The 47,687-nt window shown below is 72.5% G+C and carries 46 protein-coding genes and 4 tRNA genes (1 of these 50 running past the window's edge); 23 read left to right on the top strand and 27 right to left on the bottom strand.

Annotated features, from left to right (window positions below):
- Nucleotides 1–22: 22 nt before the first annotated feature.
- A complete protein-coding gene (gene fbaA, locus NJC10_RS08145) occupies nucleotides 23–1,108 on the bottom strand; it encodes a class II fructose-bisphosphate aldolase (protein WP_319075801.1) in 1,086 nt (361 codons plus the stop codon).
- 157 nt (nucleotides 1,109–1,265) lie between these two features.
- Here fbaA and NJC10_RS08140 point away from each other — a divergent pair, with 157 nt between their 5' ends.
- Complete coding sequence (locus NJC10_RS08140; RefSeq protein WP_319075800.1) at nucleotides 1,266–2,162, top strand: SMP-30/gluconolactonase/LRE family protein; 897 nt, start codon at nucleotides 1,266–1,268, stop codon at nucleotides 2,160–2,162.
- A 78-nt stretch (nucleotides 2,163–2,240) separates the two neighbouring features.
- Here NJC10_RS08140 and NJC10_RS08135 read toward each other — a convergent pair whose 3' ends face one another.
- Together NJC10_RS08135 and NJC10_RS08130 are read right to left on the bottom strand one after the other, a co-directional pair.
- Nucleotides 2,241–2,978 carry a TrmH family RNA methyltransferase gene (locus NJC10_RS08135; RefSeq protein WP_404466057.1) on the bottom strand — a complete coding sequence of 246 codons (738 nt, stop codon included), beginning with the start codon at nucleotides 2,976–2,978 and terminating at the stop codon, nucleotides 2,241–2,243.
- Nucleotides 2,975–3,340 carry a hypothetical protein gene (locus NJC10_RS08130; RefSeq protein WP_319075797.1) on the bottom strand — a complete coding sequence of 122 codons (366 nt, stop codon included), beginning with the start codon at nucleotides 3,338–3,340 and terminating at the stop codon, nucleotides 2,975–2,977. The genes NJC10_RS08135 and NJC10_RS08130 overlap by 4 nt, the downstream gene beginning before the upstream one ends.
- Before the next feature lie 49 nt (nucleotides 3,341–3,389).
- On the opposite strand from NJC10_RS08130, the gene NJC10_RS08125 reads away from it, so the two are divergent.
- Nucleotides 3,390–4,430 carry a magnesium and cobalt transport protein CorA gene (locus NJC10_RS08125; protein WP_248116406.1) on the top strand — a complete coding sequence of 347 codons (1,041 nt, stop codon included), beginning with the start codon at nucleotides 3,390–3,392 and terminating at the stop codon, nucleotides 4,428–4,430.
- A gap of 84 nt (nucleotides 4,431–4,514) precedes the next feature.
- Here NJC10_RS08125 and pyrE read toward each other — a convergent pair whose 3' ends face one another.
- A complete protein-coding gene (gene pyrE, locus NJC10_RS08120; protein ID WP_319075796.1) occupies nucleotides 4,515–5,105 on the bottom strand; it encodes an orotate phosphoribosyltransferase in 591 nt (196 codons plus the stop codon).
- Between the two features lie 166 nt (nucleotides 5,106–5,271).
- On the opposite strand from pyrE, the gene NJC10_RS08115 reads away from it, so the two are divergent.
- The 4 genes from NJC10_RS08115 (at nucleotide 5,272) to NJC10_RS08100 (ending at nucleotide 8,373) form a co-directional block, all read left to right on the top strand.
- Entirely contained in the window at nucleotides 5,272–5,715 is a 444-nt protein-coding gene (locus NJC10_RS08115) for a MarR family winged helix-turn-helix transcriptional regulator (RefSeq protein ID WP_319075795.1), read from the top strand.
- A 66-nt stretch (nucleotides 5,716–5,781) separates the two neighbouring features.
- Nucleotides 5,782–6,663, top strand: coding sequence for an ammonia-dependent NAD(+) synthetase (nadE, locus tag NJC10_RS08110; protein WP_248117910.1), 882 nt, complete (start codon nucleotides 5,782–5,784; stop codon nucleotides 6,661–6,663).
- 21 nt (nucleotides 6,664–6,684) lie between these two features.
- Nucleotides 6,685–7,512 (top strand): exodeoxyribonuclease III, encoded by an 828-nt coding sequence (locus NJC10_RS08105; RefSeq protein WP_298986398.1) that lies wholly within the window; start codon nucleotides 6,685–6,687, stop codon nucleotides 7,510–7,512.
- 9 nt (nucleotides 7,513–7,521) lie between these two features.
- Nucleotides 7,522–8,373 (top strand): hypothetical protein, encoded by an 852-nt coding sequence (locus NJC10_RS08100; protein ID WP_319075794.1) that lies wholly within the window; start codon nucleotides 7,522–7,524, stop codon nucleotides 8,371–8,373.
- A 116-nt stretch (nucleotides 8,374–8,489) separates the two neighbouring features.
- On the opposite strand, the gene NJC10_RS08095 is transcribed toward NJC10_RS08100, so the two are convergent.
- Nucleotides 8,490–9,068 (bottom strand): nitroreductase family protein, encoded by a 579-nt coding sequence (locus tag NJC10_RS08095; RefSeq protein WP_319075792.1) that lies wholly within the window; start codon nucleotides 9,066–9,068, stop codon nucleotides 8,490–8,492.
- A gap of 30 nt (nucleotides 9,069–9,098) precedes the next feature.
- Between NJC10_RS08095 and NJC10_RS08090 the strand changes: the two genes are divergently transcribed.
- From NJC10_RS08090 to NJC10_RS08080, 3 genes are all read left to right on the top strand, one after another.
- Nucleotides 9,099–10,433 (top strand): MFS transporter, encoded by a 1,335-nt coding sequence (locus NJC10_RS08090; protein WP_319075790.1) that lies wholly within the window; start codon nucleotides 9,099–9,101, stop codon nucleotides 10,431–10,433.
- Nucleotides 10,434–10,473: 40 nt separating this feature from the next.
- Nucleotides 10,474–12,300, top strand: a complete 1,827-nt coding sequence (locus tag NJC10_RS08085) for a glycoside hydrolase family 13 protein (RefSeq protein ID WP_319075788.1) — start codon at nucleotides 10,474–10,476, stop codon at nucleotides 12,298–12,300.
- 110 nt (nucleotides 12,301–12,410) lie between these two features.
- Nucleotides 12,411–13,865: an amino acid permease gene (locus NJC10_RS08080; RefSeq protein ID WP_319075786.1), complete on the top strand. Its 1,455-nt coding sequence runs from the start codon at nucleotides 12,411–12,413 to the stop codon at nucleotides 13,863–13,865.
- Between the two features lie 115 nt (nucleotides 13,866–13,980).
- On the opposite strand, the gene NJC10_RS08075 is transcribed toward NJC10_RS08080, so the two are convergent.
- Nucleotides 13,981–15,894 (bottom strand): BCCT family transporter, encoded by a 1,914-nt coding sequence (locus tag NJC10_RS08075; RefSeq protein ID WP_319075784.1) that lies wholly within the window; start codon nucleotides 15,892–15,894, stop codon nucleotides 13,981–13,983.
- Between the two features lie 334 nt (nucleotides 15,895–16,228).
- Here NJC10_RS08075 and NJC10_RS08070 point away from each other — a divergent pair, with 334 nt between their 5' ends.
- Both NJC10_RS08070 and NJC10_RS08065 read left to right on the top strand, forming a co-directional pair.
- Nucleotides 16,229–16,993, top strand: coding sequence for a zinc-binding dehydrogenase (locus tag NJC10_RS08070; RefSeq protein ID WP_319075782.1), 765 nt, complete (start codon nucleotides 16,229–16,231; stop codon nucleotides 16,991–16,993).
- 46 nt (nucleotides 16,994–17,039) lie between these two features.
- A complete protein-coding gene (locus NJC10_RS08065; protein WP_319075780.1) occupies nucleotides 17,040–17,249 on the top strand; it encodes a hypothetical protein in 210 nt (69 codons plus the stop codon).
- A gap of 138 nt (nucleotides 17,250–17,387) precedes the next feature.
- Here NJC10_RS08065 and NJC10_RS08060 read toward each other — a convergent pair whose 3' ends face one another.
- The 4 genes from NJC10_RS08060 to NJC10_RS08045 all read right to left on the bottom strand — a co-directional run bounded on the left by NJC10_RS08060 (nucleotide 17,388) and on the right by NJC10_RS08045 (nucleotide 18,519).
- Nucleotides 17,388–18,044 (bottom strand): isochorismatase family cysteine hydrolase, encoded by a 657-nt coding sequence (locus NJC10_RS08060; protein WP_319075777.1) that lies wholly within the window; start codon nucleotides 18,042–18,044, stop codon nucleotides 17,388–17,390.
- Nucleotides 18,045–18,108: 64 nt separating this feature from the next.
- Nucleotides 18,109–18,184, bottom strand: a tRNA-Phe gene (locus NJC10_RS08055).
- Nucleotides 18,185–18,259: 75 nt separating this feature from the next.
- Nucleotides 18,260–18,333: transfer RNA gene (locus NJC10_RS08050), tRNA-Asp, on the bottom strand.
- A gap of 113 nt (nucleotides 18,334–18,446) precedes the next feature.
- Nucleotides 18,447–18,519: transfer RNA gene (locus NJC10_RS08045), tRNA-Glu, on the bottom strand.
- 182 nt (nucleotides 18,520–18,701) lie between these two features.
- On the opposite strand from NJC10_RS08045, the gene NJC10_RS08040 reads away from it, so the two are divergent.
- On the top strand, nucleotides 18,702–19,055 hold the full coding sequence (locus NJC10_RS08040) for a metallopeptidase family protein (protein WP_282442780.1): 354 nt from the start codon (nucleotides 18,702–18,704) through the stop codon (nucleotides 19,053–19,055).
- 15 nt (nucleotides 19,056–19,070) lie between these two features.
- On the opposite strand, the gene NJC10_RS08035 is transcribed toward NJC10_RS08040, so the two are convergent.
- From NJC10_RS08035 to NJC10_RS08015, 5 genes are all read right to left on the bottom strand, one after another.
- Nucleotides 19,071–20,045, bottom strand: coding sequence for a universal stress protein (locus tag NJC10_RS08035; RefSeq protein ID WP_298710584.1), 975 nt, complete (start codon nucleotides 20,043–20,045; stop codon nucleotides 19,071–19,073).
- Nucleotides 20,046–20,103: 58 nt separating this feature from the next.
- Nucleotides 20,104–21,033, bottom strand: a complete 930-nt coding sequence (locus NJC10_RS08030) for a spermidine synthase (protein ID WP_319075774.1) — start codon at nucleotides 21,031–21,033, stop codon at nucleotides 20,104–20,106.
- Complete coding sequence (locus NJC10_RS08025; protein ID WP_319075773.1) at nucleotides 21,026–21,595, bottom strand: GNAT family N-acetyltransferase; 570 nt, start codon at nucleotides 21,593–21,595, stop codon at nucleotides 21,026–21,028. The genes NJC10_RS08030 and NJC10_RS08025 overlap by 8 nt, the downstream gene beginning before the upstream one ends.
- 86 nt (nucleotides 21,596–21,681) lie before the next feature.
- Nucleotides 21,682–22,098: an MTH1187 family thiamine-binding protein gene (locus NJC10_RS08020; protein ID WP_248117883.1), complete on the bottom strand. Its 417-nt coding sequence runs from the start codon at nucleotides 22,096–22,098 to the stop codon at nucleotides 21,682–21,684.
- Nucleotides 22,099–22,146: 48 nt separating this feature from the next.
- Nucleotides 22,147–23,505, bottom strand: a complete 1,359-nt coding sequence (locus tag NJC10_RS08015; protein WP_319075772.1) for an Nramp family divalent metal transporter — start codon at nucleotides 23,503–23,505, stop codon at nucleotides 22,147–22,149.
- Nucleotides 23,506–23,705: 200 nt separating this feature from the next.
- Here NJC10_RS08015 and pta point away from each other — a divergent pair, with 200 nt between their 5' ends.
- Together pta and NJC10_RS08005 are read left to right on the top strand one after the other, a co-directional pair.
- Entirely contained in the window at nucleotides 23,706–25,772 is a 2,067-nt protein-coding gene (gene pta, locus NJC10_RS08010; RefSeq protein ID WP_319075770.1) for a phosphate acetyltransferase, read from the top strand.
- Nucleotides 25,773–25,783: 11 nt separating this feature from the next.
- Complete coding sequence (locus NJC10_RS08005; RefSeq protein ID WP_319075769.1) at nucleotides 25,784–27,037, top strand: acetate kinase; 1,254 nt, start codon at nucleotides 25,784–25,786, stop codon at nucleotides 27,035–27,037.
- Between the two features lie 16 nt (nucleotides 27,038–27,053).
- Here the strand turns inward: NJC10_RS08005 and NJC10_RS08000 are convergent, their stop codons facing one another.
- The 5 genes from NJC10_RS08000 to NJC10_RS07980 form a co-directional block, all read right to left on the bottom strand.
- Complete coding sequence (locus NJC10_RS08000) at nucleotides 27,054–28,856, bottom strand: ABC transporter ATP-binding protein (RefSeq protein ID WP_319075767.1); 1,803 nt, start codon at nucleotides 28,854–28,856, stop codon at nucleotides 27,054–27,056.
- Between the two features lie 2 nt (nucleotides 28,857–28,858).
- The gene (locus NJC10_RS07995; RefSeq protein ID WP_413466412.1) at nucleotides 28,859–29,908 is read right to left on the bottom strand and encodes an ABC transporter permease; all 1,050 of its coding nucleotides are present in this window, start codon (nucleotides 29,906–29,908) and stop codon (nucleotides 28,859–28,861) included.
- Nucleotides 29,905–30,909: an ABC transporter permease gene (locus tag NJC10_RS07990; RefSeq protein ID WP_319075765.1), complete on the bottom strand. Its 1,005-nt coding sequence runs from the start codon at nucleotides 30,907–30,909 to the stop codon at nucleotides 29,905–29,907. The genes NJC10_RS07995 and NJC10_RS07990 overlap by 4 nt, the downstream gene beginning before the upstream one ends.
- Before the next feature lie 117 nt (nucleotides 30,910–31,026).
- Nucleotides 31,027–32,712, bottom strand: a complete 1,686-nt coding sequence (locus NJC10_RS07985) for an ABC transporter substrate-binding protein (RefSeq protein WP_248117870.1) — start codon at nucleotides 32,710–32,712, stop codon at nucleotides 31,027–31,029.
- 145 nt (nucleotides 32,713–32,857) lie between these two features.
- On the bottom strand, nucleotides 32,858–33,802 hold the full coding sequence (locus tag NJC10_RS07980; RefSeq protein WP_319075761.1) for a glycerophosphodiester phosphodiesterase family protein: 945 nt from the start codon (nucleotides 33,800–33,802) through the stop codon (nucleotides 32,858–32,860).
- Nucleotides 33,803–33,937: 135 nt separating this feature from the next.
- Here NJC10_RS07980 and NJC10_RS07975 point away from each other — a divergent pair, with 135 nt between their 5' ends.
- Complete coding sequence (locus NJC10_RS07975; RefSeq protein ID WP_248117866.1) at nucleotides 33,938–35,215, top strand: DUF445 domain-containing protein; 1,278 nt, start codon at nucleotides 33,938–33,940, stop codon at nucleotides 35,213–35,215.
- A gap of 75 nt (nucleotides 35,216–35,290) precedes the next feature.
- Here NJC10_RS07975 and NJC10_RS07970 read toward each other — a convergent pair whose 3' ends face one another.
- The gene (locus NJC10_RS07970) at nucleotides 35,291–36,157 is read right to left on the bottom strand and encodes a hypothetical protein (protein WP_319075758.1); all 867 of its coding nucleotides are present in this window, start codon (nucleotides 36,155–36,157) and stop codon (nucleotides 35,291–35,293) included.
- Between the two features lie 33 nt (nucleotides 36,158–36,190).
- Nucleotides 36,191–36,916 (bottom strand): esterase, encoded by a 726-nt coding sequence (locus NJC10_RS07965; RefSeq protein WP_319075757.1) that lies wholly within the window; start codon nucleotides 36,914–36,916, stop codon nucleotides 36,191–36,193.
- A 15-nt stretch (nucleotides 36,917–36,931) separates the two neighbouring features.
- On the opposite strand from NJC10_RS07965, the gene NJC10_RS07960 reads away from it, so the two are divergent.
- The 3 genes from NJC10_RS07960 (at nucleotide 36,932) to NJC10_RS07950 (ending at nucleotide 38,719) form a co-directional block, all read left to right on the top strand.
- Nucleotides 36,932–37,705: a D-arabinono-1,4-lactone oxidase gene (locus NJC10_RS07960; protein ID WP_319075755.1), complete on the top strand. Its 774-nt coding sequence runs from the start codon at nucleotides 36,932–36,934 to the stop codon at nucleotides 37,703–37,705.
- A gap of 94 nt (nucleotides 37,706–37,799) precedes the next feature.
- On the top strand, nucleotides 37,800–38,228 hold the full coding sequence (locus NJC10_RS07955) for a hypothetical protein (protein WP_319075754.1): 429 nt from the start codon (nucleotides 37,800–37,802) through the stop codon (nucleotides 38,226–38,228).
- Between the two features lie 32 nt (nucleotides 38,229–38,260).
- Nucleotides 38,261–38,719, top strand: coding sequence for an acyltransferase (locus tag NJC10_RS07950; protein ID WP_248117854.1), 459 nt, complete (start codon nucleotides 38,261–38,263; stop codon nucleotides 38,717–38,719).
- Between the two features lie 103 nt (nucleotides 38,720–38,822).
- Here NJC10_RS07950 and NJC10_RS07945 read toward each other — a convergent pair.
- Nucleotides 38,823–38,895: transfer RNA gene (locus NJC10_RS07945), tRNA-Lys, on the bottom strand.
- 137 nt (nucleotides 38,896–39,032) lie between these two features.
- Between NJC10_RS07945 and NJC10_RS07940 the strand changes: the two genes are divergently transcribed.
- From NJC10_RS07940 to NJC10_RS07930, 3 genes are all read left to right on the top strand, one after another.
- The gene (locus NJC10_RS07940; protein WP_319075753.1) at nucleotides 39,033–39,707 is read left to right on the top strand and encodes a hypothetical protein; all 675 of its coding nucleotides are present in this window, start codon (nucleotides 39,033–39,035) and stop codon (nucleotides 39,705–39,707) included.
- A 187-nt stretch (nucleotides 39,708–39,894) separates the two neighbouring features.
- Entirely contained in the window at nucleotides 39,895–40,521 is a 627-nt protein-coding gene (locus NJC10_RS07935; protein WP_319075752.1) for a hypothetical protein, read from the top strand.
- Nucleotides 40,522–40,536: 15 nt separating this feature from the next.
- Nucleotides 40,537–41,562 carry an inorganic phosphate transporter gene (locus NJC10_RS07930; RefSeq protein WP_319075751.1) on the top strand — a complete coding sequence of 342 codons (1,026 nt, stop codon included), beginning with the start codon at nucleotides 40,537–40,539 and terminating at the stop codon, nucleotides 41,560–41,562.
- Between the two features lie 69 nt (nucleotides 41,563–41,631).
- On the opposite strand, the gene pstB is transcribed toward NJC10_RS07930, so the two are convergent.
- The 4 genes from pstB to pstS form a co-directional block, all read right to left on the bottom strand.
- Nucleotides 41,632–42,411: a phosphate ABC transporter ATP-binding protein PstB gene (pstB, locus tag NJC10_RS07925; protein ID WP_319075749.1), complete on the bottom strand. Its 780-nt coding sequence runs from the start codon at nucleotides 42,409–42,411 to the stop codon at nucleotides 41,632–41,634.
- A gap of 94 nt (nucleotides 42,412–42,505) precedes the next feature.
- A complete protein-coding gene (pstA, locus tag NJC10_RS07920) occupies nucleotides 42,506–43,696 on the bottom strand; it encodes a phosphate ABC transporter permease PstA (protein WP_319075747.1) in 1,191 nt (396 codons plus the stop codon).
- Nucleotides 43,696–44,661: a phosphate ABC transporter permease subunit PstC gene (pstC, locus tag NJC10_RS07915; protein ID WP_248117842.1), complete on the bottom strand. Its 966-nt coding sequence runs from the start codon at nucleotides 44,659–44,661 to the stop codon at nucleotides 43,696–43,698. The genes pstA and pstC overlap by 1 nt, the downstream gene beginning before the upstream one ends.
- A gap of 145 nt (nucleotides 44,662–44,806) precedes the next feature.
- A complete protein-coding gene (pstS, locus tag NJC10_RS07910; protein WP_319075746.1) occupies nucleotides 44,807–46,030 on the bottom strand; it encodes a phosphate ABC transporter substrate-binding protein PstS in 1,224 nt (407 codons plus the stop codon).
- Nucleotides 46,031–46,246: 216 nt separating this feature from the next.
- On the opposite strand from pstS, the gene NJC10_RS07905 reads away from it, so the two are divergent.
- Together NJC10_RS07905 and radA are read left to right on the top strand one after the other, a co-directional pair.
- Entirely contained in the window at nucleotides 46,247–47,416 is a 1,170-nt protein-coding gene (locus tag NJC10_RS07905; protein WP_248117838.1) for an FUSC family protein, read from the top strand.
- A gap of 48 nt (nucleotides 47,417–47,464) precedes the next feature.
- Nucleotides 47,465–47,687 carry the 5' end (the start) of a DNA repair protein RadA gene (radA, locus tag NJC10_RS07900; protein ID WP_248117836.1) on the top strand. Its footprint extends 1,217 nt past the window's final position, so the window shows 223 of its 1,440 coding nt (coding positions 1–223); it begins with the start codon at nucleotides 47,465–47,467; its stop codon lies beyond the right edge, outside the window.

The following is a 47,687-nucleotide window of genomic DNA, read 5'->3' as shown; positions in this document are numbered from 1 at the left end:
GCATGCCGGTGGTAACCGTGAGCTACCAGCACAACCTCGACGGCGTGCGCCTCGACTGGTGCGGGCCCGAGCCCGCCGCCGTGGCCGACGAGTTCTCCTTCGACGAGGCCTCAGGCAAGTGCCTGCTCGCGCTGCTGCGCTCGGCCATGGCGGTCTCGGCCTTGGCGCCCCACACGCGGGGGTCGTACATCTTCTTGTCGCCCACCTCGCCGTCCACCTTGAGCACGCCGGCGTAGTTCTCGAGCATGTGGCCCACCACGGGGCGGGTGAACGCGTACTGGGTGTCCGTGTCCACGTTCATCTTCACCACGCCGAAGGAGACGGCGTCCGCGATCTCCTGCTCGGAGGAGCCGGAGCCGCCGTGGAACACGAGGTCGAACGGGCGCTGCTTCCCGAACTTCTCGCCCACCGCGGTCTGGATCTCCTCGAGGATCTCCGGGCGCAGCTTCACGCCGCCCGGCTTGTACACGCCGTGCACGTTGCCGAAGGTCAGCGCGGTGAGGTAGCGGCCGCCCTCCCCGGTGCCGAGGGCCTCCACCGTCGCGATGCCGTCCTCGATGGTGGTGTAGAGCTTGTCGTTGATCTCATGGGCCACGCCGTCCTCCTCGCCGCCCACGACGCCGATCTCGACCTCGAGGATCTGACGGTTGGCGCGGGTGCGGGCCAGGAGCTCCTTCGCGATGCGCAGGTTCTCCTCGAGGGTCTCGGCGGAGCCGTCCCACATGTGGGAGTTGAAGAGCGGGTCCCGGCCGGCCTTGACCTCGGCCTCGGAGGCGTCCAGGAGCGGGCGGACGAAGCCGTCCAGCTTGTCCTTGGGGCAGTGGTCCGTGTGCAGCGCGATGTTCACGCTGTACTTCTTGGCGACCTCGCGGGCGAACGCGGCCATGGCGAGCGAGCCGGTGACCATGTCCTTCACGGAGGAGCCGGAGAAGTAGGCGGCGCCGCCGGTGGAGACCTGGATGATGCCGTCCGACTCGGCCTCGGCGAAGCCGCGGATGGCGGCGTTGAGGGTCTGGGAGCTGGTGACGTTGATGGCCGGGTAGGCGAAGGGGCCGTTCTTGGCGGCGTCGATCATCTCGGCGTACTTGTCCGGGGAGGCGATGGGCATGCTTCTCAAGCTCCTCATGTCGCGGGGCGGCGGATCGTTCTGCTCGTCATCGTAACGGGGCGGGTGCAGGCGCGGTCAGGGCTGGACGACGATGCCCTGCGCCCCGGTAGCGTCGGCGGCGGACCACCCGTCACCCCGCCGCCACGAAGGAGCCGCCATGCGCGCCGAACAGGTCACCGATCCCCTCTGCTACCACGGCGAGGGCCCCGTGTGGGCCGAGAGCTGGGGCACCGCCTCCGAGGGCCGGGCCGCCGGCGGTGGGCTGCGCTGGGTGGACATGCTCGCGGGGGACGTGCTGTCCCTGCGCGCGGACGGCGGCGTGGAGCGCACCCACGTGGGCGACGTCGCCGCGGCCCTGCGCCCGCGCGTCGGGGGCGGCGCCGTGATCGGCGTGGAGCGGGGCTTCGCCCTCATGTCTCCGGACGGGGAGCTGACCACGCTGCCCGAGCTGTGGCCCGAGGCCGACGGGATCCGCATGAACGAGGGCGGCTGCGATCCGGACGGCCGCTTCCACTGCGGCACCATGGCCTACGCCAAGACCCCCGGTGCCGCGACCCTCTACCGACTCTCCCCCGGCCCCGAGGGCGGCGCGGGCGACGTGGACGCGGTGCTCACCGGCGCGACGACGTCGAACGGCCTGGAGTGGAGCCCGGACGGCTCGCTCGCCTACTACGACGACACGCCCACCCGGCAGGTGACCGTCTTCGACTACTCCCGCGAGGAGGGCCTGACGAACCGCCGCGTGCTCACGGACGTGCTGGACGGCGAGGGCAAGCCGGACGGTCTCACCGTGGACGCCGAGGGCGGGATCTGGGTGGCCGTGATCAGCCACGGGCAGATCCACCGCTACACGCCCGAGGGGAGGCTCGACGAGGTGGTGGAGGTGCCCGTGCAGAAGACCACGGCGTGCACCTTCGGCGGCGAGGACCTGGGCACCCTCTACATCACCACGTCGTGGGAGAACATGGAGCCGGGCGAGGACCCGCTGGCCGGTGCAGTGTTCGCGGTGCGCCCGGGCGTGAGCGGGCTGCCGGTCCGCCCCTTCGCCGGCTGACTCCACGCACCCCGCCGTCGTGCACGAGACGGGAGCCATTCGCCCCGCCGTCGTGCACGTGACGGGACGCGACCCCCATCACGACGACGGCGCCGGGCCCCCGTGCTGGCGGATCCAGCCGTGCATCGCGATGCCGGCGGCCACGCCCGCGTTGATCGAGCGGGTGGAGCCGTACTGGGCGATCGAGAGGACCGCCTCGCTCGCCGCCCGCACCTCCTCCGAGAGCCCGGGGCCCTCCTGGCCGAACACGAGCACGCACGATCGCGGGAAGTCGAACGTCTCGAGCGGCACGGACTCCGGGAAGAGGTCCACCCCGATCACGGGCAGCCCCTGACCCGCGGCCCACCCCGTGAACTCCTCCACGGACGCGTGGTGGTGCACGTGGAGGTACCGGTCCGTCACCATGGCCCCGCGCCGGTTCCAGCGGCGCCGGCCGATGACGTGCACGCCCGCGGCGTTGAACGCGTTCGCGGTGCGCACCACCGTGCCGATGTTCAGGTCGTGCTGCCAGTTCTCGATGGCCACGTGGAACGGATGCCGCCGGGCATCCAGCTCGGCCACGATCGCCTCGAGCCGCCAGTACCGGTAGCGGTCCAGGACGTTGCGGCGGTCGCCGCCGGCCAGCAGCTCCGGGTCGAGGCGCGCGTCGTCGGGCCACGGCCCCTCCCACGGGGGCACGCCCACGGCGCGCTCGGCATCCGGTCCCTCTCCGTCCCGGCCCCCGTCCCCGGGAACGGCGGAGGAGACCGGCGCACCCGAGGAGACGGGCGCGCCGGGGCGAGCGCCGCCGTCGTCATGCTGCCGGGGCGCGCTCAGCGGCGGCCGGCCTTGCGGTCCACGAGGGCCCACGAGCCGAGCGCGGACGCTCCGGCCACGGAGAGCACCGCGGGCCACGCGCCGATCCTCTTCGCGAGCGGGTGGGAGGCGCCGAAGCCGCCGAGGTACAGCGCGGAGAGGGCGCCGGCGACGCCGGGGCCGCCCTTAGCCAGCCAGGTGCGGCCCGCGTAGCCGCCGGCCGCGGCGAGCACCACGCCGCCGAGCGGTCGGATGCCGGTCTCGCGGGCGGTCAGGTAGCCGCCGACCAGCCCGAGGGCGGCGATCGGGGCGGTGGTGACGGCGTCGGCGGGGAGGAGGGTCTTGCCGTCGCGGACGACGGGACGGCTCTGCTGCTTGCTCATGGCTCCACCGTACGCCGCCGCGCCCCGCGCGCCGGGGCAGAATGTCCCGGTGACCACCATCGACAACGCCGTCTACGTGGACGGCAAGCGCGTCCACACGCCGACCAGCCTCGACGACACCTGGGAGTCCTGCGAGCGGGAGGGGGGCATGGCGTGGCTCGGGCTCTACCGGCCGAGCGAGGCCGAGCTGCAGGAGGTGGCGACCGAGCTGCACCTCCATGAGCTGGCGGTCGAGGACGCCGTCAACGGCGGCGAGCGGGCGAAGCTCGACCACTACGGGGACGGCTGGTTCATGGTCCTGCACCCCGCGCGCTACGACGACCAGAAGGAGCTCGTGGTCATCGGCGAGCTCTCGGTCTTCACCGGGGAGAACTTCGTGGTGACCGTCCGCCACTCGGACGAGCCCGACCTGGCGGGCATCCGCGCGGCCCTGGAGGAGCACCCGGACCGGCTGGCCCTCGGGCCCTGGCAGGTCTCCTTCGAGATCCTGGACCGCGTGGTGGACGACTACTTCCCGGTGATGGACGGCCTCGAGACGGACGTGGACCAGATCGAGGACCAGCTCTTCCGCCGGAACAGGGGCGTGTCACGGCGCATCTACAAGCTCTCGCGCCAGGTGATCCACGTGCAACGCGCCATCAAGGAGCTGCCCGCCATGGTGCAGCAGATGCAGCGGTCCGTGGAGAGCGCCACGGGCGCGAAGCTGGACGGCTCCCACGCCGCCCACGTGGACGACGACGCGGCCGTGGAGACCCTGCGCCGCCTGCGCGACGTGCACGACCACGTGGTCCACCTCAACGACAAGGCCGCGTCCCTGCGCACCGTCCTGGAGAACGCGCTCGCCCTGGACTCGACCCTCGCGAGCAAACGGCTGGCGGAGCAGTCGATCGCGCAGAACGAGCAGACGAAGAAGATCTCCTCGTGGGCGGCCATCATCTTCGCCCCGCAGCTCATCGGGTCCATCTACGGCATGAACTTCGACCACATGCCGGAGCTGCACTGGTTCTGGGGCTACCCCTTCGCCCTCGCGCTCATGCTGGCGGTGGCGGTCACGCTCTACGTGCTGTTCAAGCGCAACGACTGGCTCTGACCCCCCGTTTCGCTAGGGAAATCGTCGCCTCCAGGCCAACCTGCTGGGATGGAGGCGACGATTTCCCTCACGAAAGTGACGGGGTCAGTGGAGGCCGAGCTCGTCCTTGCCGAAGGCGTACAGGTAGGGGACCCTGGCTTCCTCGGCCACGCGCTCGGCGGCACCGGTGGCGCGGTCCACGATCACGGCCACGGCCTGCACGTCACCGCCGGCGCGGCGCACGCCCTCCACCGCGGTGAGCGCGGAGCCGCCGGTGGTGGAGGTGTCCTCCAGCACGACGACGCGGCGCCCGTCCACGCCCGGGCCCTCGACCTGGCGGCCCATGCCGTAGGACTTCTGCGCCTTGCGGACCACGAACGCGTCGAGCGCGCGGCCCTGGGCCCCGGCGGCGTGCATCATCGCGGTGGCCACGGGGTCGGCGCCCATGGTGAGGCCGCCCATCGTCTCGTACTCGATCCCGGCGTCCTCGAGCAGGCGCAGCATCACGCGGCCGATCAGCGGGGCCGCCTCGTGGTGCAGCGTGACGCGGCGCAGGTCCACGTAGTAGTCCGCCTCCTTGCCGGAGGAGAGCGTCACCCGGCCGTGCACCACGGCGAGCTCGGTGATGAGCTCCTTGAGTCGCTCGCGATCCTGCTCGGGGGTGGGGTCGGCGGTCTGGGTCTGCGCATCGGTCATGCGCCCAGCCTAATCGGGGCCGATCGCGCCCATCTCGGCCGACCGGCCCCGGCCGGGCACAGTTCTGCCAGGCAGCCCCCGTGGTTGCCTGGCAGAACTGTGCCCGGCCGCGGCAGGGGGCGCCGCCCCCTGCCGCTCCCGCGCCCCGCTGGCTACGCTCGGGGCCATGACGGACCAGGCGAACGACACGACCCACCAGCACCCCTCCGGCCTCCCCCTCTCCCACTGGCTCACGGTGACGGAGGCCCTGATCGCGGCCCAGGTGGCCCAGTCCCTCGAGGAGCACGGGCTCACCCGCGCGCAGTGGCAGGTCCTCAACGTCCTCTCCACCGCACCGCGGACCAGCGCCGAGCTCACGGGTGGGTTCGAGGAGGAGCAGCGCGCCGCCGTCGCCGGCCAGCTCGAGGAGCTCGTGGAGTCCGGATGGGTGGTGTACGAGGGCGAGCTGTACTCCCTCACCCAGACCGGCCGGTCCGCGGGCGACCGGGTGGCGGCCGCCGTGACCGCCCTGCGCGAGCGCGCGACGGAGGGCCTGCCCGCCGAGCACTACGACGTCACCCTGCGCACGCTGCGGCAGGTGGCCCGCAACCTCGGCCACCCGGAGGCCTGAGCCGAGGCCTCCCCGGGGACGCCAGGGCCGGGACGCACCCGGGGACGCCGCCGTAGGGTGTCCCGCATGCGTGAACTCCAGCAGCAGATCATCGACGAGATGGGCGTGAAGCCCGAGATCGACCCGGCCGCCGAGGTCGAGGCCCGCGTGCAGTTCCTCGTGGACTACCTCGAGGCCACCGGCGCGTCCGGCTACGTGCTGGGCATCTCCGGCGGCGTGGACTCCACGGCCGCCGGCCGACTGGCCCAGCTCGCGGTGGAGCGCCGCCGCGCGCAGCTGGGCGTCGCGGACGCCGTCGTGGAGGGCCGCGCGCAGCCCGCCCTCGGGGCCCCGACCCGCGAGGCGCCCCAGTTCACCGGCGTGCGCCTGCCCCACAAGGTGCAGCACGACGAGGCCGACGCCCAGGCCGCCCTGGACTTCGTGGACGCCGACCGCGAGGTGACGATCAACATCGGCGACGCCACCGACGGCCTCGCGGCGGCCTTCGCCGCGGGCGTCGGCGAGGAGATCTCCGACTTCGACAAGGGCAACGTGAAGGCCCGCCTGCGCATGACCGCGCAGTACGCCGTGGCCGGCGCGCACGGGCAGCTGGTGATCGGCACGGACCAGGGCGCGGAGTCCACCACGGGCTTCTTCACCAAGTTCGGCGACGGCGGTGCGGACATCCTGCCGCTGTTCGGCCTCGACAAGCGCCAGGTGCGGGCCCTCGCGAAGGAGATGGGCGCCCCCGAGCACCTGTGGGACAAGGTCCCCACCGCGGACCTGCTGGACGGCAAACCGGGCCAGACGGACGAGACCGAGCTGGGCACGAGCTACGAGCACATCGACGACTACCTCGAGGGACGGGAGATCCCCGAGGAGGTCGCCGAGCGGCTCGAGGGCATCTGGCTGCGCTCCCGCCACAAGCGGACGACGCCGGTGACCATCCACGACGACTGGTGGCGCTGACCCCTTCGTTAGGCTGGCCGGGTGAAGATCGCGACCTGGAACGTCAACTCCCTCCGTGCCCGCGCCGACCGCGTCGAGGCCTTCCTCGAGCGCCAGGACATCGACGTCCTGGCGATCCAGGAGACCAAGTGCAAGGACGAGAACTTCCCGTGGGAGCTCTTCGAGCGTGCCGGCTACGAGGTGGCCCACAACGGGATCTCGCAGTGGAACGGCGTGGCCATCGCCTCCCGCGTGGGCCTCACGGACGTGCAGCGCGGCTTCCCCGGCCAGCCGCACTTCGGCAAGGGGGGCAAGGACCCGGCCGAGGAGTCCCGCGCGATCGGCGCGACGGTGGGCACCGAGGCGCGCGACGGCGTCGCACCCGTCCGCCTGTGGAGCCTCTACGTGCCCAACGGGCGCGGCCTGCAGGACGAGCACATGCCCTACAAGCTGGAGTGGCTGCGGGTGCTGCGCGAGCACGCCGCCGAGCGCCTCGCCGCGGACCCCCAGACGCGCCTGGCCCTCACCGGCGACTGGAACATCGCCCCGCAGGACGAGGACGTGTGGGACATCGACCTGTTCGTGGATGAGGGCTACACGCACGTCTCCCCGCCCGAGCGCGCCGCGTTCCACGCGTTCGAGGAGGCCGGCCTCCAGGACGTGGTGCGTCCGCGCCACCCCGGCCCCGGGGTGTACACCTACTGGGACTACACGGGCCTGGCCTTCCCCAAGAAGAAGGGCATGCGCATCGACTTCCAGCTGTGCTCCCCCGCGCTCGCCGAGACGGTCACGGACGCCTTCATCGACCGTGAGGAGCGCAAGGGCAAGGGTGCCTCGGACCACGCGCCCGTCGTCGTCGAGCTGGGCTGAGCCGCCGGCATGCCGCACCGTGGCACCGCGCACCTGCGCGTCTTCCAGCCGCTCACCGCGTACCCGGACGCGGTGCAGGCGCGGCTGATCGCCGGGACGCACCGCTCCCGCGTCGAGGTCGAGGCCGAGGCGGACGAGCGGGCGCGGCAGCGCCTGGTGCGCCGCGCCGCGGACCCGTTCCCCGAGCCCGGCGAGGACGAGCTCGTGCGCGTGGTGACGGACTCCCACGGCTCCGCGTTCTACTGCCCGGACGAGCTCGGACTGCGCGCCGAGATGGCGGCCGCCCTGCTCGAGGGCGCCATGACGCCGTCCGCGTTCGAGGCCGCGATCCCGACGGCGGCCCGCGCCATGAACCGCGGCCGCGCGCTCGTGCAGCTCGAGGACGAGTGGGGGCTCTCCCCGGACCCGGACGAGCCGCACGGCGAGGGCGGCCACCACCGCGTGCAGACGCGCACCGCCACGTGGGGCGTGCCGCACGGCTGGCTCGCGGCGTTCGACCCGGAGGAGCCCGTGCAGCGGCTCGTGAACGGGGAGACGGTGGCCTGCCGGCGGGCGCGCGTGACGGTCGCCCGGGAGCGCTGCGCGCACGCGGCCGCGGTGCTCGCCCGGCACGCCCCGGAGTCCGAGCTCCTCGGCGAGCTGACGGTGATGGGCGAGTGGCTGGGCTCCTTCCACCCGGACTCCGTGCTCGAGCTGGACTACGGAGCGCTCACGTCGCACGTCTGGCCGGACGACTCCGTGTACGACCTCTGGACGCTGCTCGACGCGCTCGAGGAGGGCGACGCCGCGACCGGCGGCGTGGCCCAGGAGCGGCTCAACCGGCGTTGGGCGGCCGTCGGGATGCTGGCCCGGGCGAACTGAGCACTCAGGGCCCTGGAACGAGGTGTCATGAATTGTTGGTATCCGGGCCGGATACCAACAATTCGTGACACCTCGACGGCGTGAGGGGGGCGGGCGTGGGTGTCGCGGCGGGCAGCTCAGCCCCGCGGCATGCGGGAGAGGAACGGCGCGGGGTCCAGCGGCGGGCGGTGCGAGGAGGCGAGCTTCGCCGCGAAGGCCGGGTCGACGTCCCCCACGTACAGCCAGCCCAGGAGCAGCTCGCCCTCGCCCAGGCCGTGCGCCGCGCGCACCTCTCCGGCGTTCGTGTGCGGACCGGAGCGCCACATCACGCCCCACCCGGCCTGCCACAGCGCGAGCTCGAGCAGGTGCGCGGCGCCCGCGGCCGTGGCGTCCTGCTCCCACGGCGGCACCGCCGGGTGCTCCGTCCGGCTCGCGACGACGGCGATCAGCAGCTCCGCCCGGAACGGCTTGGGGTTCACCTCGCCCGTCGCGCGGGTGACGCCCGCGGCGGCGTCGAGGGCGTCGGCGAGCACGCGCCGGTCCTCCCCGCGCAGCAGGATCAGGCGCCAGGGCCGCAGCGCCTTGTGGTCCGCCACCGGGGTGACGGCGGCCAGCAGGCGGGCGACCTCCTCGTCGGACGGGGTCTGCGGGCCCACCTTGGAGACGGACCGGCGCGAGGCCATGGCCTGCAGGACGGGGTCGTCGAAGTGCTTCATCCGCCCATTGTGGCCGCTAGCGTGGACGCAGTGAGCACCACGGAGAGGATCTACTCGTGCCTGGTCACCCGCAGCCCCGAGGCCGAGGCGAGGCTCCCGGAGCAGGTCCGCCGCGACGTCCCGGCCAACGGCCTGCGCCTCGTGGGCGCGAACACCCTGCAGTCCTCGGGCGACCAGATCGTCAACGCCTCCACCGTCCTGCCGTGGCTGTTCGCGGCGCTCGGCGTCCCGCCCGCGCTCACAGGCCTGCTCAAGCCGATCCGCGAGTCCCTCTCCATGCTCCCGCAGGCGTTCCTCACCCCGCTCGTGCTGCGCGCGCGGCGACGCAAGCGCGTCTTCGCCCTCGGCGCGCTCGTGCAGGCGGGATCCGTCGCCGCAATGGCCGCCACCGCCGCACTCGGGACGGGTCTGGCGGCCGGCGTGCTGATCCTGGCGGCCCTGGCCGTCTTCTCCCTGGGGCGCTGCCTGTGCTCGATCTCCTCCAAGGACGTGCAGGGCCGCGTGGTGCCCCCGGGCGAGCGCGGGCAGATCACCGGGCTGGCGACGACGGCGTCCGGGCTGGCGGCGATCACCCTCGGGCTGGGCCTCCGCGGGCTCGGCGGAGGCTCCCTCGACGCCGGGGCCCTCGCGGGGCTCCTGACGGTCGGGGCGGCGCTGTGGGTCGCGGTCGCCGGGGTCTCCCTGACCCTGCGCGAGCCCGCCGGGGACCCCGAGGAGGGTGGCAAGGAGGCCGACGACGACGGGGATGACGGACCCCTCGCCCGCCGCTCCTGGGCCCTGCTGCGCGAGGACCGGGACTTCCGCCACTTCGTCACCGTGCGCTCCCTGCTGCTGGTCTCCTCGCTGAGCCCGCCGTTCATCGTGATGCTGGCCCTCGACGCCGGCACGGACGCGCTCGCCGGCCTCGGCGGCTTCGTGATCGCCTCGGGGGTGGCCTCGCTGGTCGGCGGCCGCCTCTTCGGCCGGTTCGCGGACCGCTCCAGCCGGCTGCTCATGGCGGTGACGGCGGCGATCGCGTCGGCGGTGATCGTCGTCGTCGTGGTGCTGGCGGCCCTGCCGGCGTTCCGGGGCGGGAGCGGGGCGGGCGGCGTGCTGCTGGTGAGCGCCTACTTCCTGCTCACGCTCGCGCACACGGGCGTGCGCGTCGGCCGCAAGACGTACCTCATGGACATGGCCTCCGGGGACACGCGCACCGTCTACACGGCGGTGTCCAACACCGCGATGGGCGTGATCCTGCTGGTGGTGGGCGCCATCAGCGCCGCCCTGGCCGCCGCGAGCGCGACGTGGGCGCTCCTCCTCCTCGCCGCGCTCGGGGCCGCGGGCGTCGTCGCGGGCCTGCGCCTGCCGGAGGTCTCGAGGGGCTGAGACCGACCCGCCGACCGCCGCCGGCTCTAGGCTGGAGCCCATGACCACGCCATCCCCCGCCACCCGCCTGACCACCCCGCCGTCGGAAGCCCGCAACCGCCCGACCACGCCGTGGTGGGTGGACGCCGTGATCTACCAGGTGTACCCGCGCAGCTTCGCGGACGGCAACGGCGACGGCATGGGCGACCTGCCCGGCGTCACCGCGCGCATGGACTACCTGCAGACCCTGGGCGTGGACGCGATCTGGCTCTCGCCCTTCTACCTCTCCCCGCAGCACGACGCCGGCTACGACGTGGCGGACTACCGCGCCGTCGACCCGCGGTTCGGCACGCTCGAGGACGCGGATGCGATGATCGACGCCGCCCACGCGGCGGGGATCCGCGTGATCGTGGACCTCGTGCCCAATCACACCTCCTCCGAGCACGCGTGGTTCCAGGCGGCGCTGGCGACCTTGCCCGGCTCCCCCGAGCGCGCCCGCTACCACTTCGCCGAGGGCCGCGGCGAGCACGGGGAGCTGCCGCCCAGCAACTGGCTCTCCACCTTCGGCGGCGGCGCGTGGTCCCGCGTGACCGAGGCGGACGGGACGCCGGGCCAGTGGTACCTGCACCTCTTCGACACCACGCAGCCGGACCTGAACTGGGAGAACCCGGAGGTCCGCGAGGAGTTCGAGGCCATCCTGCGGTTCTGGCTGGACCGCGGCGTGGACGGCTTCCGCGTGGACGTGGCGCACGGGCTCATCAAGAAGCCCGGCTACCCCGACTCCGAGCACACCCGCATGGGCATGGTGGTGGACGCCGGCGAGGACGACGACCCCACGTTCGACCCGGACACCTTCGAGCCCCTCATGCCGTTCATCGACCAGGACCGCGTGCACGAGGTGTACCGGCAGTGGCGCCGGGTGCTGGACTCCTACGACCACGAGCCCATGATGGTGGCCGAGGCCTGGGTGGCCCCGCTCTCCCGCACGTTCCGCTACGTGCGCCCGGGGGAGATGCACCAGGCCTTCAACTTCACCTACCTCGTGGCCGGCTGGGACGCGCAGTCCCTGTCCTCCGCGATCGAGCGCTCCTTCACGGCGGCCGAGCGGGTGGGGGCGCCCAACACGTGGGTGCTCTCCAACCACGACACCGTGCGGCACGCCTCCCGCTACGGCCTCACGGATCCGAGCTCCTACCCCGCCGGGATCACCGCCGACGACGAGCAGCCGGACGAGGAGCTGGGCCGCCGTCGCGCCCGAGCCGCCGCCCTGATCGAGCTGGGCCTGCCCGGCTCGGCGTACATCTACCAGGGCGACGAGCTCGGCCTGCCCGAGCACACCACGCTCGCGGCCGAGCACCGCCAGGACCCGTACTTCTTCCGCACGGACGGGGAGGAGCCCGGCCGGGATGGCTGCCGCATCCCGCTGCCCTGGGAGGCGGACGCCCCCGCGTACGGCTTCTCGGCCACCGCCGACGACGACGGCGCGTCCACCGCGCCCGTCTCCCCCTGGCTGCCCCAGCCGGAGTCCTTCCGGGCGCTGGCCGCGGACCGCCAGGTCGGCGTCGAGGGGTCCGTGTTCGAGCTGTACCGCCGGCTGCTGGAGATCCGCGGCGAGCTGGACCTGGGCACCGGCACGTTCGCGTGGTCCGAGCACCACGACCCGGAGCGCGGCGTGCTCGCGTTCACCGTGACCAACGGCGGGGGCCACCACCTCGGCTCGGGCGAGCCGATCCCGGCCCGGACCGTGCTCGTGATCGCCAACCTCGGCGCCGAGCCCCTGGACCTGCCCGCCGGCCACGCGAAGGCCCTGTCCTCCCTCGAGGACCCGGACGCACTCGCCGACGGCCGCCTGGCCCCCAACTCGGCGGCCTGGCTGCTGCAGGCCTGACCAGCGCAGATCCGAGGGTTGCCGGGGAGTGGCAGACATTTGCCACTCCACTGTGGAGTGAGTCACCATGGCATGTCATCTCATTCACACCCTGAGCGGAGACCCTTCTCGTGAACGCAACCCCCTCCGGCGCGCATGCCGCAGGCGCCGCCCCGGCCGGCGGCGGTGAGAGCCAGCTGCACCGCGGGCTGAGCCAGCGCCACATCATGTTCATCGCCCTCGGCACCGCGATCGGCACCGGGCTGTTCTACGGCTCGGCCGGCGGCATCCAGACCGCGGGCCCCGGCGTCATCCTGGCCTTCCTCATCGCGGGCTCCGCCGTGTACCTCGTGATGCGCGCTCTCGGCGAGATGACGCTGCGGGAGCCGGTCTCCGGCTCGTTCGCGGCGTACGCCTCCCGCTACCTCGGCCCCTTCGCGGGCTACGTGACCGGCTGGACCTTCGTGTTCGAGCTGGCCGTCGTGATCGTGGCGGACACCGCCGCCATCACCACGTACATGGCGTTCTGGTTCCCGGACGTGCCCGGCTGGGCGTGGGTCGCGGCCACCATCCTCGTGATCGGACTGGTCAACCTCACCCACGTCGGCAGCTTCGGCGAGACCGAGTTCTGGCTGACGCTCATCAAGGTCGGCGCCATCGTGGCGATGATCTTCGGCGGCCTCATCCTCATGTTCACGGGCGCCTCCTTCACGGACGGCACCCCGGCGGGCCTGAACAACCTCGTGGACCACGGCGGCTTCCTGCCGATGGGCTTCGGCGGCGTCCTGCTGGCGCTGACGATCGTGACCTTCTCCTTCGGCGGCATCGAGACCCTCGGCGTGGCCGCGGGCGAGGCGAAGAACCCGGAGAAGGTGCTGCCGAAGGCCATCAACGCCGTGCCCGTCCGCATCCTGCTCTTCTACGTGCTGACCATGGTGGTCATCATGTCCCTCATGCCGTGGACCGCCGTGGACGGCAAGACCAGCCCGTTCGTGCAGATCTTCGAGGGGCTCGGCGTGCCGTTCGCCCCGCATCTGCTGAACTTCGTGGTCCTGACCGCCGCGATCTCCGCCATCAACGCGTGCATCTACGGCGCGGGCCGCCTGCTCTACGCGATGGCGCACGACGGCCAGGCGCCGCGGGCCTTCACCCGCGTCAACCGCGGCGGCGTGCCGTGGCTGAGCATCGTGGTGATGCTCGGGGTCATGGTGCTGGGCGCGATCCTCATCACCGTGAACCCGGACGCGTTCGTCCTCGTGGCCGGCGTCGCCTCCTTCGCCGTGGTCTTCACGTGGGCCATGATCTTCCTCTCGCACCGCGCCATGCAGGCCCGCGTGAAGGAGCAGGGCGCGGCCCCCTCGGTGTACCCGATGCCGCTCGGCGCCCTCGGCACATGGCTCGGCCTGGCCTTCGTGGCCACGGTGGTCATCACCATGGCCACCGTCCCGGAGTCCCGCCAGGCCCTGCTGATCGGCCTCGTGTGGGTCGCGTGCCTCACCGCCGCATGGTTCCTCACCGGCGTCCGCACGTCCGCCGCCGTGCACGACCGCACGGGCACCCTGCCGGTGGTCCGCCAGCACGACTGACCGCCGCGCGGAGCGGCACAGACACAGGCGAGCCCTGCGCCGTCGTCCTCATTCCTTCCGGATGAGGGCGACGACGCAGGGCTCGTCTGCGTGCGGGGTCGGGTCTGCCGCGGGGTCAGCCCGCGGCGGTCGAGCCGCCGGGGGCGTCCGCCGAGGGTCCCCGCGACGGCGCCACCGGCGTGCTGCCGGCCGGCGTGCCGTCGGCGAGTCGGATCTCGTGGTCCGCACCCGGCGAGGCCACCTGCGCGATCCTGTGCTGGCGGTCGCGGCTCAGCGAGGCCCACCACTGCGAGGCGGCCACGGGGCCGCCGTCGACGACGTCCGGATCGTCCGTCTCGAGGCCGAGACGGTCCTTGATGGAGGCCAGCATGGCCGCGCGGCGCACGGCCTCCACGCGGGCCACGGAGTAGCTGAGGATGCGGAACGTGGACAGGCACATCACGAGCATCATGATGCTGAACGGCAGGCCGATCGTGATGGCGAGCGTCTGGATGGCGCTCAGGCCGCCGGCCATGAGCAGCGCGGCCGCCATGAACGCGGTGGCGATCGCGAAGAAGATCCGGATCATCACCTTGGGGTTCACGTCGCCGCCCGTGGCGAGCATGCCCATCACGAGCGAGCCGGAGTCCGAGGAGGTCACGAAGAACACGGCCGAGAGGAGGATGAAGCCGACCATCATGACGCTGCCGGCCGGCAGCTGCTCCACGACCTGGAACAGGGCGGTGTTCGCATCGATCGAGCCGTCCGCTCCGACCACGGACTCGTAGCCCGCGGGGCGGACGGTCTCCATGTAGATGGCGGTGCCGCCGAGGATGCCGAACCACAGGATCGAGATCAGGGTGGGCACGAGCATCACGCCGGCGATGAACTCACGCACGGTGCGCCCGCGGGAGATGCGGGCGATGAAGATGCCGACGAAGGGGGTCCAGGACATCCACCAGCCCCAGTAGTAGGCCGTCCAGCCGGCCTGCCACGCATCGCCCTCCGCGCCGAAGAACGCGGAGACGTTGAGGGAGTTGGCGAAGTAGTTCTGCAGGTACGCGCCGGTGGACTGCACCATCTCCTTGAAGAGGAAGGAGGTGGGTCCCACGATCAGCAGGAAGAGGAGCAGGCCCGCGGCGAGGATGAGGTTGAAGTTGGAGAGCCACTTCATGCCGCGCTCCACTCCCGAGACCACCGTGTAGAGGACGACGCAGGTCACGAGGGCGATCATCACGTACTCGAGCCACGCACTGTCCTCAGGGACGAACCCGAGGGCACGCAGCCCGGCGGCCATCTGGGTCACACCGAGGCCGAGCGAGGTGGCGACGCCGAACACGGTGCCCACGAGGGCCAGGGTGTCGATGAGGTGGCCCCATCCGCCGCGGGTGCGCTTCTCGCCGAGGATCGACTCGAAGGCCCAGCGCAGGGAGAGGGGACGGCCGCGGCGGTGGATGGCAAGGCCCACGGCCACGCCCACGACGGCGTAGATCGCCCAGGGCTGCAGGCCCCAGTGCAGGAACGTGGTCGCCAGGGCGTTCTGCGAGGCCTGGCCCTGGGTGGGGTTGGTCGCCGCGATGTCCGGACGCGGCGAGACGAAGTGCATGAGCGGCTCGGTCATGCCGTAGAACACGAGGCCGATGCCCATGCCGGCGGCGAAGAGCAGGGAGAACCAGGACAGGGTGGAGAACTCGGGCTTCTCGTCCGGCTTGCCCATCGTGATGGCGCCCTTGCGGGAGAACGCGAGGTAGACGCAGAAGAGGACGAAGAACAGCGCGACGGCGGCGTACCACCACGAGAAGTTCGAGATGATGGCGCCCTGGACGGCCGAGATGGCGGTGGTCATCTGGTCCGGGAAGAACAGCGTGGCGAGCACGAATCCCAGGACGATGACAGCGGTGGGCCAGAAGACACCCGGCACGAGGGCGCGCCCCGCGCTGGTGGAGGCGTCGGCGGCGGTGGTGGGAACGGGGTCGTCGGATCGGGGGGCGGTGGGGGCGGACACGCCCGGCGGCGTGCCCCTGGTCGCGGGCGGAGTGTCGTCGATCATGCCGTCCACCCTACGGGGGAGCCGGCGGCTGGGCGCGGAGAGGGACGGAGGATCGTGTCCGCTCTCACGGCAGCTCGTGACGGCGCACACACGACGGCGGGCCTCGCCCCTGGGCTCGAGCGGGCGCCGACCCTACGCTGGAGGGGAGGGAGTCCCGGAGCACCCGGGCCCCCTCGATCCGGCTCCGCACCGGGACCGGGGATCCCCTCACAGGAGGTCAGCCCATGAAGGCCATCGTCTACCACGGTCCCGGCAAGCGCGTGTGGGAAGAGGTCCCGGACGCCACGATCATCGACCCGACGGACGCATCCTCGGCCACGGGGGCGTCGGCGTCGTGACCGAGGCGGGCGCGGAGGTGAAGGACGTCAAGGTCGGCGACCGCGTCATCATCTCCTGCGTCTCCACGTGCATGGACTGCTCGTACTGCCGCGAGGGCCTGACCTCCCACTGCCAGGCCATGGGCGGCATCGGCTGGGTCTTCGGCCACCTGATCGACGGCACGCAGGCCGAGCTGGTCCGCGTCCCGTTCGCGGACAACGGCCTCATCCCGCTGCCCGAGGGCGACACCGTGCTCGTGGTGGGCGCCGGCCCCGTCGGCCTGTCCGCCATCATGACGGCGGCCGCGAAGGGCGCCTCGACGATCATCGCCGTCGACGGCAACGAGTTCCGCCTCGAGGCCGCGCGCCGCTTCGGCGCCACCCACGTCTTCACCCCGGGCGAGGAGACCCTGGGGAGGATCAACGAGCTGACGGCGGACGGCCTCGGCGTCGACGTCGCGATGGAGGCGGTGGGCATCCCCGCCACCTTCCAGATGTGCGTGGACGCGATCCGCCCCGGCGGCCACGTGGCCAACCTGGGCGTGCACGGCAAGCCGGTGGAGTTCGCCCTCGACCGCGAGTGGATCAACAACATCACCATCACCACGGGCCTGGTGAACGCCACCACCGCGCCCGAGCTGCTCGGCCGCATCCAGGACGGCTCGATCCACCCGGAGGAGTTCGTCACCCACCGCTTCACCTTCGACCAGTGGGACGAGGCGTACGAGACCTTCAAGAACGCCGCGCAGCAGAAGGCCCTCAAGGTCATCATCAGCGCCTGAGCTGGTGCCTTCCGCATCCCTCACCCTCGACGACAGGAGAAACTCCATGAGCACCGAGCCGAACGAGATCGAGCTGGAGGCCGACCTGCTGGCCGACCCCCAGGCCGCCGGCGACCCCGAGCCCCTGGACGGCCGCGACGGCCAGCCGGCGCCCGGCAGCTCCGACGACCCGCAGGACTGGGCCGGCGACGGCCGGGCCGTCGACGCGCTGCGCGCCGCGGAGTCGGAGGCCATGCACGTGGTGGACGGCGACTAGATCTGACCGTCGGATCCATGGACACTCCGGGCCGTGCCCGGAGACGATGAAGGCCCCCGCCACGGCGGGGGCCTTATCACGTCCAGAGGCCGGGACGGCCGCGTGGGCTCGGCCGGCGGCCTGGATCGGCGGGACGGGTCAGTGGGACGCGGCGTCGTCTGAGGCGGCCGACGTCGGCCCGTCCCCGCGCAGCGCCGCCACGGCGGCGGACTGGTCCAGCATCGGCTGGCGCATCTCCTTCTCGAGGAAGCGCAGCAGCGCGGTGGAGAGGTCGGGATCCTCGGAGGCCACGGCGTCCACGGCGACGGCGGCGTGGAACTGGTGGGCGAACGCGTTGATGGCCGTCTGGGCCACGCAGCTGTGGGTGGAGATCCCGCAGAGCAGCACGCGGCCCACTCCGCGCTGTCGCAGGTCCTCCGCCAGCGAGGTGCCGTGGAAGGCGGAGTCCCGGGTCTTCACGATCTCGAGGGTGTCGCACCCCTCGGTCTGCAGGTCGGTGAGGAGGCGCGCCTGCTCGGTGCAGGGGAAGGCGAAGCCCTGGTCGTCCTCGAGCATGTTGAGCGTCCAGGTGGAGCGGTCCCGCGCGTGCTCCGTGCGCACCAGGACCACGGGCCGTCCGCCGTCGCGCGCCGCGGCGAGCAGCTCGTTGACGGCCGCCAGGACCGTCTCCTGCTCCGCAGCCAGCTCGGGGAACTCGAAGTAGCTGTTCTGCATGTCCACCACGATCAGGGCGGTCTGCTCCCCCGCAGGGCCCTGCGGACGGGAGCGGGAGGGTTCGGCGGAGGTGTCAGGCATGCGGGGCGTCCTTCCATGGGGGACGACGAAGGCCCCCGCATCTGCGGGGGCCTACTCGATGATCTGGTGGCTCCGACCGGCGTCGATCCGGTGACCTTACGATTTTCAGTCGTACGCTCTACCAACTGAGCTACAGAGCCCGGTGACATAAGCCACCTGGACCATGCGTCCACCGGACTCCGTTGCTCCGAATACCGGTGTTCGGATGATCCGAGCGACCCTGACGAGACTTGAACTCGCGACCTCCGCCGTGACAGGGCGGCGCGCTAACCAACTGCGCTACAGGGCCTTACTGGTGCTGCGTGGTGCTTTGCAACGAGATGGAACTCTAGCAGAGCCTCGTCCCGATGTGCAAACCCGACGTTCCCGGGGCTCCAGATGCTCCCCGCGGCCGGCCGTGCGTACCCCCAACGGGATTCGAACCCGTGTCGCCGCCGTGAAAGGGCGGTGTCCTAGGCCTCTAGACGATAGGGGCAGGTCCGACGTCGGGATTCCCGCGAGGGCCTCAGCGAAGTCTAAAGTGGCCCCACACCCCCCGCCAAATCCCCCGGCCGCGGGAGGCGGACCGGCCGCGGGTCGGGGCGCCGACCGCGCGAACCGTCCCCGCCGCCAGCGACAGGAGGCCCCGCCGTGACCGATCACCCCGCCGCTGACTGGATGTCCGAGGACGAGTTCGACGCCGCCGTGTCCGCCGCGCTCACCCGTGTCCCGGACGAGCTGGCGCGCCTGCTGACCAACGTCGTCGTGGTGGTGGAGGAGGAGTACGAGCCCCAGCACTGGGAGGACCCGGACACCGAGCTCTTCGGCCTCTACGAGGGCGTGCCCCTCGGGGAGCGGGCTGAGGTGCCGTGGCAGATGCCGGACCGGATCGTGGTGTTCCGCGGCCCCCTCATGCGGCACTGCCGGGACCGCGCCGAGCTCGAGGAGCAGATCACCGTGACGGTCCTCCACGAGGTGGGGCACTTCTTCGGGATCAGCGAGGAGCGGCTCCACGAGCTCGGCTGGGGCTGAGCGGGGACCGGCGGCTCAGGCCTGCGGCTGCTCCCGCACCGGGCCGTGGTCCGCGCGGCGGCTCAGCCGGACGTCCTCCCGGAACGGGACCACCATGACCGGTCCGCGCGCGTGGTGGGCCACGCCCTGGCTCGTGGAGCCGAGGAGGGAGCCGGCGAACCCGCCGAGACCGCGCGTGCCGAGCACCGTCAGGCGCGCCGTGCCGGTCTGCTCCACCATGACGTCCACGGGGCTGCCGTCCACGAGCTCGCCCGTGACCTCGAGGCCCGGGTACTCGGAGGAGAGCCAGCGGGCGCCGGCGTCCACGAGCTCCTGCATGTCCTTGGCCCGTGCCTCCTCGTCCAGGCTCACGGCGAGCCACGCCGCGTTGGCGCTCACGGGCGGCACGGCGACCACGAGGTTCAGGGGCGCGCCGCGCAGGCGGGCCTCCTCGGCAGCCACGAGGGCGGCGGCGCGGCCCTGCTCGGAGCCGTCCACGCCCACGACGACGGGCACCCCCGCCGCGGCGCGGGAGGCCTCCACCCCGGCGGGGATGATGGCCACGGGGCAGTGCGCGTGGCCCGGCAGCGCCGAGGACACGGAGCCCAGCAGGCGACCGAGGAAGCCTCCGCGGCCGCGGCTGCCCGAGACGAGCAGGGACGCCTGCTTCGAGAGGTCCACCAGCACGCCGGCGGCGTCCCCGACCTCGACCCGCAGGGTGGGCTGCACGCCGTCGGCGTCCAGCTGGCCCGCCACGTCCCGCAGGAGGGCTTCGACGCCCTCGCGCAGGCGGTCGTCGTCGGGGTAGGCCGCACCCGCCTCCGCCCCGTACCCCCAGAAGGTGGGCATGGTGTAGGCCGTGACGAGGGTCAGGGGCTCGCCGCGCAGGGACGCCTCGCGCTGGGCCCAGCGGGCGGCGGAGACGGACTGCTCCGAGCCGTCCACGCCCACCAGGACGCCGAGCGGGGCGGCACCCGTGCCGGGATCGGTGTGCTGGGATGCGGTGGGCATGCGAACCTCCTGGAGTCGCTCCCCGACCCCCGGACGGGGCCGGTTCGATGCCCCCAGTCTAGTCCTCGGGGGTCGCCCGGAGCGGGGTCCGGCCGGCGGGGAGCCCGGCGGTGAAGGCCCGCGGATCCTCGGCGAGGCGCGCCGGGAAGGCGTCCATCCGGAGGTCCCGGGCGAGGCCGTCCCGGGGGTCGGCGCCGGCATGGGCGGCCGCGGCGGGGCGGGCGATCGGGGCGTCCGAGGCCGCCACGATCACGTTGCCGCGCCGGCGTCCCTTGAGCATGGGCGGGTCCGCGATCACCTCGAGGTGGTCGAAGGCCCCGACGACGGCGGCCACCTCTGCGCGCACGGCGGCCAGGTCCGGGCCTCCGCCCACGTTGAGCACGTACAGCCCGCCCGGGGCGAGCACGCGCGCGGCGGCCTCCGCGGACGCGGCGCCGGTGAGATTCGGCGGCGTGACGTGGCGGGCGCCCGTGGGGTCGTCCGGGTCCGGGGCGAAGACGTCGCGGATGAGGAGGTCGCGGGAGGCCGGGTGGGCCTCGGCGAGGACGTCGGCGGCGTCGGCCACGCGGATCTTCAGCGCGGGGGCACGCGGCAGGCCGAAGTGCTCGCGGGCGAGGGCGGCGAGGCCGGCGTCGATCTCCACCGCGGTCTGGTGCGAGCCGGGGAAGGCGTGGTCCACCCAGCGGGCGAGCGCGCAGCCGGCGCCGCCGAGGTGCAGGGCGCGCAGCGGGACGGGATCGGGCCAGTGCGCCTCGACGGCCGCGGCCGCCCAGCGCATGTACTCGAAGCCCATCCGCTCCGGATGCTCGGGGTCCAGCGGCGAGGACTCCACCCCGTTGACGAGCAGGGTGAACGCACCCGGCGTGAAGGGGTCCTCGACGATCTCGGCCGTCCCCGAGGAGATCGCGTGGACGCCCGGGACGATGCCGGCGTCGACGGCGGCCGTGGCGGGTCCGCGGCGTCGCGGCGCCTGCCCTCGCCTAGCCACGGCGCACCATCAGCTGCTCGTGCAGCCCGGCCCACGCGCCCTCCATGGGCTGGGGGGCGCCGTCCTCCACGAAGCCGTGCTTGCGGTAGAACGCGATCGCGCGGGGGTTCTCCGCCAGGACGCGCAGGACGGCCGGGCCGTCACCGGCAGCGGCGCGCATCAGGCGCGCGCCCACACCGGTGCCGTACGTCTCGGCGAGGATGTAGAGGACCATGAGCTCGCGTCCAGGCATGCTCGGGCTCGCGGGGCCGTCGTCGGAGGAGTGCGAGGCGTCGGAGGCGTGCGAGGCCTCCGGTTCCCCGCACGCCGGACGCTCGATGCGCGACGGCCCGGCGAGGGCGACGCCCACGAGCCGGCCGCCGTCGGCCTCGGCGACCCACAGGTCCTTGTCGGATCCGATGAGCGCGGCCCAGGCGGGGACGTCCTCGGGCACGCGCGCGTCCACGCGGTCGAACACCTCGGCGGCCAGGAGCGAGCCGTACGCCTCGCGCCAGGACCGCGCCTTGACGCGCAGGAGCGCCTCGACGTCCTCGGGGCGGGCGGGGCGGATCACGGCGGCCACGGCGGGCCTCCTCTCGGGGTCGTCGGTTCCCGCTTCGTCCACGAGAGCGGTGGGGGGAGCGCCCGTCTCGTCCACGGAACCGGGGGTCAGCGGCCGTCGTCGTCCGCGGTGGCGCGGGCCGAGGCCGCGGTGCCGAGCCCGAGGTCGCCCGCGGCCGCAGCTCGCGGCCCGCCCTGCTCGGCGAGGGCGGCCTCGAGGCGCTCGAGCTTGCCGTCCAGCTCGCCGACGTGGCCCGGGCGGATGTCCGCCTTGAGCACCAGCGAGACGCGGGAGCCGTACGGCTCGACCGCCTCGACCGCGGCCTTCACCACGGCCATGACCTCGTCCCACTCCCCCTCGACCTCGGTGAACATCGAGGAGGTGCGGTGCGGCAGCCCGGAGGCCCGCACCACGGCGACGGCGGCCGCGACGGCGCGGTGCACGGAGGCGGTGTCCCCCTCACCGGGGACGTGGGCGGCGTCGGCGGGCTGGCCGGAGGGGGCGACGGAGAAGGCGACGATCATGGCACCAGTGTGCCGTGCCGTCGCCCTCTCGGGCACCGGCCCGCCGGGTCAGCCGAACAGCGGCTGCAGCGCCTTGACCAGCTCGTTGACGCCGATCGCCACGAACACCAGCGCCGTCAGGCCGAGCAGCGCGTTGCGCAGCCACCCGTTGCGGAACTGCGGGGGCACGTGACGCGCGTTGTTGAGGAACAGCAGCGTGATGGCCAGGAAGGGCATGAAGAGGGCACCGAGCGTGCCGTAGAGCAGGATCAGGAAGATCGGGCGGTCCAGGAACAGCAGGGACATGGGCAGGATGGTCAGCCACAGCAGGAAGAAGCGGCCGGGCTTCGAGGCGAGCGACGGCGCGTCGTCCTGGTCGATCTCGGCCGCGGGGCGGCGGAAGTTGGTCCAGAAGTCCGCGAACATCAGCGACACGCCGTGCCACACGCCCAGGAGCGAGGAGAAGGACGCCGCGAAGAAGCCCACGAGGAACACCACCGAGTACGTCTCGCCGTAGCGCTCGGCCAGGACGTTGCCCACGTCGAGCAGGCCCGCGTCGCCCTTGGAGATGGCCAGGCCGGCCGAGTGCAGCAGCTCGACGCCCATGATCATCGTGGCGATCACGAAGATGCCGGTGAGGATGTAGGAGGTGGCGTTGTCGAACTTCATGACCCGCATGTACCTGGGGACGTTCCAGCCCTTCTCGCGCAGCCAGTAGCCGTACGCGCCGAGGGTGATGGTGCCGCCCACGCCGCCGGCCAGGCCGAGCACGTAGAACATGGCGTCCGGGTCGTTGCCGGGCAGGCGCGGCACGAGGCCGGAGAGGATCTCGCCGAGGTTCGGGGCGGTCAGGGCGGCGGAGAGCAGCACGGTGACGAACATGATGCCGATCAGCACGGTCATGATCGTCTCGATGAGGCGGTACTTGTTCAGCCACACGAGGCCCAGGCCCACGAGCCCCGCCCCGATCGCGAAGACCTTGCTGTCCACGCCCGGGTAGAGCGCGGCGAGCGGCAGCGCGGTGGAGGACATCGCCGTCGCGCCGTAGACGAAGCCCCAGATGAGGATGTACGGGCCGAAGTACCAAGACGTCCACGAGCCGAGCGAGCGCCAGCCCTGGAAGATCGTCTTGCCGGTGGAGAGGTAGTAGCGGCCCACGCCCTCCACGAGCACGATCTTGAAGATCACGCCGAGGACCACGGCCCACAGCAGCATGTAGCCGTAGCGCGAGCCGGCGGTCAGGGTGGCCACGAGGTCGGCGGCGCCCACGCCCGTCGCGGCGGCCACGATGCCCGGGCCGAGGGAGTTCCACTTGGGGCGGATCGGCGTCTCGTTGAGCTCGGCCTCCGTGAAGCCGACCACCGCCGGGTTGTGCACGGGATGGCGGGGATCCGGGGCGTGCCCGGCGGCGGCGGTGGTGTGGGACATGGTGCCTCATCGGGGGTCGGCGCGCGGGAGGCGACGGCGACGGCCGCCCCGGGTGCACGGGCTTCGGTGCAGTGTGAGTGCGCTCACTATAGCGCGGAGGCCCTCGCCCGCCGCCGCCCAGACCGCGCCGTGGACGGGACGCATCGGTACGGTGGAGGGGACCGCTTGCACGCACGCGAACCGCCACGCGAAAGGGCCCCATGCCGCAGGGAATCTTCGTCTCCACCACCTCGACGGGCGCGGGCAAGTCGCTCGTCAGCCTCGGCCTCGCCGACTCCCTCTACAAGCGCTCCGGCGCCGTGGGCTACTACCGGCCCATCGTCCCGGGGAACGACGTCGAGACCGACCCGATGGTGCTGCTGATGCGGGAGCAGTTCGGCCTGGGCCCCGAGCAGGCCCGCGGCGGCCTCACGGCGGCCGAGGCGCGCACGCTCATGGCCGAGGGCCGCGGCGACGAGGTGCAGGAGCGCTGCGTCGAGCACTTCGACGCGATGTCGCAGGACGCCGTCGTGGTGGTGGAGGGGACCGACCTGATCAGCGCGGACCCGTCCGTGGACCTCGACCTGAACGCCCACCTGGCCCGCAACCTGGGCACCCCCGTGATCGCGGTGGCCTCGGGCGCGGGCCTGACCCCGGCCCAGGCCGCGGACGCCGTGGACCTGGCCCGCCGCTCCCTGGACGAGTCCGGCGTCGACCTGCTGGCCGTCATCGTCAACCGGGCCGGCGCGGGCCTCGCCGAGCAGATCCGTGCCGCGGTGCGCCCGGGCCGCCACGCGTGGCCGGTCTACGTGATCCCGGAGCTCCCCGAGCTCACGCACCCCTCCGTGGCGGAGGTGGCGGACCTGCTCGGGCTGGAGCAGGTGGCCGGCGCCCAGACCCTGGACCGCGACGTCGCCGAGGTCAAGGCCGTCTCCATGGAGGGCGGCAACTTCCTCGAGATCCTCGAGGAGGGGGCCCTCGTGATCGTCTCGGGGGACCGCTCCGACGCGATCCTGGCCACCGTGGCCTCCTCGCTCACCCCGGACTTCCCCACGCCGTCGGGCATGATCCTCACGAACGGGATCCTGCCGAACCGCCAGCTGCAGCGCCTCTACCTGGACGCCTCCTTCCCCGTGCTCGCCACCCACGACGACACGTTCACCACCGCGGCCAAGGTCTCCCGCGTTCGCGGCGAGCTCTCCAGCGCGCAGCCCCGCAAGACCGCCGCGGCGCTCGGCGCCTGGCACCAGAGGGTGGACGGCGACGAGCTGCTGCAGCGCTTCGACCTCCCCCGCTCCTCCACGGTGACGCCCCTGCGCTTCCTGCACGAGCTGATCTCGCGCGCCCGCGCCGACCGGCAGCGGATCGTCCTCCCCGAGGGCGAGGACGCCCGCGTGCTGCGGGCCGCCGAGATCCTGCACCGCCGCGACGTGTGCGACCTCGTGGTCCTCGGCCCCTCCGCCGCGGTGAGGGAGCTCGCCTCCCGCGAGGGCATCGACCTCACGGGCATCGAGCTCGTGGACCCCGCCGAGTCCCCCGACCTGGAGCGCTACGCCGAGGAGTACGCGCGGCTGCGCGCCCACAAGGGCGTGGACGTGGAGCGGGCCCGCGAGGTCATGCAGGAGGGCGCGTACTTCGGCACGATGATGGTCCACCTCGGCGACGTGGACGGCATGGTCTCCGGCGCCGCGCACACCACGGCCAACACCATCCGCCCCGCGCTCGAGTTCGTGAAGACCAAGCCGGGCGTGTCCATCGTGTCCTCCGTGTTCTTCATGCTCCTGCCGGACCGCGCGCTCGTGTACGGCGACTGCGCCGTGAACCCCGAGCCGAACGCCGAGCAGCTCGCGGACATCGCCGTGGCCTCGGCGGCGACGGCGGCCCAGTTCGGCGTGGACCCGCGCGTCGCGATGCTCTCCTACTCCACGGGCGCCTCCGGCTCCGGCGAGGCCGTGGACAAGGTGCGGACGGCCACCGCGCTGGTCCGCGAGCGCGCACCCGAGCTGAAGGTGGAGGGCCCGCTGCAGTACGACGCCGCCGTGAACGCCTCCGTGGCCGCGTCCAAGATGCCGGGCTCCGAGGTGGCCGGCCAGGCCACGGTGTTCGTGTTCCCGGACCTGAACACCGGCAACAACACGTACAAGGCGGTGCAGCAGTCCTCGGGCGCGGTCGCCGTCGGGCCGGTGCTGCAGGGCCTGAACAAGCCCGTGAACGACCTCTCCCGCGGCACCACGGTGGAGGACATCGTCAACACGGTGGCCATCACCGCCATCCAGGCGCAGGGCTGAAAGGAATCCCCATGACCGACGCGATGAGCTCCGCTCCCGTCACCACCGCGATCCCCACCGTCTCCGCCCGCGAGCTGCCCGAGGAGACCCTCCTGGTGCTCGTGGTGAACTCGGGCTCCTCGTCCCTGAAGTACCAGGTGCGCGAGCTCACCCTCGACGGCGAGGACGCCCCCGATCCCGTGGTGACGAAGGGCCTCGTCGAGCGCATCGGCGTGCCGGGCTCGGGCGTCGCGGACCACGCGGCCGCCCTCGCCCAGGTGGAGGAGGAGATCGCCGCGGTGATCGGGGACCGCCGCCTGGCCGCGGCCGGGCACCGCGTGGTGCACGGCGGGGAGCGCTTCCACGCGCCGGCCCTCGTGACCAACGAGGTCATCCGCGCGATCGAGCGCCTGGCTCCCCTGGCCCCGCTGCACAACCCGGCCGCGGCGCAGGGGCTGCGCGCCGTCGCCCAGCGCTGGCCGGACCTGCCGCAGGTGGTGGTGTTCGACACCTCGTTCCACCAGTCGATGCCGCGGGAGGCCTGGCAGTACGCCCTCCCGGACGAGCTCTACACGGAGCACGGCATCCGCCGGTACGGCTTCCACGGCACCTCGCACGACCTGGTCACGGGGCTCGCGGCGCGGCACCTGGGCATGGAGCGCCGGGCGTTCGACGGCGTCATCCTCCACCTGGGCAACGGCGCGTCGGCGACGGCGATCCGGCACGGCCGCTCGATCGACACGTCCATGGGCTACACGCCGCTGGCCGGGCTCGTGATGGGCACCCGCTCGGGCGACGTCGACCCCTCGATCATCACCCATCTGATCACCACCCACGGCTACACGGCCGAGCAGGTGGACACCCTCCTCAACAAGGAGTCCGGCCTGCTGGGGCTCTCCGGCAACGCGGACATGCGCCAGGTGCTCGAGGCCGCGGAGGCGGGCCACCGCGCGTCCCGGCAGGCTCTGAAGATCGCGTCCTACCGCCTGGCCAAGTACATCGGCGCCTACCACGTGACCGTGGGCGGGGCGAAGGCGATCGTGTTCACCGCCGGCATCGGGGAGAACTCGGCGCCGTTCCGCGCCCGCGTGCTGGACCGCCTCGAGCCGCTCGGCGTGACGTACGACCCCGCGCGGAACATGGAGCGCGGCGACGACCCCCGGGTGATCTCCGCCGACGCCTCCGCGATCCCCGTGCTCGTGGTCCCCACGGACGAGGAGATGGCGATCGCCCAGCTGGCCCACACCGTGGTGGAGCGCGAGCAGGCCTGGCCGCTGCAGGACTGACCCGGAGCGCGGCAGGTCAGGCGACGTCGCCGATCTGCAGCTCGTTGCCGGGGATCGAGGCCAGCAGCCTCCGCGTGTACGGATGGCGCGCGTTGGTGAAGACCTCCTCGGAGGAGGCGGCCTCGACCAGCTCGCCGTCCTTCATCACGCACACGTAGTCCGAGATGAGCCGCACCACCGCGAGGTCGTGGGAGATGAAGAGGTAGCTCAGCCCCAGCTCCGCCTGCAGGTCCTTGAGCAGGTCCAGGATCTGCGCCTGCACGAGGACGTCGAGGGCGGAGACCGGCTCGTCGCACACGATCAGGTCCGGGTTCAGCGCGAGCGCACGGGCGATCGCCACCCGCTGACGCTGACCGCCCGAGAGCTCCGCGGGGTAGCGCCGGTGGAAGTGCGCCGGCAGGGCCACCTGCTCCATGAGCTCCAGGGTGCGCGCCCGCCGCTGCTTCGCCCCGCCGCGGCGGTAGGCCTGCAGCGGCTCCTCGATGATCCGCCCCACCGTGAAGGAGGGGTTGAGGGAGGAGAAGGGGTCCTGGAAGACGGCCTGCACCCGCTGACGGAAGTCCTTCAGGTCGGCGCCCTTGAGGGTCAGGACGTCCTTGCCCTCGAAGGTGATGGATCCCGACGTCGGCTCGATGAGCTTGAGCAGCATGCGTGCCGTGGTCGTCTTGCCGGAGCCGGACTCGCCCACGATGGAGACCGTCTTGCCCCGCGGGATCTTGAGCGAGACCTCCTTGGCGGCGTAGAAGTCGTCCTGGCCACGGCTCGCGTACACCTTGGTCAGGTCGGTGATCTCGACCAGCGGGGTGAGGGCGGACTTGTCCAGGGCCACGGTGGTCAGGGCACCGGTGGCGTCCTCGGCCAGGGGCGCCGGCGCGGCCGCGTAGGACTCGGGGAGGAGGCGTGCGGCGGCCACCGACGGCGCCGCCTGCACGAGCGAGCGGGTGTAGGCGTGCTGGGGGTCCTCGAGGATCCGCTGGGCGTCCCCGTGCTCCACCACCGTGCCGCGGTGCATGACCACGAGGTGCTGGGCGCGCTCGGCGGCGAGCCCCAGGTCGTGCGTGATGAGCAGGACGGAGCTTCCCAGCTCCCGGGTCATCTCGTCGATCTGGTCCAGGATCACCTGCTGCACGGTCACATCCAGGGCCGAGGTGGGCTCGTCCGCGATCAACAGCTGCGGCCGGCAGGCCAGGCCGATCGCGATCAGCACGCGCTGGCGCAGCCCGCCCGAGAGCTCGTGGGGGTACTGCCTCGCCCGCTTGCGCGGGTCCGGGATCCCCGCCCGCTCCATCACCGCGAGGACCTTCTCCTCCACGTCCTTGCGCGTGGCCAGCCCGTGGGTCAGGAGGGTCTCCCCGATCTGCTGCCCCACGCGCGTCACCGGGTTCAGGTTGGACATCGGGTCCTGCGGCACCAGGCCGATGCTGCGGCCCCGGATGCGGCGCATCTTCGCGTCCGGCATGCCCACCAGCTCCTGGCCCGCGAAGCGGATGGAGCCGCCGGTCACGCGTCCGTTCTGCGGCAGCAGGCCGATGGCCGCCATCGCGGTGGTGGACTTGCCCGAGCCGGACTCGCCCACGATGGCCAGCGTGCCGCCGGCGGGCAGGGTGAACGAGGCGCCCTCCACGGCCTTCACCGTGCCCTGCTGCGTGGAGAACTCCACGTCCAGGCCGCGGATCTCGAGCAGCGGCCCGCCGACGGCGGGCGCGGGCGAAGGTGCCGCGGGCGCGGCAGAGGGTGCCGAGGCCGCGGGGACGGGGCCCTCCGCTCCGGCCACGTGGGAGCCGGAGCCGCGGGCGACGTCGTCGTGCTGGGGGTCCATGGTCAGCGCCTCCGGGAGGTAGGGTCGAGGGCCTCGCGCAGGGACTCTCCCAGCAGGGTGAACCCGAGCGCGGTGACGGCGATGCACAGGCCCGGCAGGAAGGCGAGCCACGGGTTGATGCCCAGCTCGGCCTGGGCGTAGGTGAGCATGCGGCCCCACTCGGCGGTCTCGGGCCGGCCGCCGCCGAGGCCCAGGAAGGAGAGGGCGGCGGCGTCGATCACGGCGGTGGCCAGGGTGAGGGTGGCCTGCACGATCACGGGGCCCAGCGAGTTGGGCAGGATGTGGGACATGGTGATGGTGCGCCGCGAGAGCCCGAGGGTCTGCGCGGCCAGCACGTAGTCCGAGCCCTTCTGCGAGAGCATCGAGGAGCGCAGCAGGCGTGCGAACACGGGGACCTGGGCCACGCCGATCGCGATCATCACGGCGGAGGGCGTCTGTCCCAGGATGGCCGCGATGGACACCGCCAGCAGCAGGTGCGGCACGGAGAGCAGGATGTCCACGAGGCGCATCACCACGCTGTCCACCCAGCCGCCGAACCCTCCCGCGAGCAGGCCGAGGATCATGCCGCCCACGAGGCCGAGCGCTGTGGAGACCACGCCGATCAGCAGGGACGCCTGGGCGCCCCACAGCAGCTTGGAGAGCACGTCGCCGCCGAAGCGGTCCAGGCCGAGCGGGTAGCCGGCCACCTCGCCGGGCCCGGGCACGCTCGTCGGGCGGATCTCCCGCATGCCCGGCGTCTCCGTGCCCCCGTACGGGGCCAGGAGCGGGGCGAGGACCGCCACGAGCAGGAAGAGCGCCACGATCACGGCGCCCGCGATGGCCGCGGGGTTGCGGCGCAGCCGCTGGAAGGCGGCCCCCCACACGGAGGTGCCGCGCGCCTCCGCGCCCGGCTCGGTGGTGGCCTGCGTCTGGCCGGGGGCGACGCCGACGGCCTCGACCCCGGGGGTGTCGACGGCCAGCGGGGTGACCGCGCCGTCCGTGGCCGGGTACAGCTCGTCCTCGGCGCCGCGCGCCGCGGGGCCGCCGGAGGCGGGGGGCAGGTTCGCCGTCACTGGACACGCACCCTCGGGTCGATGAGGCCGTAGGAGACGTCCACGACCAGGTTGATGAGCGAATACAACAGTGCGATGAGGATGATGAAGCCCTGCAGCACCGGGAAGTCGAGGTTGAAGATCGCGTCGCGCAGGAACCGGCCGATGCCGTTGAAGGCGAACACCGTCTCGGTGAGCACCGCCCCCGAGATCAGCAGGCCCAGCTGCAGGCCCAGCGTGGTGAGCACGGGGAGCATCGCGTTGCGGAGGATGAAGCGGTTCCGGATGAGCCCCGGGGCCAGGCCCTTGGCGCGCGCGGTGCGCACGTAGTCGGCGTTCTGCACGTCCAGGACGGCCGCCCGCGTGATGCGGGCGATGATGGCCAGCGGGATGGTGCCCAGGGCGATGCCGGGCAGCACGAGGTGCGTCAGCGCATTCAGGGCGGCGTCCCACTCCCCCGTGCTGATGCCGTCCCACACGTAGAGGTTCGTGTAGTGCGTCGCGTCGATCCGCGGGTCCTGGCGGCCGTCCGTGGGGAGCCAGCCGAGCCGCACGGCGAAGACCCACTTCAGCAGGAAGGCCAGGAAGAACACCGGCACCACCACGCCCAGCAGGGAGAGCACGACGGCGAGGTTGTCCTGCCACCCGCCCACGTTGCGGGCCGCCCAGTAGCCCAGCGGGATGCCGAGCACGACCGCGAAGAGGATGGCGAACACGGACAGCTCGATCGTGGCGGGGAAGCGCTCGGCGAACTCCTCCAGGACGGGCCGGTTGGTCATGAGCGAGTTGCCGAAGTCACCCCGGACCAGCCGCCCCATGTAGGTGAGGTACTGCTCCAGGATCGGCTTGTCGAAGCCGTACGCGGCGTTCACGCGGGCCACCGCCTCGGGGGTGGCACGGTCGCCGAGCAGGGCCGTGGCCGGCCCGCCGGGGAGGCTGCGCACCCACGCGAAGAGCAGGATCGAGAGGCCGAGCAGGGTGGGGATCAGCAGCAGCAGGCGCTTGCCGATGAGTCTGAGCACGGGGAGTCCTTCATCCCAGGCCCGTGGGCCCGTCAGGTCAGGGGACGACGGCGGCGCAGCGGGTGCGCCGCCGCCGTCGGGTCAGCGAGGGGGCCGGTCAGCCGCGGGGGCGCCGGTTCACTCCGTGAGGTCGACCTGGTTGAAGACCTCGTCGTTGACCGGGCTGGCCGGGTAGGAGGCCACGCGCTTGTCGAAGGCGAGCGACGGCGCCGGGTGCGCCAGCGGGACGGCCGGGACGAACTCGGAGATCTGCTGGTTGATCTCCTCGTACTCGGGCGTCTGCTCCTCGATCGTGGGGATCTGGCGCGCCTTCTCGAGGGCGGTGAAGAGCTCCTCGTTCTCGAAGCCGAACTCGGGCTTCTCCTGGCCGAAGAACACGCCCACGAAGTTGTCGGTGTCGTTGTAGTCGCCGGTCCAGCCGAGCAGGTGGATGCCGTGGTCGGCGGTGCCCTGCACCTGGTTCAGGTAGTCCGGGCTCCACTTGGCGGGCTTGGCGTTGACCTTGATGCCCACCTCCGCGAGCTGGTTGGAGATGTTGGAGAAGGCCTGCTCCGGGGTCGGCATGTAGGGGCGGGAGACGCCCGTCGGGTAGTTGAAGTCGATCGTGAAGCCGTCGGGGTAGCCCGCCTCGGTCAGCAGCTGCTTCGCCTTCTCCGGGTCGTAGTCGTAGGTGGTGACGTCGTCGCTGTAGCCGTTGACCGAGTCCGGGATGAACTGGGTCGCGGCCTTGGTGCCCTCCGGCAGGGTCTGCTGGATGAGCGCGTCCTTGTCGATCGCGTGGGCGATCGCCTGGCGGACCTTCACGTCCTTGAGCTCCTCCTGCTCCTGGTTCATGCCCAGGTAGAGGATGGTGAACGGATCGCGCTGGATCACGTTGAACCCGGCGTCGGCGAGGGCCTTGGTGTCCGCGGGGGCCACGAGGTCGTAGCCGTCCACGTCCCCGGCCTCAAGGGCCTGGCGGCGGGCCACCGGGTCGTCGATCACGCGGAAGGTCACGTCCGTGACCTCGCCCTTGTCCCCCCAGTAGTCCTCGAAGGCGGAGAGCTTGATGTCCGAGCCGACGCTCCACGAGTCGAACTTGTACGGGCCCGTGCCCGTGGGGTGCTCGCGGGCGTACTCGGACATCTCCGGGGATTCGGCGGTGCCGCCGATCTCGTCCGCCTTGTACTCCTCCATGGCCGTGGGGGACTGCATGCCGAAGGCGGGAAGCGAGAGGGAGGGGATGAACCCGGCGAAGGGCTGGGCCAGGGTGACGGTGGCCTTGAGGTCCTCGGTGGCGTCGCACGACTTGTACACGGCCTTCTCCGGGGAGTCCGCGAAGCCGCGGAACAGCTTGCCGTAGTAGTAGGAGACGGTCTCGGCCTGCTGAATGCCCTCGAAGTTGTACCAGCGGTCGAAGTTGGCGCACACGGCCTCGGCGTTGAACTCCGTGCCGTCGTGGAACTTCACCCCGTCCTTGAGCTGGAACGTGTGGGTCAGCCCGTCCTCACTCGACTCCCACGACTCGGCCAGGAGGGGGGCCGGGTCCGCCGTGCCGGGCTTGGTGCCCACGAGGCCCTCGAAGATCTGCCGGGACACCCGGAAGGACTCGCCGTCCGAGGCGAAGGCCGGGTCGAGGGTCTTCGGGTCCGAGGAGGCGGCGAAGATGAACGAGCCGTCCACCTGCTGCGCGTCAGAGCCGGCCGCGGAGCTGTCCGCGCCGGTGTCCGAGCGCTGGCTCTGGGCGCATCCGCTGATCAGGAGGGCGCCTGCTGCGGTGAGGGCGGCCGCGGACAGGAAGCGTCGCTGAAGGGGGGAAGCCATGGGGTCCTCCTGGGGAGAGATCGAGGAAGGTCTCACGTGCGAGTGAGGCACCTCACAGGGGAGGTGTTGACCGGGAGTGTAACCCTGATCACAGGCGGATGCGGCATCGACACGGCGTCCCGTCATCTCCGGGACGCCGGCGGCCTCAGACCCCCGCGCGGTCCCGCCGACTCCGCCGCTCGGCGACGGCGTCGGCCGCCCAGCGCAGCACGTCCTCCGGCCGGTTGGTGGTCAGCTCCTGCACACCCTGGGCCAGGAGGAATTCGACGTCCGCGCGCGCGTCCACGGTCCACACGCGCAGCCGGCGCCCGGCCGCGAGCCACGCCTTCACGTCAGCGAGGTGGGTGCGCACGTACTCCACGGACGGGCCGGCAAGGCTCGCCCGGCCGCGCCACACCATGGCCTCGGAGTTCGCGAGGGTCTGGCGCACCGTGGCGCGCACGGCGGCCCGGGAGAGCGGACCGCGGGCGATGCGGGAGGGGATCTCGGCCGGCATCACGTCCACGAGCGGGCACAGCGCGTCCGGGCCCGTCAGCGGCGCCACGTACTGCAGCGCTCCGGGGTGGAAGCTCATGAGGGAGACGCTCACCTGCCCGAGCAGGCCCGTCTCCGGGTCCCAGCCAGAGGTGAGCAGCTCGCGCAGCACGCGCTCCTCGAGCTCGTGGCCGTACGGCGAGGGGTGCTTGAGCTCCACCGCGAGGCGCAGCGGACGGTCCGCCGCCGTCGCGATCTCGAAGAGCTCCCGCAGGGTGAGCACCTGGTCCTCCGGCGCGCCGTACACCGGGGGGATCTGGCCCGCCTGCGCTCCCGGCCGCGCCCCGTCGCCCGCGCGAGGCCCGCGCGTCGCGTGCCACGAGGTGACGTCGAGGCCGCGCAGCCGCTCCAGGGTGTGGTCCGCGAGCGCGCCGGAGCCGTTCGAGGTGCGGTCCACGGTGGGGTCGTGCCAGCAGACGACCTCGCGGTCCTTCGTGAGCTGCACGTCGCACTCCAGGCCGTCCGCGCCCACGGCGAGGGCGTGCAGCATGGCGGCGCGGGTGTGTTCGGGGAAGGCGGCGGACGCACCGCGGTGGGCGATCACGAGGGGGAGCACGCCCAGAGCGTAGGAGCGGCGGGTGCCCGGAGCCCCGACGCCAGGCGGCGGGCTGGTTAACTGGAGGGGACCATTCGGTTCACCCCGGCGTCCTCTCCGCCCGGTCCTCCGTTCCGCCCGCTCCAGGAGCCGCACGTGTCCCTCTCCGCCGCCTCGGACCAGCAGGTCCTCAGCGCCGCCTCCCTCGAGCGCGCCGCCGGGCTGCGCCGCATGAAGTCGGTGGCCACCGGCCTGCTCGTGGCGCTGGCCGTCGTGTTCGTCATCGCGTTCCCACTCCAGGAGGTCCATCCCGCGTGGGGCTTCGTGCGCGCCGCGGCGGAGGGCGGCATGGTGGGCGCGCTCGCCGACTGGTTTGCCGTCACCGCGCTGTTCCGCCACCCCGCCGGCATCCCCGTGCCCCACACCGCTCTGATCCCTCGGAAGAAGGACCAGCTCGGGGCGGCGCTGCGCGAGTTCGTGCAGGAGAACTTCCTGGACTCGGACGTCGCGCGGGAGAAGGTGGCCGGGCTGCAGGTCGCGCACGCGGCCGGCGGCTGGCTGCGCCAGGACGCGAACGCCCGGCGCGTGGCCGGGGAGGTCGCGACGGCGGCGCGGCACACCATGGCCGCCACCGACGATGAGGCCGTGCAGCGCCTGCTGCAGCAGCTGATGCAGAAGCACATGGTGGAGCCGGACTGGTCCCCCACGCTCGCCGGCGTGCTGGACTCCGTGCTGGCCGGCCGGCACCACGACAAGGTGGTCGAGCTCGTGGTGAACCACACGGGCGACTGGGTGGCCGCCCACCCGGAGATGTTCATCGAGACGGTGCGCCGCCGCTCCCCCGAGTGGAGCCCGGACATGGTGGACCGCCTCCTGGCGGAGCGCCTCCACGCCGAGACCCTGAAGTACCTCGCCGGCATCCGCTCCGACCCGGACCACGAGGCCCGCCGCTCGGTGGATGACTGGCTGGACCGCCTCGTCCGTGACATGCGCGAGGACCCGGACACGCGCGCCTCCGTGGAGCGCTTCAAGGCGAGCCTCTTCGCGGACGAGCGCCTGCGCGGCTGGGCCTCCCGCGCCTGGACCACCCTGCGCGACTCCCTGCTGGACGCCCTCGCCGACCCCGCCTCCGACCTGCACCGCGCCCTCGTGGCCGCCCTGCAGGACCTCGGCGGGCGCCTCCAGGACGACGCCGAGGTGCGCGAGCGCGTGGACGGCTACGCGCAGCGCGCCGCCGCCTACGCGCTCAGCTCCTACGGCCCGCAGCTGACCGGCGTGATCGAGGAGACCGTGGAGCGGTGGGACGGCGAGCAGACCTCCCGTACCCTCGAGCTCCTCGTGGGCCGGGACCTGCAGTTCATCCGCATCAACGGCTCCGTGGTCGGTGCGCTCGCCGGCCTGGCCATCCACACGCTGGCCACACTGCTGTTCTGATCTCCCCCGCCCACGACGACGGCGACGCACCCCGCGTGGGGGAGCGTCGCCGTCGCGGGCCGGCAGGAGAGGACGTCAGGACCTCGTCGAGCCCTTGTCCTTGCCGCCCGGAAGGGCGCGCAGCAGGCCGCCGAGGAAGCCGCCGTCGTCGTCCTTCTCCGCCTGCACGGTCTCGCCGCGCAGCTCGCCGGGGATCACGGCGGGCAGCGGGCCGAAGAGCTGACGCGCGTTCTCCACCACGGCCTTGCCCATGGCGCGGTTGCCCACGCCGCCGATCACGGCTCCGATGCCGAACGGCACGGCACGGCCGATCATGCCCGCGCCCTGACGCACGAGGAGGCGCTTGAAGAAGCGCCGCTTGAGCTGGTCCATCATCATCGCGCCCACCCCGGCGCCACCGGCCGCGCTCGAGGTTCCCATCAGGGCGTTCAGGCCCGCCATGGAGTCCTGCTTCGCCCCGGCCTTGCCGGCGGCCTCGCGCAGCAGCTCCTTGGCGTCGTCGCCGAGCATGAGCGTCATCACGACGGCCCGGGAGCGCTGGGGGTCCGCGGTGCTGATGCCGTGCAGCTCGGCGAGGGACTGCCCGTAGAGCGCGGTGGCCTCGAGGAAGCCCACGACGGCGGCGGCCGACAGGCCCAGCGCGGCCACGGTGCCGACGCCCGGGATGATCGCGGTGCCGCCGACGGCGGCGCCAGCGCCGGTCACAGCGTTGAGGTACTGCTCGCTCAGGCGCTCTGCGAGCTGGTCCGGGGTGTCGCCGGGGTGCTTCTCCCGGAGACGCTGGATGTTCTTCAGCACCAGCGGACGCTGGATGTCCAGCGTCTTGAAGACCACCTTCTCGAACGCCTCGGTGGGGTTGCCGTCCTCGTCGAGCGCGGACTTGAGGGCCAGGTTCGTCGCCTTGTCCGACGCGAAGCGGCCGATCGTCGAGTTCTTTGCCATGCGGACCACCGTAGTGGCTGCGCACGGTGTGCGTCAGGATCCCGGCGGCGCGGCGGCGAGGGTGTGCTCGAGGAAGATCCGCACGTCCCGCACCTCGTCCGGGTGGGTGGCGTGCAGCATGCCGGGGTAGGAGCGCACAGTGAGCAGGGTGTGCGCCTCGGCCCACCCGCGGGTGTGCGCAACGGCGTCCGGGTTGATCACGGGGTCCTCGACGTCCCGGCCCCAGAAGAAGGGGCGGGGGCCGGGGCCTTCGACGGGCGAGTCGAGCATCGCCAGCAGCTCGTTGTCCACGGCGAAGCCACTGAGGCCCACCCCGCACGTGAAGGCCTCGGGGCGCAGCCGGATGACCGTCGTCGCCATGGCCATGCCCTGGGAGAAGCCGAGCACGGAGACGGAGCGGAAGCCCGCGTCGGCCACCTCGGGCGAGCCGAGGACGTCGAAGACGCGGTGGGCGGCGGCGAGCACCTGGGCGAAGTCGGACTGCAGCAGCAGGTCCAGCAGGAACCAGCCGTGCGCGCCCGGGTCTCCCTCGCCCTCCGTGGCGGACGCGTCGATCTCGAAGCCGCCGCGCACGGCCAGGCCGGTGCAGCGCTCCGGGAGCATGGGGAAGAAGGTGCGGGCGGCCCGGCGCTCGTTGGAGCCGTAGCCGTGCAGCACGAGGACGAGGTCCGTGCCGGAGCGCTCGCCCGCCGGACGGGACCACGCCACGGCATTTCCTGAGCTGAGCGTCTCGATGTCTGGCGTGGAGGCGGAGGCCATGGTTCCATCCTAGGTGTGAAGCCCGTCTCCCCGCCGCCGGCGCCCCCGTTCGAGCGCTACGCCGCCGCGCTCGCCGCCCTGCCGGCGGACGAGCGCTCCCGACCCCTGGGCCTCCTGGACCTCGACGCCTTCCGGGCCAACGCCGCCGCTCTGCACGCCCGCGCAGGCGCCGTGCCCGTCCGCGTGGCCACCAAGTCCGTGCGCACCGCGGTGATGGACGAGTTCCTCTCCAACGGGGTCTTCGGGGGGATGTGCCGCCTCGGGGCGCGCGCTCCCCGTCTCGTGCCCCTGCTGAACCAGGTGTCCGCGCGCGGCGTGGATCAGCGCACCTACACGGACGTCTCCTACCGGGTGTTCGTGGCCGAGCGCGCCGTGCGGTTCCGCGAGATGGAGTACGCGGTGCCGCTCGAGCGGTTCGAGGAGGCCTTCGCGGGCCTGCGGCGCATCGCGGCCGAGCGGGCCGCGGCCGGGGACGCCGTCTCCTTCCCCGTGGAGGTCCGCACCGTGGCCGCCGACGACGTCTGGCTCTCCACCGCGCACGGGCGCGAGTCTGCGTACCTCGCGGTGCACCGCTACCACCGGGAGGACCCCACCGCGTACTTCGCGGCGGCGGAGGAGCTCTTCGTCTCCCTGGGCGGGCGCCCCCACTGGGGCAAAGAGCACGACCGGGACGCGGAGTGGGCCGCCCGCGCTTACCCGCGGTTCGCGGACTTCACCGCCCAGCGCGACGCCGTGGACCCGGGACGCGTGTTCGCCAACCCCTACCTGGAGCGCGTGCTGGGGGCGTGAGGAGGGCCCGGACCCTCCGCGGACGCGCCGGGCCCCGTAGACTCGCCCCGCACGCCCACCCGCACGCGCGACGCACCAGCATGGAGGACGCCCCGTGGCCATCATCATCTCCGGAGGTCGAGGACGCCGCAGCGGCTGCGGCTGCCTCGGCTGCCTCGGCCTGATCGGCCTCGCGCTGTTCCTCCTGTCCGTGCTCGGCGTGTTCGCCGGCGGCATCAGCACCGTCCCGCCGAACACCCCGCCGGACCCGTCGCCCCGCTCGCAGAGCGGTCCGCCGAACCCGTTCACCGCCACGCCGACGCCGAGCGCCACGCCCACCGCCCAGCCGGGCTCCGGGTCCGCGGCGCCGACATCGGGTGCCGGGTCCGCGGCACCGACGTCGGGCTCCCCGGCGTCGGGCTCCCCGGCCTCCTCCTCGGCCTCCGCCCCCTCCGGCCCGGCCACGTTCGACCCGTTCCCCACCGAGACGGCGGGCTCCCCCACCCCGTCGGGCACACGGTCCTGGAGCCTGTCCACGCCGTGATCCGCGGGGGCCCGCACCCCTAGACTGACGGCATGAAGCGCCTGCCCCCCACGCTCGTCGCTCGTGTCCGCACCGCCTCCAACCGCGTCCGCAGCCGCGCCACCGGCGCGGACATCCACCCCACGGCCTGGGTGAAGGCCGGCGCATGGATCGAGAAGGGCGCGGTCATCGGCGCCTACACGTTCGTCAACCGCCGCGTGGAGATCGACAACGGGACGACCGTCGGCGAGCACGTGGCCATCGCGCCGGGCGTGCGGATCGTCACGGCCTCGCACGAGCTCGGGCCGGCCCGCCAGCGGGCGGGGAAGTTCAGCATGACGCCCGTGACCATCGGCGACGGCTGCTGGCTCGGCGCGGGCTGCACGATCCTGCCCGGCGTGGACGTGGCCCCCGGCTGTGTGGTGGCCGCGGGCGCCGTGGTCACCAAGAGCACCGAGCCGAATGGCGTGTACGCGGGCATCCCCGCCCAGCGCATCCGCGACCTGGGCTGACGGGCTCCGCTGCCCTGAGGGGTCACGGCACGCCGCGTCCCGTGACGGCGAGACGGCGTGCCGTGACCACCCCGGGCGAAGCGAGGCGGGACTGCGCGTCCGGTGGGCCCCGCGGGGATCGAACCCGCGACCGGCGGATTAAAAGTCCGATGCTCTGCCAGCTGAGCTAGAGGCCCTCACCCGCTCGTCCCCTGGGCGGCACTCGGCCGTCGTCGGCGACCCTCGCGGGTGCCCTGCCATGGTAGCCGAGGCCTCGCGGGTCTACCGTGGCGTGCGTCCCGCCGCCGTCTGCCCCGGAAGGAGCAGCACACCCATGCCCCATCACCGCTCCCCTGCCGGACGCGGCGCCAGCTCGAGCGCCTCCGGCCTCACGCGGCACCATCGCCCCCGCGTGTCCCGGCCCGACGAGCTCGCGCACTTCGCCGGGGGCGAGGAGCCGCAGGAGGTGGCCGCCGCGGCCTCGCGCCTGGCCCACGCCCTCGTGACGGGCGGGCGGGCGGAGGAGGACCCCGCCGTCGTCGCCCGCCTCGTGGGGCTCGTGCGCGAGCTGGGCGTGGAGACCCTCGCCGAGCTCTGGTCGGACGCGCCCGCCGTCTCCCTGGCCGGGGCCCTGTGGCGCCTCTACGCGCTCCAGGAGGCCACGGCCCGCGACGGCGAGCGCTGGGCGGCCTGGTACCGCGCCGGGCACGGGGCCCACGCCGCGCGCGCCGTGGCCGGCGCCGTGGAGCCGCCCGGGGCGGAGGAGCTGCGGCGCCTCACCGACACCATCCTCACGGGGGCCTACCGCTCCGATCTGGACGTGGCGTTCGAGCGGGCGGCCGCCTACGCGCGGGTGGCGGCTCTGGGGCAGGTCAACCACGCGGAGGCCGCCGAGGCGGCGGACCCCGCGCACGCGGCGCGGCTCACGGCGCGTGCCGCCCGCCTGGTGTCCACCGCCGATGCCCTGGAGGCGGCCGCTCGAGGCTGGCGCGACGGCTCGTTAGACTAGGAGGCGACGGCGTCGGGCCGCTGGTAACCCCGGGCTCCAACACATAGCCGCCACGAGCGGCCTTCCGCCGAGAGGCGTTCCCGGTCCGGCGTCGTCGTGACACCTCCCCCGACCTCCGATCCCGGCGGCCGCGCCGCCCGCCTCACCGCCGGACCGCCGCTCCCGCGCGCAGAAAGCACGGTGCCCGATGTCCCCCCGCCTGCCCTGGCTCACGACCCGGGACACCCCCGCCCTGCGCCACATGGCGGACCTCACCCTCGCGCTCGGCAAGGCCGTGCAGACCGTGGCCCAGGTGCCGGGGGCGAAGGGCGAGGAGCTGGACCGCATGGAGCGGGGCCTCATGGAACTCGACGCGTCCTCCTCCGCCTCGCTCATGGCCTTCCTCACCGCCCTGCGCAGCGCGTACGTGACCCCGCTCCCCCGCCAGGACCTGTACCTGCTCGCCGGCGGCGTGCACACGGCGATCCAGCGCGTGGTGGGCGCCGGCCTGCTCATCCAGCGCGCCGGCCTCGACGAGCTGCCGCCCCACGCCCTGGACGTCCTGGAGACCGTGGGGCGCCACTCGGACCTGCTGCGGCGCGCCACGGGCGAGCTGCGCGACCTGGATGCCCTCGAGGACACGTGGATGCAGCTGCTGCGCGCCTCCCGTCGCACCGACCGGATCATGGTCAGCTGGCTCGCCGACCTCGGCCGCGACCTCCTGCAGCGCGACTTCCACCGCCAGCGCGAGGTGGCCTGGGCGCTGCAGTCCGCCCTGGAGGCCCTTGCCCGCGTCAACACCGACCTCGGCGTGGTGCTCGTCCGTGAGTCCTGAGGCGGGAGCGGCCCGATGACGGCGGGTCTCGGCTTCGTCTTCGCCCTCCTCTGCCTCCTCGGCGTGGTCATGGGCTTCCGCGACGCACCCAACTCCGTGGCCCTGCCCGTGCGATTCCGCGCCCTGACGCCGCGACTGGCCCTCGTCATGGCCGCCCTGCTGAACGGGATCGGCGTGGTGCTGGGCATGGGCCTGATCACCCTCAGCGTCTCCTTCTTCACCCCCCACGTGATGTCCGGGGTGGTGGGGCACATCACCGTGGCCACGGCTGTCCTCGTGGCGGTCGCGTGGGGACTGCTGCTGTGGTGGCGGCGCATTCCCGGCTCCACCACCCATGCCCTGCTCGCCGCGCTGGCCGGGGCCCACCTCGCCGCCCACCTCGAGCTGGGGCACGAGCTCGAGCCGGTGGTCATGGACCGGGTGGGATGGGAGGTCGCCGTGGGTCTGCTCCTCTCACCCCTCCTGGCGTGGGGGCTCGCCCGCGTCCTCACCCCGCCGCTCGTGCGGCTCGGCACCACGGGCTCCACGGTGAACGTGCAGCACCGCGCCCGGATCGCCCTCGCCGTCTCCGGGGGCGCGACGGCGGTGGGCCACGGCGTGCAGGGCGGGCAGCGCCTGGGGCTGCTCTGGGCCATCTGCCTCATGGGCGCAGGCGTGCCGCCGGGCGCCCCCGCGGCGTCCTGGGTGTTCGGGCTGAGCGCCGCGGTCTTCGCCCTCGCGATGGCCGTGGGGACGCTGGGCGGGGCATGGCGGATCGCCTGGACCCTCACGGAGCGCCTCGTGGCCCTGGACCCGCTGCGCGCGGCCGTGGCGGCCGCCGTGCCCGCGGGCCTGCTCTTCGTGGGCTCCCTCGTCCTCCACCTGCCGCTGTCCTCCACCCACACCCTCACCGCCGGCATCGTCGGCGCCGGGCAGACGCAGACCTACGCGTCCGTGCGCTGGCCCCAGGTGCTGCGCGTGGTCGCGTGGTGGCTGCTCACGCCGCTGGCATGCCTCGGCGCCGCTCTGCTTCTCGGCCTGGCACTCCTCCTGCTGGTCTGAGACCGCACACGGAGACGACGAGACCCCGCCCGGGTGGCCCGGGCGGGGTCTCGACGCAGCGGGAGCGACTCAGCCGAAGCGGCCGGAGACGTAGTCCTCGGTCTGCTGGTTCGAGGGGCTGTTGAAGATGACGTTCGTGTCGTCGTACTCGATCAGCTTGCCGGGCTTGCCGATGCCCTGGATGTTGAAGAACGCGGTCTTGTCCGCCACGCGAGCGGCCTGCTGCATGTTGTGCGTGACGATGATGACCGTGTACTGCTCCTTCATCTCGTTGATGAGGTCCTCCACCGCGAGGGTGGAGATCGGGTCGAGCGCGGAGCAGGGCTCGTCCATGAGGATCACGTCCGGGGACACGGCCACGGAGCGGGCGATGCACAGGCGCTGCTGCTGGCCGCCGGAGAGGCCCGAGCCCGGCTTGTCCAGGCGGTCCTTCACCTCGTTCCAGAGGTTGGCGCCGCGCAGGGACTTCTCCACGATGGCGTCCGAGTCGGCGCGGTTGAGCTTGGTGCCGTTGAGCTTGTAGCCGGCCAGCACGTTGTCGCGGATGGACATCGTGGGGAACGGGTTCGGGCGCTGGAACACCATTCCGATCTGCGAGCGGATGGACACGGGGTCCACGCCGGAGCCGTACACGTTCTCGCCGTCGAGGAGCAGCTCGCCCTCGACGTAGGCGCCGGGGAGCACCTCGTGCATGCGGTTGATGGCGCGCAGGAACGTGGTCTTGCCGCAGCCGGAGGGACCGATGAACGCCGTCACCGTGCGGGGGGCGATGTCGATGTTGACCTCCTCCACCGCCTTGAACTTGCCGTAGTAGACGTCGACGTCTTTGGCCTGGATGCGCTTGGACATGAGAGCTGGTCTTCCTTTACGAGGATCGCTGGGGAGCGGAGGTCTGGGTGGGCCGTTCGGCCGCCCCGGCACGGATGTCCGGGGCGGCCGAGGTTCAGCGGCCCGTCTTGGGGGCGAACGCCTTGGCGATCATGCGCGCGATGAGGTTCAGCGCCATCACGATGATGATCAGGACCAGGGCCGCGGCCCAGGCACGGTCGGTGGACACGTCGTACGCGGTCGGCGACGTCGGCGAGACGAGCTGGCGGTAGATGTACACCGGCAGGGCCGTCATCCAGTTGTCCGTCGGGTTCCAGTTCATGGTGGTCGCGAAGCCGGCCGTCACGAGGATCGGCGCGGTCTCACCCGTGACGCGGGCGATGGCCAGGGTGATGCCCGAGAGGATGCCCGAGATCGCGGTGGGGATGACCACCTTGGAGATGGTGCGCCACTTGCGCACGCCCAGGGCGTAGGAGCCCTCGCGCAGCTCGTTCGGGACGACGCGGAGCATCTCCTCGGTGGAACGGACCACCACGGGGATCATCAGCACAGTGAGGGCGACGGCGGCCGTGAGGCCCATCTTCACCGACTGCAGCGCCTTGGGGCCCTCGCCCATCACCAGCTCGAGGAGCAGGGACATGGCCGCGAAGGCGAAGAGGCCGGCCACGATCGAGGGGATGCCGGTCATCACGTCCACGAAGAAGATGATGGACCGCGAGAGCCAGCCGTCCCGCCCGTACTCCACGAGGTAGATGGACGTCAGGAGGCCGATCGGCACCGCGATCAGGGTCGCAATGAGCGTGATCATCAGCGTTCCGACGAGGGCGTGGGCGAAGCCGCCGGGCAGGCCGCCGAGGGGCTGGCCGTCGTTGAGGTAGGCGGCGTCCGTGGTGCCCGTGACGCCGTCCATGTCGTTCCACAGCACCTGCGGGTTGCCGAACAGCGTCGGCGCGCCGTCCGAGATCACCGACCAGATGACGGAGACCAGCGGAACGAGGGCGATGAGGAACGCCGCCCACACGAGGTTGCGCCACAGGCCGTCCGTGGCCTTGCGGCGGTTCTCCAGCAGACGCGTCACGATGTACATGCCCACCACGTACGAGATGAGGGTCATCACGGCGAGGCGGGCGACCCGGAACTCCTCGCCCTTGATGAAGAGCTCGAGGCCCAGGGCCACGAGAAGGGCGGCTGCGGCCACCACTGCCCACACCCAGCGGGGCATCTGCCCGGCGGTGAGGGAGTTCTGCGTGTGCTTCGACGACGGGATGTTCTCCCGCGTCGGCGAGTCGTTGAGTGCGGTGCTCATCAGTTGGCTCCCGAGAATTCCTTGTGCTTGTTCACGATCCACCGGGCGACCATGTTGACCACCAGCGTGATGATGAACAGCATGAGGCCGGCGGCGATCAGTTCGTTCAGTCGGATGCCGTAGGCCTCCGGGAAGTTCAGGGCGATCTCCGAGGGGATCGTCTTGTTGCGACCCTCCTCGATCAGGGACGAGCTGAACTTGCCGGGCGAGAGCACCATGGTCACGGCCATGGTCTCACCCAGCGCGCGGCCGAGGCCGAGCATGATGGAGGAGATGATGCCGGCGCGGGCGAACGGGAAGACGGTCATCTTGATCATCTCCCAGCGCGTGGCGCCGAGCCCGAGCGCCGCCTCCTCGTGGAGCTTCGGCGTCTGGGTGAAGATCTCGCGGCACAGGGCCGTGATGATGGGGAGCACCATGACGGCCAGGACCACGCCCGAGGTCATGATGACGCGGCCCGTGCCGGTCACCGGACCGCCGAAGAAGGGCAGCCAGCCCAGGTACTGGTTCAGCCACGTGTAGATCGGCACCATGAGCGGGGCGAGCGTGAGCCAGCCCCAGATGCCGTAGATCACGGAGGGGATGGCGGCCAGGAGGTCGATGACGTAGGCCACCGGCTGGGCGATCCTCGGCGGGGCGTAGTGGGAGATGAAGAGGGCGACGCCCACGGCGACCGGCGTGGCCAGGATCAGCGCGACGATCGCCGCCATGAGGGTGCCGGCCATGAGCGGCCCGACGTACCCGAAGAAGGAGTCGGCCGACTTGAGCTCTTCGCCGTAGGCCTCAGGGAAGAGCGCCGGGAGGGACTCCGTCACCAGGAAGATCGCCACGAAGGCCAGGATGAGCAGGATCAGGATGCCTGCGGCCAGGGAGAGGCCGGAGAAGACCTTGTCCCCGGCGGCGCCGCCCCGGGCGGATTTCTTGACGGAGGTGCTGGGCGCAGCCTCGGTTGCGGATGTTGACACGATGCCTTCCCTCAGGACTGGGGTGATGGTGGCCGGGTTCACCGCCCGGCCGGGATGCCGTCATGGGCTCACACACCGGCCGCCGACCCCCGTGGGAGCCAGCGGCCGGTGTGCGGATGACTGCTCACGCGTCAGTGGACGGTGATCAGCCCGCCACAGTGATGGCGTCGATGCGCTCCTTGGCGGAGGTCGCCATCTCGGCGTCGATCGGGGCGGAGCCGGCGGCGTCCTGGGCGGCCTTCTGGCCGTCCTCGGAGATCACGTACGAGGCGAAGGACTTCACCTGGTCGACGGTGTCCTGATCGGGGTACTGGTTGCAGTAGATGTGGTAGGAGACCAGCACGATCGGGTAGGTGTTCTCGCCGGTCTTGGTCCGGTCCAGCTTGACGGAGCCGTCCTCGTTCTGCTCGGACTCGGCCACGATCTTGGCGGCGGCCTCCGGGGAGAGCTCGGAGAACGCGCCGTCCGCGCCGATCTTGGCGGTCTTCAGCGAGCCGACGCCGGAGGCATCGGTGTAGGTGATCGCGCCGTCGGTCTGAGCGGCCTGGGAGACGACGCCCTTGGTGCCCTGAGCGGACTCGGCGGTGATCTCGGAGGGCCACTTCTTGTCGGCCTCCCAGGTCCAGGACTCGGGAGCGGCCTCGGCGAGGTAGTCGGTGAAGTTCTCGGTGGTGCCGGACTCGTCCGAGCGGTGCACCACGGTGATCGCGGTGTCGGGCAGCTCGGCACCCTCGTTGAGGGCGGCGATGGCGGGGTCGTTCCAGGTGGTGATCTCCTTGGAGAAGATCTTGGCGACCGTGTCGGCGTCCAGGTTCAGCTCGTCGATGCCCTCGACGTTGTAGGCCACGGCGACCGGGGAGACGTAGGCCGGGACGTGGAAGGCGCCCTTGTCGCCGCAGACCTCCTTGGCCTGCTCCTTCTCGTCGTCCTTGAGGGCGGCGTCGGAGCCGGCGAAGGTGGAGGAGCCGGCCAGGAAGGCCTCGCGACCCGCGCCGGAGCCCTCCGGGGAGTACTGGACCTGAAGGTCCGGGGAGACGGTCTTGACGCCATCAGTCCAGGAGGTCATGGCGGCCTCCTGCGAGGAGGCGCCGGAGCCGATCAGGGTGCCAGAGGCGGTGGGGACGTCGATGGCGGCCGGGGCGGCAGCGGCCGAGGAGGACTCGGAGGCGGAGCCGGAGGCCGACGTCGAGGCGGAGGCCGACGCAGAGGTGGAGGCGGCAGCCGAGGTGGTCGCGGCGGCGGAGGTGGCCGAGCCGGCGGCGGAGGTGGCGGAGGACGCGGCGCTGTCGCCGCCGTTGCCACAGGCGGTCAGGGCCAGGGCGGCCACGGAGAGGACGGCGGCGGAGCGGCCGATGCGGAGAGCCTTCATGGAAGTGCCTCTTTCATTCTGGATGACGATGCCGGCAGGAGCCGGAGTTCCGGGACCTGCACCGTCGCTGACGTTAGGGGCCCGAAGTGAATCCACAGCCCGCCGGAGGTGAACACGGGGTGAACGCGTGCGTCCGAGCGCGCCCAGGGGCGTGTCGTCGGTCACTCCGCGACCCGCGCGGCCCCCCTGCGGGTCGCGCGGCATAGGGTGTGCGGCATGACGGAGCGCTTCGCCACCGCGACGGGGACCCTGCCCGCCGTGCCTCCGGCGACCCGGCGGGGACGGGTCGGGGTGTTCGTGCGCCGCCGCGCCCGGTCGGGCTGGGCCCGCGTGCGCTCCTCGGCCTCGCACGCCGCTCTCATCGCGCTGTGCGCCGTGGGCGCGTACGCGTTCGCCGAGACCGTGCTCGGCCATGACCAGCCCCTCTTCGCCTCCACCGCCCTGCTCATCGCGCTCGGCTTCAACCGCGAGCCGAAGGTGCGGAAGGTGGCCGAGGTGGCGGTCGGCTGCACGCTGGGCATCCTCATCGGGGACCTCCTCATGCTCGGGCTGGGCCGCGGCCTGTGGCAGGCCGCCGTCGTGGTGTTCGTCTCCGTGATGGTGGCCCGCTTCCTCGACTCGGGCTCCACCTTCACCATGCAGATGTCCCTGCAGTCCGTCCTGGTGGTGCTCCTGCCCATCGGCGAGGGCGGCCCCTTCGCCCGCAGCGGGGACGCACTCGTGGGCGGCGCGCTGGCGCTCGTGGTCACGTTCCTCTCCCCGCAGGACGCGCGCCGCGGCACCGTGCATCAGCTCCAGGGGCTCTTCGACGCCGTGGCCACGGTGCTGCGCGACCTCTCGAGGAGCCTGCGGGAGGAGGACTCCCGGGCGGCGTGGATGGCGCTCGTGGCATGCCGCGGCACGCACTCCACCCTGGAGGAGGTCCGCAAGGAGCTGAAGGTGGCCGAGGAGCAGGCCACCTTCAATCCCCTGCAGCGCTCCTCCCGCTCGTTCGTGGAGGACGTCTCCAACGCCGCGGACCGCTCCGACCTCGCGGTGCGCTCCCTGCGGATCGTCGCGCGGCGCGTGGTGACCGCGCTGGACTCGGGCTCGTTCGACGACGAGCACCGCGAGCGGCTGGCGGCGTGGTTCGACGAGGCGGCGGACGCCGTCGACGTGCTGCACCGCTCCCTCGTGGAGCCGCAGGAAGAGGGCCGCCATCGCTCTCTCTCGGGCGCCCGGGACGCGCTCGGTGCCGCGGCCGCCCGCCTCGACCCGGCGCAGCTCGGCGGGGGCTCGATCCACGGCGAGGCCCTCGTGATGTTGCTGCGCCCGATGATGGTGGACCTCATCGAGGCCACGGGGGCGTCGCACCAGGCGGCCGTGGGGTACCTGCCCCGGGTCTGAGCGCCGGCGGGGCCAAGCGCGTCCGGGGGCCGTCCTAGAGTGATCGGCATGGCCACGAAGACCCCCGCCAAGCGCGCCCCCGGATACCGCTGCACCGAGTGCGGCTGGACCAGCGTGACGTGGGTGGGCCGCTGCGGGGAGTGCCAGGCGTGGGGCACGGTCGAGGAGGCCGGGGGCGCCTCGACGACGGGCCGCACCCGCGCGTCCACGGTCGCCTCTCCCGCCCCGCGGATCGCAGAGGTGGACGCCTCCGCGGCGTCGTTCCGCTCCA

It is taken from the genome of Micrococcus sp. M4NT, from assembly GCF_033790745.1.
In the GTDB taxonomy this organism is placed as follows: Bacteria; Actinomycetota; Actinomycetes; order Actinomycetales; family Micrococcaceae; genus Micrococcus.
This window is presented reverse-complemented; position numbering and strand designations above follow the sequence as displayed.

Excerpts from the sequence above, each read along its gene's own strand:
- fbaA (WP_319075801.1), bottom strand. The coding sequence starts at position 1,108 with ATGCCCATCGCCTCCCCGGACAAGTACGCCGAGATGATCGACGCCGCC.
- NJC10_RS08140 (WP_319075800.1), top strand. The coding sequence starts at position 1,266 with ATGCGCGCCGAACAGGTCACCGATCCCCTCTGCTACCACGGCGAGGGC.
- NJC10_RS08130 (WP_319075797.1), bottom strand. The coding sequence starts at position 3,340 with ATGAGCAAGCAGCAGAGCCGTCCCGTCGTCCGCGACGGCAAGACCCTC.
- pyrE (WP_319075796.1), bottom strand. The coding sequence starts at position 5,105 with ATGACCGATGCGCAGACCCAGACCGCCGACCCCACCCCCGAGCAGGAT.
- NJC10_RS08115 (WP_319075795.1), top strand. The coding sequence starts at position 5,272 with ATGACGGACCAGGCGAACGACACGACCCACCAGCACCCCTCCGGCCTC.
- nadE (WP_248117910.1), top strand. The coding sequence starts at position 5,782 with ATGCGTGAACTCCAGCAGCAGATCATCGACGAGATGGGCGTGAAGCCC.
- NJC10_RS08100 (WP_319075794.1), top strand. The coding sequence starts at position 7,522 with ATGCCGCACCGTGGCACCGCGCACCTGCGCGTCTTCCAGCCGCTCACC.
- NJC10_RS08095 (WP_319075792.1), bottom strand. The coding sequence starts at position 9,068 with ATGAAGCACTTCGACGACCCCGTCCTGCAGGCCATGGCCTCGCGCCGG.
- NJC10_RS08085 (WP_319075788.1), top strand. The coding sequence starts at position 10,474 with ATGACCACGCCATCCCCCGCCACCCGCCTGACCACCCCGCCGTCGGAA.
- NJC10_RS08075 (WP_319075784.1), bottom strand. The coding sequence starts at position 15,894 with ATGATCGACGACACTCCGCCCGCGACCAGGGGCACGCCGCCGGGCGTG.
- NJC10_RS08065 (WP_319075780.1), top strand. The coding sequence starts at position 17,040 with ATGAGCACCGAGCCGAACGAGATCGAGCTGGAGGCCGACCTGCTGGCC.
- NJC10_RS08060 (WP_319075777.1), bottom strand. The coding sequence starts at position 18,044 with ATGCCTGACACCTCCGCCGAACCCTCCCGCTCCCGTCCGCAGGGCCCT.
- NJC10_RS08040 (WP_282442780.1), top strand. The coding sequence starts at position 18,702 with ATGTCCGAGGACGAGTTCGACGCCGCCGTGTCCGCCGCGCTCACCCGT.
- NJC10_RS08035 (WP_298710584.1), bottom strand. The coding sequence starts at position 20,045 with ATGCCCACCGCATCCCAGCACACCGATCCCGGCACGGGTGCCGCCCCG.
- NJC10_RS08020 (WP_248117883.1), bottom strand. The coding sequence starts at position 22,098 with ATGATCGTCGCCTTCTCCGTCGCCCCCTCCGGCCAGCCCGCCGACGCC.
- NJC10_RS08015 (WP_319075772.1), bottom strand. The coding sequence starts at position 23,505 with ATGTCCCACACCACCGCCGCCGCCGGGCACGCCCCGGATCCCCGCCAT.
- pta (WP_319075770.1), top strand. The coding sequence starts at position 23,706 with ATGCCGCAGGGAATCTTCGTCTCCACCACCTCGACGGGCGCGGGCAAG.
- NJC10_RS08005 (WP_319075769.1), top strand. The coding sequence starts at position 25,784 with ATGACCGACGCGATGAGCTCCGCTCCCGTCACCACCGCGATCCCCACC.
- NJC10_RS08000 (WP_319075767.1), bottom strand. The coding sequence starts at position 28,856 with ATGGACCCCCAGCACGACGACGTCGCCCGCGGCTCCGGCTCCCACGTG.
- NJC10_RS07985 (WP_248117870.1), bottom strand. The coding sequence starts at position 32,712 with ATGGCTTCCCCCCTTCAGCGACGCTTCCTGTCCGCGGCCGCCCTCACC.
- NJC10_RS07970 (WP_319075758.1), bottom strand. The coding sequence starts at position 36,157 with ATGGCAAAGAACTCGACGATCGGCCGCTTCGCGTCGGACAAGGCGACG.
- NJC10_RS07965 (WP_319075757.1), bottom strand. The coding sequence starts at position 36,916 with ATGGCCTCCGCCTCCACGCCAGACATCGAGACGCTCAGCTCAGGAAAT.
- NJC10_RS07950 (WP_248117854.1), top strand. The coding sequence starts at position 38,261 with ATGAAGCGCCTGCCCCCCACGCTCGTCGCTCGTGTCCGCACCGCCTCC.
- NJC10_RS07940 (WP_319075753.1), top strand. The coding sequence starts at position 39,033 with ATGCCCCATCACCGCTCCCCTGCCGGACGCGGCGCCAGCTCGAGCGCC.
- NJC10_RS07935 (WP_319075752.1), top strand. The coding sequence starts at position 39,895 with ATGTCCCCCCGCCTGCCCTGGCTCACGACCCGGGACACCCCCGCCCTG.
- NJC10_RS07930 (WP_319075751.1), top strand. The coding sequence starts at position 40,537 with ATGACGGCGGGTCTCGGCTTCGTCTTCGCCCTCCTCTGCCTCCTCGGC.
- pstB (WP_319075749.1), bottom strand. The coding sequence starts at position 42,411 with ATGTCCAAGCGCATCCAGGCCAAAGACGTCGACGTCTACTACGGCAAG.
- pstA (WP_319075747.1), bottom strand. The coding sequence starts at position 43,696 with ATGAGCACCGCACTCAACGACTCGCCGACGCGGGAGAACATCCCGTCG.
- pstS (WP_319075746.1), bottom strand. The coding sequence starts at position 46,030 with ATGAAGGCTCTCCGCATCGGCCGCTCCGCCGCCGTCCTCTCCGTGGCC.
- NJC10_RS07905 (WP_248117838.1), top strand. The coding sequence starts at position 46,247 with ATGACGGAGCGCTTCGCCACCGCGACGGGGACCCTGCCCGCCGTGCCT.